Source organism: Kitasatospora sp. NPDC101176, from assembly GCF_044768035.1.
Taxonomy (GTDB): domain Bacteria; phylum Actinomycetota; class Actinomycetes; order Streptomycetales; family Streptomycetaceae; genus Kitasatospora.
Map to the genome: position 1 here is coordinate 1 of NZ_JBIWPA010000023.1, position 57428 is coordinate 57428.

At 74.0% G+C, this 57428-nt stretch carries 47 protein-coding genes and 1 pseudogene (1 of these 48 running past the window's edge); 14 read left to right on the forward strand and 34 right to left on the reverse strand.

Going from position 1 to position 57428, the window contains the following annotated elements:
* Nucleotides 1–214: 214 nt before the first annotated feature.
* From ACIRS1_RS26740 to ACIRS1_RS26750, 3 genes and pseudogenes are all read right to left on the reverse strand, one after another.
* Entirely contained in the window at nt 215–1018 is an 804-nt protein-coding gene (locus ACIRS1_RS26740) for a DUF3710 domain-containing protein (RefSeq protein WP_360212210.1), read from the reverse strand.
* A 2-nt stretch (nt 1019–1020) separates the two neighbouring features.
* Nucleotides 1021–1555: pseudogene (gene dut, locus ACIRS1_RS26745) on the reverse strand (dUTP diphosphatase).
* On the reverse strand, nt 1552–2130 hold the full coding sequence (locus ACIRS1_RS26750; protein ID WP_360212333.1) for a PaaI family thioesterase: 579 nt from the start codon (nt 2128–2130) through the stop codon (nt 1552–1554). Before ACIRS1_RS26750 ends, dut begins: the two are co-directional and overlap by 4 nt.
* 135 nt (nt 2131–2265) lie before the next feature.
* On the opposite strand from ACIRS1_RS26750, the gene ACIRS1_RS26755 reads away from it, so the two are divergent.
* Nucleotides 2266–2715, forward strand: coding sequence for a DUF3093 domain-containing protein (locus tag ACIRS1_RS26755; RefSeq protein WP_360212214.1), 450 nt, complete (start codon nt 2266–2268; stop codon nt 2713–2715).
* Between the two features lie 246 nt (nt 2716–2961).
* Here ACIRS1_RS26755 and ACIRS1_RS26760 read toward each other — a convergent pair whose 3' ends face one another.
* The 4 genes from ACIRS1_RS26760 to ACIRS1_RS26775 form a co-directional block, all read right to left on the reverse strand.
* Complete coding sequence (locus ACIRS1_RS26760; RefSeq protein ID WP_030057692.1) at nt 2962–3261, reverse strand: DUF4193 domain-containing protein; 300 nt, start codon at nt 3259–3261, stop codon at nt 2962–2964.
* A gap of 528 nt (nt 3262–3789) precedes the next feature.
* Nucleotides 3790–4770, reverse strand: a complete 981-nt coding sequence (locus ACIRS1_RS26765; RefSeq protein ID WP_402844242.1) for an acyl-ACP desaturase — start codon at nt 4768–4770, stop codon at nt 3790–3792.
* Nucleotides 4771–5010: 240 nt separating this feature from the next.
* Nucleotides 5011–6294, reverse strand: coding sequence for a sensor histidine kinase (locus ACIRS1_RS26770; protein ID WP_402844245.1), 1284 nt, complete (start codon nt 6292–6294; stop codon nt 5011–5013).
* 149 nt (nt 6295–6443) lie between these two features.
* Nucleotides 6444–7097: a response regulator transcription factor gene (locus ACIRS1_RS26775; RefSeq protein ID WP_030285473.1), complete on the reverse strand. Its 654-nt coding sequence runs from the start codon at nt 7095–7097 to the stop codon at nt 6444–6446.
* 445 nt (nt 7098–7542) lie between these two features.
* Between ACIRS1_RS26775 and ACIRS1_RS26780 the strand changes: the two genes are divergently transcribed.
* On the forward strand, nt 7543–7728 hold the full coding sequence (locus ACIRS1_RS26780; RefSeq protein ID WP_030057688.1) for a hypothetical protein: 186 nt from the start codon (nt 7543–7545) through the stop codon (nt 7726–7728).
* Between the two features lie 188 nt (nt 7729–7916).
* Here ACIRS1_RS26780 and ACIRS1_RS26785 read toward each other — a convergent pair whose 3' ends face one another.
* On the reverse strand, nt 7917–8741 hold the full coding sequence (locus tag ACIRS1_RS26785; RefSeq protein ID WP_360212220.1) for an inositol monophosphatase family protein: 825 nt from the start codon (nt 8739–8741) through the stop codon (nt 7917–7919).
* Nucleotides 8742–8764: 23 nt separating this feature from the next.
* Nucleotides 8765–9907: a ferrochelatase gene (locus ACIRS1_RS26790; RefSeq protein ID WP_360212222.1), complete on the reverse strand. Its 1143-nt coding sequence runs from the start codon at nt 9905–9907 to the stop codon at nt 8765–8767.
* Between the two features lie 128 nt (nt 9908–10035).
* Here ACIRS1_RS26790 and ACIRS1_RS26795 point away from each other — a divergent pair, with 128 nt between their 5' ends.
* The 4 genes from ACIRS1_RS26795 to sepH all read left to right on the forward strand — a co-directional run bounded on the left by ACIRS1_RS26795 (nt 10036) and on the right by sepH (nt 15209).
* Nucleotides 10036–11292 (forward strand): MFS transporter, encoded by a 1257-nt coding sequence (locus tag ACIRS1_RS26795; protein WP_402844249.1) that lies wholly within the window; start codon nt 10036–10038, stop codon nt 11290–11292.
* 102 nt (nt 11293–11394) lie between these two features.
* The gene (locus ACIRS1_RS26800; protein ID WP_402844252.1) at nt 11395–12717 is read left to right on the forward strand and encodes a D-arabinono-1,4-lactone oxidase; all 1323 of its coding nucleotides are present in this window, start codon (nt 11395–11397) and stop codon (nt 12715–12717) included.
* 125 nt (nt 12718–12842) lie between these two features.
* Nucleotides 12843–13547, forward strand: coding sequence for a hypothetical protein (locus tag ACIRS1_RS26805; RefSeq protein ID WP_402844255.1), 705 nt, complete (start codon nt 12843–12845; stop codon nt 13545–13547).
* A gap of 585 nt (nt 13548–14132) precedes the next feature.
* Nucleotides 14133–15209: a septation protein SepH gene (gene sepH / locus ACIRS1_RS26810; RefSeq protein ID WP_402844258.1), complete on the forward strand. Its 1077-nt coding sequence runs from the start codon at nt 14133–14135 to the stop codon at nt 15207–15209.
* Between the two features lie 56 nt (nt 15210–15265).
* On the opposite strand, the gene ACIRS1_RS26815 is transcribed toward sepH, so the two are convergent.
* Nucleotides 15266–16141, reverse strand: a complete 876-nt coding sequence (locus tag ACIRS1_RS26815; RefSeq protein ID WP_402844261.1) for a sulfurtransferase — start codon at nt 16139–16141, stop codon at nt 15266–15268.
* 166 nt (nt 16142–16307) lie between these two features.
* Between ACIRS1_RS26815 and ACIRS1_RS26820 the strand changes: the two genes are divergently transcribed.
* On the forward strand, nt 16308–17048 hold the full coding sequence (locus tag ACIRS1_RS26820; RefSeq protein ID WP_402844432.1) for a VOC family protein: 741 nt from the start codon (nt 16308–16310) through the stop codon (nt 17046–17048).
* A 42-nt stretch (nt 17049–17090) separates the two neighbouring features.
* Here ACIRS1_RS26820 and ACIRS1_RS26825 read toward each other — a convergent pair whose 3' ends face one another.
* The 4 genes from ACIRS1_RS26825 to ACIRS1_RS26840 all read right to left on the reverse strand — a co-directional run bounded on the left by ACIRS1_RS26825 (nt 17091) and on the right by ACIRS1_RS26840 (nt 22644).
* Nucleotides 17091–17747 (reverse strand): thymidine kinase, encoded by a 657-nt coding sequence (locus ACIRS1_RS26825; RefSeq protein WP_360212234.1) that lies wholly within the window; start codon nt 17745–17747, stop codon nt 17091–17093.
* A gap of 61 nt (nt 17748–17808) precedes the next feature.
* Entirely contained in the window at nt 17809–18996 is a 1188-nt protein-coding gene (locus tag ACIRS1_RS26830) for an alkaline phosphatase family protein (RefSeq protein ID WP_402844265.1), read from the reverse strand.
* Nucleotides 18997–19032: 36 nt separating this feature from the next.
* A complete protein-coding gene (locus tag ACIRS1_RS26835; RefSeq protein WP_360212238.1) occupies nt 19033–19632 on the reverse strand; it encodes a DUF5998 family protein in 600 nt (199 codons plus the stop codon).
* A gap of 93 nt (nt 19633–19725) precedes the next feature.
* Complete coding sequence (locus ACIRS1_RS26840) at nt 19726–22644, reverse strand: GNAT family N-acetyltransferase (RefSeq protein ID WP_402844269.1); 2919 nt, start codon at nt 22642–22644, stop codon at nt 19726–19728.
* A gap of 226 nt (nt 22645–22870) precedes the next feature.
* Between ACIRS1_RS26840 and ACIRS1_RS26845 the strand changes: the two genes are divergently transcribed.
* A complete protein-coding gene (locus ACIRS1_RS26845; RefSeq protein ID WP_402844272.1) occupies nt 22871–23152 on the forward strand; it encodes an HPr family phosphocarrier protein in 282 nt (93 codons plus the stop codon).
* 77 nt (nt 23153–23229) lie between these two features.
* Here ACIRS1_RS26845 and ACIRS1_RS26850 read toward each other — a convergent pair whose 3' ends face one another.
* The 3 genes from ACIRS1_RS26850 to ACIRS1_RS26860 all read right to left on the reverse strand — a co-directional run bounded on the left by ACIRS1_RS26850 (nt 23230) and on the right by ACIRS1_RS26860 (nt 27498).
* Nucleotides 23230–24423 carry an RtcB family protein gene (locus ACIRS1_RS26850; RefSeq protein WP_402844275.1) on the reverse strand — a complete coding sequence of 398 codons (1194 nt, stop codon included), beginning with the start codon at nt 24421–24423 and terminating at the stop codon, nt 23230–23232.
* Nucleotides 24424–24754: 331 nt separating this feature from the next.
* Complete coding sequence (locus ACIRS1_RS26855; protein WP_360212337.1) at nt 24755–26119, reverse strand: pitrilysin family protein; 1365 nt, start codon at nt 26117–26119, stop codon at nt 24755–24757.
* Between the two features lie 20 nt (nt 26120–26139).
* Nucleotides 26140–27498, reverse strand: a complete 1359-nt coding sequence (locus ACIRS1_RS26860) for a pitrilysin family protein (protein ID WP_360212246.1) — start codon at nt 27496–27498, stop codon at nt 26140–26142.
* Between the two features lie 248 nt (nt 27499–27746).
* Here ACIRS1_RS26860 and ACIRS1_RS26865 point away from each other — a divergent pair, with 248 nt between their 5' ends.
* Nucleotides 27747–30197 (forward strand): DNA topoisomerase (ATP-hydrolyzing) subunit A, encoded by a 2451-nt coding sequence (locus tag ACIRS1_RS26865; protein WP_402844279.1) that lies wholly within the window; start codon nt 27747–27749, stop codon nt 30195–30197.
* A gap of 116 nt (nt 30198–30313) precedes the next feature.
* The gene (locus ACIRS1_RS26870) at nt 30314–31216 is read left to right on the forward strand and encodes a sucrase ferredoxin (protein WP_402844282.1); all 903 of its coding nucleotides are present in this window, start codon (nt 30314–30316) and stop codon (nt 31214–31216) included.
* A 227-nt stretch (nt 31217–31443) separates the two neighbouring features.
* Here ACIRS1_RS26870 and ACIRS1_RS26875 read toward each other — a convergent pair whose 3' ends face one another.
* From ACIRS1_RS26875 to ACIRS1_RS26885, 3 genes are read right to left on the reverse strand one after another with little or no spacing between them, the layout of a single operon-like run.
* Nucleotides 31444–32508 carry an ABC transporter substrate-binding protein gene (locus ACIRS1_RS26875; protein ID WP_360212252.1) on the reverse strand — a complete coding sequence of 355 codons (1065 nt, stop codon included), beginning with the start codon at nt 32506–32508 and terminating at the stop codon, nt 31444–31446.
* Between the two features lie 32 nt (nt 32509–32540).
* A complete protein-coding gene (locus tag ACIRS1_RS26880) occupies nt 32541–33407 on the reverse strand; it encodes an ABC transporter permease (RefSeq protein ID WP_360212253.1) in 867 nt (288 codons plus the stop codon).
* A complete protein-coding gene (locus ACIRS1_RS26885) occupies nt 33397–34206 on the reverse strand; it encodes an ABC transporter ATP-binding protein (RefSeq protein WP_360212255.1) in 810 nt (269 codons plus the stop codon). The genes ACIRS1_RS26880 and ACIRS1_RS26885 overlap by 11 nt, the downstream gene beginning before the upstream one ends.
* Nucleotides 34207–34496: 290 nt before the next feature.
* On the opposite strand from ACIRS1_RS26885, the gene ACIRS1_RS26890 reads away from it, so the two are divergent.
* Together ACIRS1_RS26890 and ACIRS1_RS26895 are read left to right on the forward strand one after the other, a co-directional pair.
* Nucleotides 34497–36092: an ATP-binding protein gene (locus ACIRS1_RS26890; protein ID WP_402844286.1), complete on the forward strand. Its 1596-nt coding sequence runs from the start codon at nt 34497–34499 to the stop codon at nt 36090–36092.
* Nucleotides 36092–36778, forward strand: coding sequence for a response regulator (locus tag ACIRS1_RS26895; protein WP_360212259.1), 687 nt, complete (start codon nt 36092–36094; stop codon nt 36776–36778). Before ACIRS1_RS26890 ends, ACIRS1_RS26895 begins: the two co-directional genes overlap by 1 nt.
* Nucleotides 36779–36897: 119 nt before the next feature.
* On the opposite strand, the gene ACIRS1_RS26900 is transcribed toward ACIRS1_RS26895, so the two are convergent.
* The 6 genes from ACIRS1_RS26900 to ACIRS1_RS26925 all read right to left on the reverse strand — a co-directional run bounded on the left by ACIRS1_RS26900 (nt 36898) and on the right by ACIRS1_RS26925 (nt 44063).
* Nucleotides 36898–38601 carry a cation acetate symporter gene (locus tag ACIRS1_RS26900; protein WP_360212261.1) on the reverse strand — a complete coding sequence of 568 codons (1704 nt, stop codon included), beginning with the start codon at nt 38599–38601 and terminating at the stop codon, nt 36898–36900.
* A complete protein-coding gene (locus tag ACIRS1_RS26905) occupies nt 38598–38927 on the reverse strand; it encodes a DUF485 domain-containing protein (protein ID WP_360212263.1) in 330 nt (109 codons plus the stop codon). The genes ACIRS1_RS26900 and ACIRS1_RS26905 overlap by 4 nt, the downstream gene beginning before the upstream one ends.
* 410 nt (nt 38928–39337) lie before the next feature.
* Nucleotides 39338–40033 carry a response regulator gene (locus ACIRS1_RS26910; RefSeq protein WP_402844290.1) on the reverse strand — a complete coding sequence of 232 codons (696 nt, stop codon included), beginning with the start codon at nt 40031–40033 and terminating at the stop codon, nt 39338–39340.
* A 73-nt stretch (nt 40034–40106) separates the two neighbouring features.
* On the reverse strand, nt 40107–41267 hold the full coding sequence (locus tag ACIRS1_RS26915) for a sensor histidine kinase (RefSeq protein WP_402844292.1): 1161 nt from the start codon (nt 41265–41267) through the stop codon (nt 40107–40109).
* A gap of 41 nt (nt 41268–41308) precedes the next feature.
* Nucleotides 41309–41794 (reverse strand): DUF1453 domain-containing protein, encoded by a 486-nt coding sequence (locus ACIRS1_RS26920; RefSeq protein ID WP_402844294.1) that lies wholly within the window; start codon nt 41792–41794, stop codon nt 41309–41311.
* Between the two features lie 157 nt (nt 41795–41951).
* Nucleotides 41952–44063 carry a DNA topoisomerase IV subunit B gene (locus ACIRS1_RS26925; RefSeq protein WP_360212271.1) on the reverse strand — a complete coding sequence of 704 codons (2112 nt, stop codon included), beginning with the start codon at nt 44061–44063 and terminating at the stop codon, nt 41952–41954.
* Between the two features lie 539 nt (nt 44064–44602).
* Between ACIRS1_RS26925 and ACIRS1_RS26930 the strand changes: the two genes are divergently transcribed.
* On the forward strand, nt 44603–44833 hold the full coding sequence (locus ACIRS1_RS26930; RefSeq protein WP_360212273.1) for a hypothetical protein: 231 nt from the start codon (nt 44603–44605) through the stop codon (nt 44831–44833).
* A gap of 192 nt (nt 44834–45025) precedes the next feature.
* Here ACIRS1_RS26930 and ACIRS1_RS26935 read toward each other — a convergent pair whose 3' ends face one another.
* The 7 genes from ACIRS1_RS26935 to ACIRS1_RS26965 form a co-directional block, all read right to left on the reverse strand.
* Nucleotides 45026–45829 carry a S1 family peptidase gene (locus ACIRS1_RS26935; RefSeq protein WP_387905796.1) on the reverse strand — a complete coding sequence of 268 codons (804 nt, stop codon included), beginning with the start codon at nt 45827–45829 and terminating at the stop codon, nt 45026–45028.
* Between the two features lie 331 nt (nt 45830–46160).
* The gene (locus tag ACIRS1_RS26940) at nt 46161–47807 is read right to left on the reverse strand and encodes an RNA polymerase sigma factor (RefSeq protein ID WP_402844297.1); all 1647 of its coding nucleotides are present in this window, start codon (nt 47805–47807) and stop codon (nt 46161–46163) included.
* A 456-nt stretch (nt 47808–48263) separates the two neighbouring features.
* Entirely contained in the window at nt 48264–49196 is a 933-nt protein-coding gene (locus ACIRS1_RS26945; RefSeq protein WP_402844300.1) for a FadR/GntR family transcriptional regulator, read from the reverse strand.
* Between the two features lie 127 nt (nt 49197–49323).
* On the reverse strand, nt 49324–50229 hold the full coding sequence (locus ACIRS1_RS26950) for a hypothetical protein (RefSeq protein WP_402844303.1): 906 nt from the start codon (nt 50227–50229) through the stop codon (nt 49324–49326).
* 3 nt (nt 50230–50232) lie between these two features.
* Complete coding sequence (locus ACIRS1_RS26955) at nt 50233–51759, reverse strand: ATP-binding cassette domain-containing protein (RefSeq protein WP_402844306.1); 1527 nt, start codon at nt 51757–51759, stop codon at nt 50233–50235.
* A gap of 274 nt (nt 51760–52033) precedes the next feature.
* Entirely contained in the window at nt 52034–52792 is a 759-nt protein-coding gene (locus ACIRS1_RS26960; RefSeq protein WP_360212284.1) for an NUDIX domain-containing protein, read from the reverse strand.
* A 151-nt stretch (nt 52793–52943) separates the two neighbouring features.
* Entirely contained in the window at nt 52944–55070 is a 2127-nt protein-coding gene (locus tag ACIRS1_RS26965; protein WP_402844435.1) for a glycogen debranching N-terminal domain-containing protein, read from the reverse strand.
* 651 nt (nt 55071–55721) lie between these two features.
* On the opposite strand from ACIRS1_RS26965, the gene ACIRS1_RS26970 reads away from it, so the two are divergent.
* Nucleotides 55722–57035, forward strand: coding sequence for an alpha/beta fold hydrolase (locus tag ACIRS1_RS26970; protein WP_402844309.1), 1314 nt, complete (start codon nt 55722–55724; stop codon nt 57033–57035).
* A 61-nt stretch (nt 57036–57096) separates the two neighbouring features.
* Here the strand turns inward: ACIRS1_RS26970 and ACIRS1_RS26975 are convergent, their stop codons facing one another.
* A protein-coding gene (locus ACIRS1_RS26975; protein WP_402844312.1) for a DUF4192 family protein crosses the window boundary here: on the reverse strand, nt 57097–57428 show its 3' end. Its footprint extends 1264 nt past the window's final position; only the last 332 of its 1596 coding nucleotides appear in the window; its start codon lies beyond the right edge, outside the window; its stop codon occupies nt 57097–57099.

The window sequence follows — 57428 nt, forward strand, 5'->3', positions numbered from 1 at the left end:
CAGCAGGCCCTCCGGGCGCTTCGTTCTTTCGTGTTTCCAGCTTATCAGATGTTTTCCGCTCCGTTTTCCCGGAGTTTCATTTCATCGGATTCGCTGTCCGCTTGTCCCCGCTCTCTCGCGGCGACTCCGGAACTGTACGGGGCCGGGCCCGCCACATGCAAATCGCCCCCGCCCGGCACTCCGGACGGGGGCGATCGGTGCGACGCGGACCAGGTCAGCGGACCTCGGTGATCTCCGGGCCGCGGGCGAACGGGTCGAGCGCGGCGCCGCCGAAGCGGTTCTCGCCCTCGCCGGCAGCGGCGGCCGCCCCGCCACCGTCGGCGACCATCTGGGCGTCCTCGGGGAGCTTCAGCACGATCGGGTCGCGGGGCGCCATCGGGCTCTCACCGCGGACGACGACCGTCTGCTGGAAGACCTGCTCCAGGATCCCGGCCATCTCGGGCTGCACGGCGGCCTGGCCCGAGATCACACCGCGCAGGAACCAGCGCGGTCCGTCGCAGCCGACGAAGCGCACCAGCTGCACCCCCTGGGTGCCGTCCGGCAGCTGCACCGGGACCTGGGCGCGGAGGTGCCAGCCGAGCGGGCCCTCCTCCTCCTCGATGAGACCGCCCTGCGAGGTGATGCCGTTGGCGATCTCCTCGCGGACCTCCCCCCAGATGCCCTCCGACTTCGGGGCCGCGAAGGCCTGCAGCTGGATGGCGCTGTTGCCGAGGACGAGGGTCGCGGCGACGATCGCGTCTCCGGCGACCTCGACGCGCAGCTCCATGCCCTCGACACCGGGGACCAGCAGACCCCCGAGGTCCACCCGCCCCTCCTCGGGGTTCTCCAGCTCGGAGTGGTCCCACGGACCGTCCGGGCGCGGGGCCGGCGGGAGACCGACCCTGTCGGCCGGGTCCAGCTCGGTCACGTTCTCGCTCTCGGCGGAACCTTCGACGTCATCGGCCGTCTCGTCGGCGCTGATGGCGTCGTCGGCGAGCTGCTCGACAGCGTCCTCGCTCTTCTGGCGACGACGGAACACGGTCACTGTCCTTCCCGGTCCAAGACCGATGCGAATACCTGCTCGGCTTCCTGCGAGGCCGCGGGCATGCTAGACCGCGGCATGGCCGCCGGTCGACCCGAACCCGCCCTCGGCACGTGCCGACCCAGGCAGCTCGGCCACCTCGTGGAAGCGGGCCTTCTCGACCTGCTGGATGACCAGCTGGGCGATCCGGTCCCCTCGGCGGAAGCTGACCCCCTCGCGCGGGTCCAGATTGACGACGATCACCTTGATCTCTCCACGGTACCCGGCATCGACCGTCCCCGGGGCGTTCACGAGGGCAACTCCGCAACGAGCTGCCAGCCCGGAACGGGGGTGGACGAACGCCGCGTAGCCGTCCGGCAGCGCGATGGCGACACCGGTGGGCAGGACGGCCCGCTCGCCGGGCGCGAGCTCGGCGTCGACGGTGGTGCGCAGGTCGGCACCGGCGTCGCCGGGCTGCGCGTAGGCGGGCAGCGGCAGCTCGGGGTCGACGCGCCTGATCAGGACGTCCAGCGGCGGGCGGGGAGTGTCGCTCAAGGGTTCACCTCAAAGGCTCGTGCGCGCTTCATCAGGTCCGGGTCGTCGAGGACCTTCTCGATGTCCTCGGGACGACCGTGCGTGGTGAAGTGTTCCAGCTTCACCTGGATGAAGAGCGCCTGCGCCCGCACCGCGACCGGTCCGGCGGGGCCGCCGATCCGCGCCTCCGCGGCGCTGTAGATCTTGCGGCCGTGCACGCCGGTGATCCAGGCGCGCAGGTGCAGGACGGAGTCGACGGGCACCGGGCAGAGGAAGTCGGTCTCCAGCCGGCCGGTGACGGCGGGGGCGTGCAGCAGCCAGTTCAGCGTGCCGAGGGTTTCGTCCATGGCCGTCGTCAGCACGCCGCCGTGGGCCAGGCCCGGGCCTCCCTGGTGGACGTCGCGGACGGCGAACTCGGCGGTGACGTCGAGGCCCTCGCCGGCGACCGCGTCGATCCGCAGCCCGCCGGGGTGCTGCGGGCCGCACCCGAAGCAGTGCTCGTAGTGGGAGCCGAGCCGGGTGCCGGGGGCGGGTGCCTCGGGGGCGCGCGGCGGCAGCACCGCGTCCGGCGGCGGCGTGGTCGGGGTCGGTGTCATCTCGGGCTCCGGCCGGTCGGTGGGGGTGGTGGGGGTGGTCGCACCGGTCACGGGGCCCCACCCTACCCAGCGGTAGGGACGCGGCCGGTGGGGGTGGCGTCCCGGCCCCGGCGTCAGGGCGCCCACAATGGGGGCATGTACGACGAACGCCTCACGGTGCCGCGCTCCTGGTGGCTGCTTCCGGTCGCAGTCGGTTTCACGCTCGCGCTGATCCTGATCCGGGTCAGCGGCCCTGCCGCGCTGGCCGGACTGGTGGTGGGCATCGCCGCCGGCGCGGTCGCCATCAGCAGCTACGGCTCGGCCCGGATCCGCGTGGTGCAGGGCTCCCTGGTGGCCGGGCAGGCCCGGATCCCGGTGGACGCCCTCGGCGCCGCGCACCCGCTGAGCCCCGCCGAGGCGGTGGCCTGGCGCGGGCCGAAGTCCGACCCGCGCGCCTTCATGCTGCTGCGCAGCTACGTCCCGACGGCGCTGCGGGTGGAGGTGACCGACCCGGCGGACCCGACGCCGTACCTCTACCTGTCGACCCGATCGCCGATGAAGCTGTCCGAGGCCCTGGAGGACGCCCGACGGGGCGCCCGCACGTAAGTCCGGGGCGCGCGCGGCGAGCGCGCGACCCCCAGTCCGGAAAACGGAGAGGGACGGTTCCGCTGCTGCGGGACCGTCCCTACGACTTCGTGCCGACCGTCGTGCACCTGGCCGACCGGGTCCTCCCGGAGCCGTCCCTCAGGACGGCGTCCGGACCTGCCGTCCGGCCCCGCTGCCCGGGGCCGGAAGGGGCGCTGTGCCGGTCCCGCGGTGGCCGCGGGCACCGGGCCCTGTCCGCCGCGGTGCTCAGGCGCCGCAGTCCCGGCAGATCGGGTTGCCGTTCTTCTCGCTGTACAGCTGGCTGCGGTGGTGGACCAGGAAGCAGCTCATGCAGGTGAACTCATCGGCCTGCTTCGGCAGCACCCGAACCGCGAGCTCCTCGTTCGAGAGGTCGGCGCCGGGGAGCTCCATGCCCTCCGCCGCGTCGAACTCGTCGACGTCGACGGAGCCGCCGCCCTTGTCGTTACGACGAGCCTTGAGCTCCTCGATGCTGTCCTCGTTGAGCTCGTCGTCGGTCTTGCGTGGGGTGTCGTAGTCCGTTGCCATTTTTCGCTCTCCCCCTCCGGGTTGTGCGGTGTGTGCGGTATCTCCAGCGCACGTAACGCATGGGGGGCCGGTCTTGTGCCCGACCCGAGGCGGAGATTTTGCCTTACTTCAAGCCCTGTTACTCAATCGACACTCAGCCAGGGGTCCGTTGGGGTGATCCACCGGCACGTGGCGGGCCTCACGCTGGGGCATCGCCACCCCTTTCGGGACCCGGCAGGACGGATACGCACAGTAAGCGCAGGCCATGAGGTCTCTCGCCGAATCCCTTGCCCACCTGGGGCGCCGGTCAACCCTTCACCCGAACGGCCCCAGGAAATCTAATCACGGAACGCAACCGACACCACCGCACAAGTGATCACTCTCCGAGTTCACCCGAAGTCGCGGAGCGACACGGTGTGACCTTGGTCACGTTCAGAATCTTCCGGGGCAAACCACGGGAAATCCACCCAGGTCGACAGCCCCGCTAAGCGCCCTGTCGAGCGCCGCGGGGCTCCGCCGGCGACGGCCGCGGGACGGCCGCGGGGGGTTCTAGGCGCCCAGACGGGCGGCCCGGCGGGCCAGCTGCGCGGCCTGGCGCTCCTCGAACTTGCGCGCCTGCTCGTCCAGGCCGTCCAGGAAGACCCCGAGCTCGTTCTGGGCCAGGAGGCCCTCGGGGCCGAGGCCGCCGATCTCCATCACGCGCAGGTGGCGCAGCACCGGCTGCAGCACGTCGTCGTGGTGGATGCGCAGGTTGTAGACCCCGCCGATGGCGATCTGCGCGGCGGCCCGCTCGAAGCCGGGGATGCCGTGGCCGGGCATCCGGAAGTCGGTGACCACGTCGGCGATGGCGCGCATCGCCTGGTCGGGGGCGATCTCGAGGGCGGCCTTCAGCAGGTTCCGGTAGAAGACCATGTGCAGGTTCTCGTCGTTGGCGATCTTCGCCAGCAGCTGGTCGCAGAGCGGGTCGCCGGCGAACTTGCCGGTGTTGCGGTGCGAGATGCGGGTGGCGAGCTCCTGGAAGGCCACGTAGGCGACCGAGTGCAGCATGCTGTGCGCGTTGTCGGACTCGAAGCCCTCCGACATGTGGCTCATCCGGGCCCGCTCCAGCTCCACCGGGTCCACGGCCCGGGTGGCGAGCAGGAAGTCGCGGATGGCTATGCCGTGGCGGCCCTCCTCGGCGGTCCAGCGGTGCACCCAGGTGCCCCAGGCGCCCTCGCGGCCGAACATGGTGGCGATCTCGTGGTGGTAGCTGGGGAGGTTGTCCTCGGTCAGCAGGTTGACCACCAGCGACACCCGGCCGAGCGGGGTCACCTGGGACTGCCCGACGTTCCAGGCCTCGCCACCGAGCACGCCGTCGAAGTCGCGACCCTGGCTCCAGGGCACGAACTCGTGCGGCATCCACTCCTTGGCCACCGCGAGGTGGCGGTTGAGCTCCTTCTCCACGACCTCTTCGAGGGCCAGGATCAGGCGCGCGTCGGTCCAGGCGCTCGATCCGAGCGAGGGGCTGCTCTGCACGGGGGCGATGGTCACGGTCTTGCTCCTGGGGGACGGCACGCGCTGGGACGGGCGCGTTGGGCGGGCACGTCTTCAGACGCACTTACGGTTCCGTAGGTTACGACACCGTAAGTTGCTCGGGGCGGAAAAGACAAGCCGCCCCCGCCAGGCCTTATGTCGTCTTGACGGCCTGACGGGGGCGGCGGTGAACGGTCGTTCACGGAGCACGGCGGGGCGGGCGGCCCGAGGGGCCCGGGAAGGGCCTGGTGGGGCGGGTCAGGGGTTCGGGATGCGCACCCGCATGGTGAGCCCGCCACCGGCGCGCGGAGTGGCCTCGATGGCGCCTCCGTGGGCGCGCACCACCGAGCGGACGATCGACAGTCCGAGCCCGACGCCCTTGTCGCTGCGGGTGCGGTCGGCGCCCTTGATCCGCCGGAACGGCTCGAAGATGTGCTCCAGCTCGTAGCCGGGCACCACCGGGCCGGTGTTGGACACCACCAGTTCGCCGCCGCCGGGCACCTCCGCGGTGGACAGCTCGACCCAGCCGCCCGGGGTGTTGTACCGGACGGCGTTCTGCAGCAGGTTGAGCGCGAGCCGCTCCAGCAGCACCCCGTTGCCCCCGACCACGGCGGGATCGAGCTTGGCGCGCAGTTCGACCTCGCGCCGCTCCGCCTCGGCCCTGGTCTGCTCCAGGGCGCGAGTGGCCACCTCGGAGATCTCCACCGGGCGCCGCTCGGTCAGCTCGTTCTCGCTGCGGGCGAGCAGCAGCAGGCCCTCCACGAGCTGTTCGCTGCGCTCGTTGGTGGCCAGCAGGGTCTTGCCGAGCTGCTGGAGGTCGGGCGAGGCCGCCGGGTCGGAGAGCTGGACCTCCAGCAGGGTGCGGTTGATCGCCAGCGGGGTGCGCAGCTCGTGCGAGGCGTTGGCGACGAAGCGCCGTTGCGAGTCGAAGGACCGGTCCAGCCGGTCCAGCATGTCGTCGAAGGTGTCGGCGAGCTCTTTGAGCTCGTCGTCCGGCCCGTCCAGCTCGATCCGCCGGTGCAGGTCGGAGGAGGCGACGTCGCGGGCGGTGCGGGTGATCCGGCCGAGCGGGCGCAGCACCCGGCCGGCCAGGGCGTAGCCGGCCGCGAAGGCGATCACGGCGAGGCAGACCAGCATCGTGAGCGACTTGCGCAGCAGGGTGTTGAGCGCCGAGTTGGAGCGCATCAGGTAGTCGCTGGCCTGCTCCTGGTTGAACTGCGTGCTGTCCATCGAGACGCCGCCGACCCTGACCCGGATGTCGCCGAAGTCGAACTTGCGGGGCGCCAGGTTCTGCACCGCGTCCTGGAAGAACACGTACATCAGCAGCAGCAGGACGACGCCGGCCATCAGGAACATGCCGCCGTAGAGCAGGGTGAGCCGCATCCGGATGGTCGGCCGGAAGGGCAGCCAGGCGAGCATGCCGTCGCCGGGCACGTAGTGCGGCCGGATCGCGCGCGGGGGGTGCGGTGGCTTGGGCGGGACGGCGCGCGGGCCGCCGGCGGGCGCGCCGGAGGGCCCGCCGGCCGGGGGCGGGGTGGTCATGATGGTCCTCTCGGGGCGTCCGCCGGGGCGGGCGCGGGATGGATGGGTCCCACCGGGCCGGCGTCCGGGTCCGGTGGATCCGGTGCGGGCCGGCCCGGTGGTCCGGAGCGGTCCGGTGGGATCCGGCCGGGCGGTCCGGCCGGATCCGGTCAGATCCGGTAGCCGGAGCCCGGCACGGTGACGATCACCGGCGGGTCGCCGAGCTTGCGGCGCAGCGTCATCACGGTGACGCGCACGACGTTGGTGAACGGGTCGGTGTGCTCGTCCCAGGCCTTCTCCAGCAGCTGCTCGGCGGAGACGACGGCACCGCCGGCCCGCATCAGCACCTCCAGGACGGCGAACTCCTTGGGGGCGAGCTGGACGGTGCGGCCCTCCCGGATCACCTCGCGGCGGCCGGGGTCGAGCGAGATCCCGGCGCGTTCCAGCACCGGGGGCAGCGGGATGGTCGCACGGCGTCCCAGCGCCCTTACCCGGGCGACGAGTTCGCTGAAGGCGAACGGCTTCGGAAGGTAGTCGTCCGCGCCGATCTCCAGGCCCTCGACCCGGTCGCTGATGTCACCGGAGGCGGTCAGCATGATCACCCTGGTGGCCAGGCCCTGCTCGACCACCTTGCGGCAGACGTCGTCGCCGTGGACCAGCGGGAGGTCCCGGTCCAGGACCACCACGTCGTAGTCGTTGACCGCGATGCGCTGGAGCGCGGCCTCCCCGTCGTACACCACGTCGACGGCCATCGCCTCGCGGCGCAGGCCGGTGGCGACGGCCTCGGCGAGCAGCTGCTCGTCCTCGACGACGAGAACCCGCACGGTCGTTGTCCCTTCTCCAGGCCGGCCCCGGAAGCGGACGCACGGCTCCGACGGTGCCTCCATCCTGCCTGGTCCTGCGGTAAAGCAGCGATAAGCTGCCGCTCGGGCACGGGGCGGAACCGGCGACCGGTGACCGTTCGCACCGGGACCAGTCCGGTTGGACTGTGACACGGGCAACTTTCTCGCGCCGACAGGTTTCCCCGCCCCTGCGGCGGGGAGGACAGCTGCACACCCGCGATCTGGCCTGTCGGCCGATCGCACCCACCCGCCGTGCGTTCATCCGCGCCGGCCCTGGGGCTGGGACGTCACCGGGAGCGGCCGACGGGCCGTCTCCGCGCCCGACCGGAGAATCAGGATCCTGCCTCCCCGGACGCTACCGCTGGCCACGCAACCTCAGGGCGGAGAACGTACGACCGTGCACGTCCGACACAGTAAGGGGGCCCGTATGGACGCCTTCAAGGCCGGAATCCTGCAGCGCATCGCCAACGCCGAGCAGGACCTGCACCGCGCGATCGAGGCCGGGGACGAGTTCCTCGCCGAGGTGGAGCAGTCAGAGCTGGACGACCTGCGCCGGCTCGCCGCCGAGCACGGTGTGGACACCGTGCTGGAGCGTCACCGCACCGCCGCCTGATCCACCCGATCCCGACCCGTCGCCGGAGTTCCGGCACCAGCGGCCCTGCGGGGGCCGTGCGAAAACCCAGGCCCTGGCATCCCTCGTATGCCAGGGCTCTTCGCGTTCCGGGCCCGTCGCGTTCACGGCGGTGCCCGCTCGGGGCACCTGGTGTCCCGGGGCTCCCGTGCCCCGGGACGCTCCGGGGCTCAGCCCCGGTCCTCCCAGGCGCGCAGCGCGGCGAGCCGCTCCTGCAGCGGCTCGTACACGCCGGGCGCGGCGGCCACCGTCAGCTCGCCGTCCGGGCCGTGGCCGGGGCGGCCGCCGACCAGGGCGCCGGCCTCCGCGGCGATCAGGCAGCCGGCCGCGCGGTCCCAGGGGGCCAGTCCGCGCTCGTAGTAGCCGTCCAGCCGCCCGGCGGCGACGTCGCACAGGTCCACGGCGGCGGCGCCGCCGCGGCGGACGTCCCGCACCTCGGGCATCAGGGCCTGCAGCACCTCGGCCTGGCGGACCCGCACCGACCGGACGTAGTTGAAGCCGGTGGCGATCAGCGCCTGGCCCCACGGCGGGGCCTGGCGGGCGGCGAGCGGGCGGCCGTCGAGGTGGGCGCCGCGGCCGAGGACGGCCTGGAACAGCTCACCGCGGGCCGGCGCGAAGACCACGCCGACGGCCGCCCGGCCGTCCACCTCGGCGGCCACGCTCACCGCCCAGGAGGGCAGTCCGTACAGGTAGTTGACCGTGCCGTCGAGCGGGTCGACGACCCAGCGCACCCCGCTGGTGCCGTGCCGCTCGGCGCCCTCCTCACCGAGGTAGCCGTCCTCCGGGCGGCGGTCGGTGATCAGCTCCAGGACCAGCTTCTCGGAGGCGAGGTCCATCTCGGTCACCACGTCGACCGGGCTGCTCTTGGTGCCGGCCACGCCGAGGTCGGCGGGCCGGCCGTCGCGCAGCAGGGCGCCGGCCCGCCGGGCCGCGTCCAGGGCGACGTCCAGCAGGTCGTCGAGGAGCCGGTCGTCGGGCAGGGCGGGGGTGGACAAGGGGGACTCCTCGGGACGGGCGGTCAGCGCTCGGCGGCGGCCGGGCGCGGGGCGCGCGGGTTGGGGCAGCAGGCCACCGCGCACACGTCGTGGCTGGGGCCGAGCGCGCCGAGCGCGCAGCGGGTCACCGGCTCGCCGCGTTCGGCGGCGGCGCGCTCCAGGACGAGCTCGCGCACCGCGGCGGTGAACCGCGGGTCGGCGCCGACGGTGGCGGCGCGGGCCACCGGCAGGCCGAGTTCGGCGGCCCTGGCGACGGCCTCGGTGTCGAGGTCGTACCTGACCTCCATGTGGTCGGAGACGAAGCCGATCGGGACCATCACCACGGCGGGCGCGCCGTCGGCGTGCTGGGCCTCCAGGTGGTCGCAGACGTCCGGTTCCAGCCAGGGCACGTGCGGGGCGCCGCTGCGGCTCTGGAAGACCAGCTCCCACGGCCGGTCGGCGACCCCGGTGCGCTCGGCGACGGCCTCGGCGATCAGCCGGGCGACGTCGAGGTGCTGGGCGACGTAGGCGCCGCCGGGCCGGCCGCGGGCCGGGTCGTCCGGGGCGCCGGAGGAGTCGGCCATGGTGTCCGGGATGGAGTGGGTGGTGAACGCCAGCCGGGCGCCGTCCCGGACCGGCTCGGGCAGTTCGGCCAGGGCCGCCACGGTGGCGTCGATCATCGGCCGGACGAAGCCAGGGTGGTTGTAGAAGTGCCGCAGCTTGTCGACCCGCAGCTCGGGCAGGCCCTCCGCGGCGAGCGCGGCCAGCGCCTCGGCCAGGTTCTCCCGGTACTGGCGGCAGCCCGAGTAGCCGGCGTACGCGCTGGTGGCGAGGACGGCGATCCGGCGGTGACCGTCGGCGGCCAGCTCGCGCAGGGTGTCGACCAGGTACGGCGCCCAGTTGCGGTTGCCCCAGTAGACCGGCAGCTCCAGCCCGTGCTCGGCGAAGTCCTTGCGCAGCGCGGCGAGCAGCTCGCGGTTCTGCTCGTTGATCGGGCTGACGCCGCCGAACAGGAAGTAGTGCTTGCCCACCTCCTTCAGCCGCTCCGGGGGGATGCCGCGGCCGCGGGTGACGTTCTCCAGGAACGGGACGACGTCCTCGGGGGCCTCCGGCCCGCCGAAGGAGAGCAGCAGCAGGGCGTCGTACGGGGCGGCGCCGGTCGGTGAGGGTTTGCGCGCGTCGGACATGGCACCGATCCTGCCATTGAGGGGCGGAACACCGGCGGTTGGGCCGCGCGGGTGTCCGGAAAATACCGTTTGCCAAGGTACGTAAGCTGTGTTGACCAGCCTTGTTCCTTACCCCTCGGAGCTCCCCCGTGCTCTCCAGTTACCGCCGGATATTCGCCGCCCCCGGCACTCTGGCCTTCTCCTCGGCCGGCTTCCTCGCCCGCCTGCCGATCTCGATGACCGGCATCGGCATCGTGACCATGCTCTCCGAGCAGAGAGGGTCGTTCGGGGTGGCGGGCGCGGTCTCGGCGACCCTGGCGATCGCCGCCGGAGCGCTCGGACCGGCGGTGTCCTGGCTGGTCGACCGGTACGGGCAGCGCCGGGTGGCCCTCCCCGCCGCCGCGCTCTCCGTCTCCGCCGCGATCGGACTGCTGCTCTGCGCGCACTTCGGCGCACCGGCCTGGACGCTGTTCCTCTTCGCCGTCGGCATGGGCGTGATGCCCAGCGCCGGAGCCATGGTCCGCGCCCGCTGGGCGCACCTCTACCGCGAGGACGCCGGCCGGCTGCACACCGCGTACTCCTTCGAGGCGGTGGTCGACGAGTTCTGCTTCATGGTCGGTCCGATCCTCGCCGTCGTCCTGGCGACCAACGTCCTTCCCGAGTCCGGCGTGCTCGCCGCCGTCGTCGCGCTCACCGTCGGCATCACGCTGTTCACCGCCCAGCGCCGCACCGAACCGCCGGTCCACCCGGCCGCCTCCCGCAGCGGCGGCAGCGCCATCCTCAACGGCGGCCTGATCGTCCTGGTGCTCACCTTCATCGCCACCGGCGCGATCTTCGGCTCGGTCGAGATCGTCACCGTCGCCTTCGCCAGGGCCCAGGGCCACGAGGGGCTGGCCGGCACCGTCCTCGCCGTCTGGGCGCTCGGCTCCGGCCTGGCCGGCATGGTCTACGGCACGCTCAAGCCCAGGGGCTCGCTGTCCACCCGGTTCTTCGCCGGCGTGACGCTGATGGCCCTGAGCATGGTCCCGGTCCTGATCGTCTCCTCGACCGTCCAGGGCCTCGGCGGGCTGCTCGCCACCGGCGCCGCCCTGATGCTCGCCGGCCTCGCCATCTCCCCGACCCTGATCTCCGCGATGGCCCTGGTGGAGCGGCTCGTCCCGGCCTCCCAGCTCACCGAGGGGATGGCCTGGACCACCAGCGGGCTCGCCCTCGGCGTCGCCTTCGGCTCCTCCGCCGGCGGCTGGGTGGTGGACGCCTCCGGCGCCGCCGCGGGCTACTGGGTGCCGCTGGTCGCCGGTGCGCTCGGCGTGGCCACCGCGCTGGCCGGACTGGGCCGGCTGCGCGCCGGAGTCACCTCCGACGAGCCCGCCGAAGCGGCCGGACAACCCGTAGACCTCGAACGGTGAACTGACTAGTCTCTCCCTACCCGCGGCCCTACCCGCGGGTAGGGCGGCGCTGCCGCCCCGACCCCGCGCCGACCCGTTCGGCCACGGAGCAGGAGGCGGCGCATGCCCCAGACCAGTACCGTGACGCCCGCCCGGTGGACCAACTGGGCCGGGAACCAGAGCGCCCGGCCCGCCCGGTCCGCCGCCCCCGGCACCGCGGAGGAACTGGCCAGGGAGATCCTGCGGGCCGCCGGACAGGGCCGCACCGTCAAGGCCGTCGGCTCCGGCCACTCCTTCACCTCGATCGCCTCCGCCGGCGACGGCGTCCTGCTCCGCCCGCACGCGCTCACCGCCGTGCGCGGCATCGACCGCGAGGCCGGCACCGTCACCGTCGAGTCCGGCGTCCCGCTCGCCCGGCTCAACCGGATCCTCGCCGGCGAGGGCCTCTCGCTCACCAACATGGGCGACATCGAGGTCCAGACCGTGGCCGGCGCCACCAGCACCGGCACCCACGGCACCGGCCGCGACTCCGGCTCGCTCGCCGCCCAGATCCGCGCCCTGGAGATCGTCCTCGCCGACGGCACCGTCCGGCACTGCTCCCCCACCGAGAACCCGCGGCTCTTCCAGGGCGCCCGGCTCGGGCTCGGCGCCCTCGGCGTGATCACCGCCCTGACCTTCGGCGTCGAACCGGCCTTCCTGCTCACCGCGCACGAGCAGCCGATGGCCTTCGACGAGGTGCTGGAACGGCTCGACGACCTCACCGCCGTCAACGAGCACTTCGAGTTCTACTGGTTCCCGCACACCGACCGCTGCTCCACCAAGCGCAACAACCGCAGCCAGGGCCCGGCCGCCCCGCTGCCCCGGTTCAAGGAGTGGCTGGAGGACGACTTTCTCTCCAACACCGTCTGGGAGGGCGCCTGCCGGGTCGGCCGGCGCTTCCCCCGCAGCATCCCCGCCATCGCCTCGCTGGCCAGCCGCGCCTGGTCCGACCGCAGCTACACCGACACGGCGTACCGGGTGTTCACCAGCCCCCGCAAGGTCCGCTTCGTGGAGATGGAGTACGCGGTGCCGCGCGCGGCCGTCGCCGGGGTGCTGCGCGAACTGAAGGCCCTGGTCGACCGCTCCGACTGGAAGGTCAGCTTCCCGGTCGAGGTGCGCTTCGCCCCCGCCGACGACCTCTGGCTCTCCACCGCCTCCGGCCGCGACAGCGCCTACATCGCGGTGCACCTCTACCGGGGCACCGCCGACCAGGGCTACTTCACCGGCGTCGAACAACTGATGACCGCGCACGCGGGCCGCCCCCACTGGGGCAAGCTGCACACCCGCGACGCCGAGTACCTGGCCGGCGTGTACCCGCACTTCGGCGACTTCACGGCGCTGCGCGACGAGGTCGACCCGCAGCGGGTCTTCGGCAACGACTACCTGCGCCGCGTGCTCGGCGCCTGACCTCGCCCGGGCCTCAGGGCGTCGAGGACGCGGCCCCCGAGCGGGGCGCCGCCGGCGTACCGCTCGGGACGGGCGGCTGCGAGGAGGCCCCGCCCGACGGCGTCCCGCCGCCCGCCGACGGGGAGGTGCCGGCCGACGGCGAGGTGCTCGGCCCCGCCGAGGGCGAGGTCGTCCCGCCGCCCGGCTCACCGGAGCCACTCGGGCTCGGCCCCCGGCTCGGCCCCGTCGTCGCCGGGGCCGTGGCCCCGCCGGACGGCGACCGGCCCGCTCCGCCGGACTCGCGCGCGGGGGGCGTCCGCTCCGGTTCCTCCCGCGGCGTGGAGGAGGTCGGGGTGGAGGACCCGGGGGTGACGGCGCCGCCGAAGGAGGTGCCGTTGCCGGACCGCCCCTTCACCGTCGCCGACACCGGCTGGCCGGTGGCCAGTTCGAACGCGACGATCGGCGTCATCGCCAGCACGAACACCAGCCCGGATACCGCCGCGTACGTCCGCCAGGTCCAGCGCCGGCGCGCCCGCACCACCCGCGGCTCGTTCCACTCCGCGGAGACCACCGCCACCGGCGACTCCACCACCGGCGACTCCACCACCGGCGCCGGGCTCACCGGGCCGGCCGGCACCTGGCGCAGTCCGTTCGCGGTGTGGACCGGCCCCCGTTCCGTCACCGCCCCGCGCAGCTGTTCGCCGGTGCGCCGGAAGACGTGCTGGAACACCGCACTGCCGGTGGTGGCCCCGATGCTGACCACCGCCGCGCCCAGGATCGTTCCGTACACGCCGAGTTCCGAGGCGAGCAGCGCCCCGGCCACCGTCGCCAACGCACTCGCCACGACCTGAGCCACACTCAGATCGATTCGCCTGCGATCCTCCTTGCCGCCCTCCTCGGCGGGGTTCCGCTCCGGCATCAACATCCCTCGGTCCGTACGACTGATCCTCGAACAAGCCACTCCATCTTGCCCAAAGAAGGACACAAGGGACGAAAATGCGGTTCTCCGCCCCCGATATATGTGAAGATGATCACCGTTCACCCGGCAGTGGTCCGCCATTGGGGGCGCGTGCTCTTGAGATTCCCGTGAATCGCGGGAGACTTGAGCGGCGAGCCGCCCCTTCGGATGCCACGAATGGAGTACTGTTCGTAAAGCCTGAGCCTTGGGTCGACTTGTCGACTGCGCCCGTACCGGCAGCTTGACGAAGAGCCACGGGCCAGGCACGCACGGCGACGACCGTCCCGGAACGTCGCGTTCACTGCGCGTGCGAGGACGGCCGGGACACCCAGGCGCGACGTCGACGGATGACGTGGCAAAAAGGCAACCGTGCCACAGTGGCGTGCCCGGGCGTATGCCCGACACGCCGGGGAACTCAGCAAGGTTGTGGCCAGTCGCGAGCGGGCAGGCCACACTCAGTACGGGAGCAGCGACGCAGGTGACGTCGGCAGGCACCACCCGGGAGGTAACCGTGCCCGAACTGCGGGTTGTGGCCGTCAGCAACGACGGCACACGGCTGGTGCTCAAGGCTGCCGACAGCACGGAGTACACCCTCCCCATCGACGAGCGGCTGCGCGCCGCCATCCGCGGCGACCGGCCGCGCCTCGGCCAGATCGAGATCGAGGTCGAGAGCCACCTGCGCCCCCGGGACATCCAGGCCCGGATACGAGCAGGCGCCTCCGCGGAGGAGGTCGCCCAGGCCGCCGGCATCTCCGTCGACCGGGTCCGCCGCTTCGAGGGGCCGGTGCTCGCCGAGCGCGCCTTCATGGCCGAGCGCGCCCGCAAGACCGCCATCCGCCGCAACGGCGAGTCCACCGGGCCCCAGCTCGGCGAGGCCGTCGCCGAGCGGCTCGCGCTGCGCGGCGCGGAGAAGGACACCGAACGCTGGGACTCCTGGCGGCGCGACGACGGCACCTGGGAGGTCATCCTCTCCTACCGGGCCGACGGCGAGGGCCGCAGCGCGTCGTGGACGTACGACCCGCCCCGGCGCCTGGTCCAGCCCAACGACGACGAGGCCCGCGCGCTGATCGGCGAGAACGTCGAGCGCGAGGAGGAGTCGGTCTTCCCGTTCATCCCGCGGATCGCCCGGCTCCCCCAGGACCGGCCGCCCCGCCCGATGATCGACCGGCCCTCCGCCGACCGCATCATGTCGGCCCGTGAGGTCCGCGAGTCCCGCGAGGCCACCGCCGAGTCCAGGGACTCGCTGACCAGCCTGCTCGACGTCGTCCCCGCCTTCCGCGGCGACCTCGCCGTCAGCGGCCCCACCCCGATCGAGCCGGTGCCCGCCGAGGTCGCCGAGGAGAGCGAGGAGCCGGCCGCCGCGGCCCCGGCCGTCGGCGCGGGATCGGCCTACGCCGACATCCTGATGCCGCGGGCCGTCGCCCCGCACCGCGAACGCCTCGTCGGCACCACCGACCGCCAGGCCGAGGCGGACGGCGTCCGCCCCGGCCGCCGGGCCACCGTGCCCAGCTGGGACGAGATCGTCTTCGGCAGCCGGCGCAAGAAGCAGGAGTAACCGCCGTACGGAAGGGGCGGGAGGCCCGGCCTCCCGCCCCTTCCGCGTGCCCGGACTCAGCCCGGCTGCCCGGTCACCGCCACCGGGCGGGCCGCGTCGCTCGACCACTCGCTCCACGACCCGGGGTACAGCGTCGCGGGCAGGCCCGCCACCTCGAGCGCCAGGATCTGGTGCGCCGCCGTCACCCCCGAGCCGCAGTACACCGCCGTCTCCCGCTCGCCCGCGCCCAGCGCGCGGAACCGCGCCGCCAGCTCCGCGGCCGACCGGAACCGCCCGTCCGTGTCCACGTTCTCGGCCGTCGGCGCCGACACCGCCCCCGGGATGTGCCCGGCCCGCGGATCCACCGGCTCGGTCTCGCCCCGGTAGCGCTCGCCCGCCCGGGCGTCCAGCAGCAGGCCCTCGCGCGCCCAGGCCGCCGCGCCGTCCGCGTCCACCACCGGCAACCGCCCCGGCACAGGCTTGAAGTCGCCCTCCGCCGGCTCCGGCACCTCCGCCGTCACCGGCAGACCCGCCGCCACCCAGGCCGCGTACCCGCCGTCCAGCACCTGGACGTCCCGGTGCCCGGCCCAGCGCAGCAGCCACCAGGCGCGGGCCGCCGCCAGCGAGGCCGCCCCGTCGTACACCACCACCGGGCGGTCGGCGTCCACCCCGAATCCGCGCATCGCCGCACCGAACTCCTCCGGGTCCGGCAGCGGGTGGCGCCCGCCCCGGCCCGGAGCACCCGGGTGGGCCGCGAGGTCGCGGTCCAGGTCGACGAAGTGGGCCCCGGGCAGGTGCCCGGCCAGGTACTCCTCGGCCGCGGTCGGGCCGGAGGCCGCGGCACCGACCAGCCGGTAGCGCACGTCCAGCAGCACCGGCGGGCGGACGGAGGCGAGCGCCTCCCCCAGCGCGCCCGCGGAGATCAGCGGAGAAGCGTCGTTGTAGGTCGTCATGGCGGCCATTGTCGCGCAGCACCGACGAACCACCGCTCTTTGTGCGGACTTTGCCGGACTTTCCGCGCGGCCCGAGGGTTCGGTGCCCGCCAGGGTGGAAGCATCACCCTCGCGCGCGAGGATCCCCGCGCGCCGACCACCCACGAGGAGGCCCGCATTGCCCGCGGTGGAACTCCGACTGGCCCAGGGCACGCCCTGCTGGGTCAGCCTGCTGACCGACGACCTGCCCGGAGCCCGCGCCTTCTACGGCGGCCTGCTCGGCTGGGCCTATCGCCCGGGCCCGGGCCAACTCGGCGACTACGTACGGGCCGAACTCGACGGGGAGCCCGTCGCCGGCCTCGGCGTCTCCACCGCCACCGGGTTCCCGGTGCAGTGGACCACCTACTTCGCCGTCGACGACGCCGACCGCACCACCCAACTGGTGCGCGAATGCGGCGGAACCGTCGCCGTCGGCCCGCTGCAGGCCGAACGGGCCGGCCGGATGGCCATCGCCGCCGACGTCTCCGGCGCCGTCTTCGGGCTCTGGCAGGGCGAGGAGCACACCGGCCGCGAAGCCGGCCCCGAACCCGGCGGACCGGCCTGGACCGAACTGCTCACCCCCGACGCGGACGGCGCCGCGGCCTTCTACGCCACCGTGCTCGACCGGCCCGTACGGCCCGCCGACGGCGAGTCCGCGCTCCTGGTGCACGGGCGGCCGGTCGCCGGCATCCGGCACCACGCCGAACTGCGCGGCCACCCGCCGCGCTGGCGGGTCCACTTCGCCGTCCGCGACACCACGCGGACCGCCCGGCACGCCGTCGAGCTCGGCGGCCGCGTCCTGGTGGAGCCGCACGACACCCTGCGCGGCCGGGCCGCCCGGCTGGCCGACCCGCAGGGCGGGCACTTCTCGGTGATCGAGGCGCTGTGAGCCGCCCGGTCCGCGCCCGAGCGGGCACCGGGCCGCCCGCGGTCAGGCCCGCTGCTCCTCGAAGGGCAGCACGTCCGGCGAGAGCACCGAGGCCCGGGCGGTCGCCGAGGTGAGGCGGCGGCGGTGGTGCCGGCGGCACAGCACCTCGTAGCTGACCTCGTCCTCGTCGACCGTGATGTCGCCGACCACCACCTGGGCGCCCTCGACCACCATCACGCCGCCCACCGTGCGGGCGTTGTGGGTCGCCCGCGCGCCGCACCAGCACAGTGCCTCGACCTGGAGCACCTCCACCCGGTCGGCCAGCTCGATCAGCCGCTGCGAACCCGGGAACAGCCGGGTGCGGAAGTCCGTGGTGATCCCGAACGTGAAGACGTCGATGTCGAGTTCGTCCACCACCCGGGCCAGCTGGTCGACCTGCCCGGCGGCGAAGAACTGGGCCTCGTCGCAGATCAGGTAGTCCACCCGGCCACCCGCCGAGAGGCGCTGCACCACGTGCGCGTGGAAGTCGAAGTCGTCGGTGACCTCGACCGCGTCCGCCCGCAGGCCCAGCCGGCTGGAGATGGTCGCCGCACCGGCCCGGTCGTTGCGGGTCAGGATGATCCCCTGCCGGCCGCGCGCGGTGTGGTTGTGGTCCATCTGCAGCGCCAGCGTCGACTTGCCGCAGTCCATCGTGCCCGAGAAGAACACCAGTTCAGCCATGGGTGGAGCAAAGGCCTTTCACATCAGAGGAGTTCGGGCACAGAGGAGTCAACGGAAAATCTCAGCCGCGGACTTCGAGCAGGGGCACGAACTGCTCCACCGGGGTCATCGAGCCGTGCAGCCCGACCATCGCGGACTCCCCCGGCTCGTTGCGGGAGGCGATGATCGCGATGTCGTCCCGCGCCGCGGCCACCACGTCGCCGATCCGCCCGTACACCCGCGCGTCCACGGCCGGGCCGAACCAGCCCGCGTCGATCGCCTGGTCCCGGGTCGCCACCCACATCCGGTCGCCCAGCACCTCGCTCCAGACCGCGTGCACGTCGGCCGCCGCACCGGGCACCGCGTACACGTGCCGGGCCCGGCCCTCACCGCCCAGCAGGGCCACGCCGGCGCCGAGCTCCCAGTCCTCGTCGAAGTCGATCCGGTCCTCCGGGGCGATGTCGATCATGCCGTGGTCCGCCGTCACGTACATCGCCGAACGCGGCGGCAGCTGCTCCGCCAGACGGCGGGCCAACCGGTCCACCGCGTCCAGCGTCATCCGCCACTCGTCCGAGTCCACCCCGAACCGGTGGCCCGCACCGTCCAGCTCGCTGACGTAGGTGTACACCAGCGCCCGGTCGTGCTCGGCCAGCCAGGAGGCCGCCAGATCCATCCGCTCCATGCCGGTGGTCCGGCCCAGGAAGGTGCCGCCGGACAGCGCCACCCTGGTCAGCGGGGTCTGCGCGAACAACGGGGAGGACACCTGCGCCGTCGCCACCCCCGCGTCGTGCGTCCGGTCGAAGACCGTCGGGTACGGCTGCCACGCCCCCGGGTCGGTGTGCGGCTGCCAGCGCAGCTGGTTCATCAGGTACCCCGCGCCCGGCACCGCCACCGTGTACCCGACCAGGCCGTGCAGCCCCGGAGGGGTGCCCGTCCCGACCGAGGCCAGCGAGGTCGCCGTGGTCGACGGGAAACCCGCGGTCAGCGGGCGGCCCGAGCCGCCCAGCGAACCGGCCGCCAACGAGGACAGGAACGGCGCGTACTCCGGGTGCCGCAGCAGCAGCTCCCAGCCCAGGCCGTCCACCAGGAACACCACCACGCGGTCCGCCGGGGCGATCGGCAGGGTGGCGGTGAAGCCCGGAACCCCCAGCCCCGCCGCCACCGAGGGCAGCAGGTCGCAGAGCGAACCGCTGCCGTACGGGGGCGCGGGAGCCGCGGCCGGGTCAAGGATCTCGAAGGCGTCGTAGCCGTCGGCGGGTGCGAAGGACATGGAACCGGATTCAGTAGCGGACGGAGGCGGCGGCGCTCAGACCCGCGGGCCGTTGCTGATCGTCGCGTCGGACAGCGCACGGGCGAACACCAGAGCCTGCGCGACCGTCTCCGGGCCGTCACCGGCCTCGCTCACCCGCAGTGAGAGGTCGTCAGCCGTCGCCGACCCCGTGTAGCCGTGATCCGCCTCGCAGTTCGGGTCGGAGCAGCCCGCCGGCTCCAGGTCCAGCCGCTGCACGGCACCCCAGCCGATCGTCAGCACCACCTCGCGCGGCAGCGTCCCCGGCGTGTACGTCTCCGGGTTCGCCACCATCCGGCTCAGCACGACCGAACCGATCCGGTCCAGCCGGACACTCTCCGTCGACGTCGTCGCGAACGGCACCGCCGGACTGCCGCCGTCCCCCGACTGCTCGTCGGTGTGGCTCACCACGAACCGGGTCGGGGTCAGCACCAGCACCGTCACGTGCCGGCGCACCTCGTTGGCGTCGAAGGTCGTCTCCTGGTGCACCAGGTACGAGCTGATCGGCTCCGGGCCCACCGCGGCCTCGACCGCCTCGGACACCAGGGCCGGGTAGTAGCCGCTGCGCTCGATCGCCGAGCGCAGGTCCTGAGTGGTGGTCGTACCGGTCTTCGCCATAACTCCATCCTGGCATGGTCCGCCGACGAAGCGGGCGGCACGGCGCCGAGCTTCGGACAACAGCGCCCGAGGGCCGGGCACAACCAAGGAAGGTTACAGGGTGCTCATGGCGCGCGGGCCCAGATCGCTGCGGACGGGCAGTGGCGCGAGCCGCACCCGCGCCCCCAGGATCGCCAGCCCGTACGGGGCCACGACCACCGGTTCGAGATCCACCGAGGCGACCTCCGGCACGTCGTCCACCAGCTGCGACACCCGCAGCAGCAGCTCCTCCAGCGCGCCCGTGTCCACCGCCTCCGCTCCCCGCCAGCCGAACAGCAGCGGCGCCGCCCGTACCTCCCGCACCAGCCCCGCCACGTCCTGGTCGGTGGCCGGAACCAGCCGGTGCGCCACGTCGCCCAGCAGCTCCGCCGGCGCCCCGGCCAGGCCGAACGACAGGATCGCGCCGACCGCCGGATCCACCGTGGCAGCGATCACGGTGTCCACCCCGCGCGGCGCCAGCCGCTGCACCACCAGCTCCGCCTGCGCCGCACCGCCCAGCAACGCGTCCAGCTCGCGGTGCGCCCGGCGCAGACCCGGCTCACCGGTCAGGTCCAGCCGCACGCTGCCCAGGTCGGGGCGGTGCCGCAGGTGCGGGGCCGTCGCCTTCAGCGCCACCGGGTAACCGAGCGCCTCCGCCGCCCGCACCGCGGTCTCCTCGTCCGGCGCCGGCAGCGTCGGGGAGACGTCGATGCCGTAGCGGGCCAGCAGCTCACGGGCCCCGGCGTCCGGCAGCGTGATCCGGGCACCGCCCGGCTGGGTCCGCGCGGCGATCGCGGTCCGGGTGCTCAACGCCGCCTCGACCAGCGCACGGGCCCCCGGCTCGTCGATCCGGTCCAGCTCCGGCACCCGGGCCGTCTCCTCCGCCACCGCCGTCCGGCGGCGCCACTGCGCGTAGTGGACGGCGTTCGCCAGCGCGCGCACCGCCCGCTCGGGGGCCGCGAACGCCGGGACGCCGCCCGGACGCAGCCGGGCCGGCAGATCCGTCAGCGCCAGGTGCGCCAGCACCAGCGGCTTGCCCAACTCCCGTGCCCGCAGCCCGGCTTCGAGCAGCGCGGTGGCGATCTCCGGATCGTCCGAGCCCATCTCCGGGTCGTCCGGGCCGGTCAGCCGACCGCCCATGAACGCGTGCGCGGACGTGCCGATCGGCGGGATCGCCACCGCGATCACCGCGTCCACCGCCGGGTCGCTCAGCGCCACGTCCAGCGCGATCCGGAAGTTCTCGCCGGTCGCCGCGGTGGTCAGGTCCACCGGGGTGCGCGGCCGCAGCCCCGCGCTCAGACAGGCGTCGTACGTCAGCAGTCCCATCGAGTCCGAGTTGCCGACCACCGCCACCCGGTCCCCCGGGGGCAGCGGCTGCAGGCCCAGCAGCTCCCCGGTGTCGTACAGCTCGGTGATCGTCTCCACCCTGATCACGCCCGCCTGCTCGAACAGCGCGTCCACCGTCGCGTCGCGCAGCCCGGTCGCGGTCGCCGGCACCGCGTGGCCCGGCGGCAGGCTGCCCGTGTGCCGGGCCCCCTTCACCACCACGATCGGCTTCACCGCGGCCAGCCGCCGCGCGATCCGGGTGAACTTGCGCGGATTGCCGAAGGACTCCAGGTAGAGCAGCACCACCTCGGTGGCGTCGTCCTCCGCCCAGTACTGCAGGAAGTCGTTGCCGGAGACGTCCGCCCGGTTGCCGACCGAGGCGAACGAGGACACCCCGAGACCCCGCCGGTGGGCGGCCTCCAGCAGCGCCACGCCGATCGCGCCGGACTGGCAGAAGATCCCGAAACCGCCGCGGCCCGGCAGGTGCGGCGCCAGCGAGGCGTTCAACGGGACGGCCGGATCGGTGTTGATCAGGCCGAACGCGTTCGGGCCGACCACCCTCATCCCCGCCGCCCGGGCCTGCCGCACCAGGGCGCGCTGGCGGTCCCGCCCGTCCACCCCGGTCTCCGCGTAGCCGGCGGTCACCACCACCAGGCCCTGCACCCCGTGCGCACCGCACTCCGCGACGGCCGCGGGCACGGCGCCCTCCGGGACGGCGATCACCGCGAGGTCCACCGGGCCGGGGATGTCCAGGACCGAGCGGTGCACCGGGACGCCGTCCAGCACCGTGCCGGGCGGGGCGTTGCGGTTCACCGCGTACACCGGGCGGGGCTGCGCCCCGACCTGCTGCTCCCTGCCCTGCTGTGCCCCGACCTGCTCTGCCCCGGCGTCGGCCCGGTCGGCGGGCTCGGGGGCGGCTTCGGGGGCGGCGGTCTCGGGTTCGAAGGTGCCCAGCAGGTCCCGCAGGATCGCCCGCCCCACCGTCTGCGGATGGCGGGACGCCCCGATCACCGCCACCGACCGCGGCGTCAGCAACCGCTGCACCGACCGCGCCTCCGCGCGGTGCTCGCGGGCCCGCATCACCGCCAACGAGCGGTCGGTCTGCTCCAGGTCGAAGTCCAGGTGCACCACGCCGTCGGCGAAGCTGCGGCGCTGGGTGTAGCCGGCATCGGTGAAGACCTTCACCATCTTCCGGTTCTCCGGCAGCACCTCCGCCTGGAAGCGGCGGATCCCACGCTCCTGGGCCACCGCGGCGATGTGCTCCAGGAGCGCCGAGGCCACCCCGCGCCCCTGGTGGGCGTCCTGCACCAGGAACGCGACCTCGGCCTCCGTACCGGTGTCGGACGGGCGGCCGTCGACGTCGATCCGGTCGTAGCGGACGGTGGCGATGAAGTGGTCCCGGATCACCACCGCGAGGCCCACCCGGTTCACGAAGTCGTGGTGGGTGAAGCGGCGGACGTCCTTGTCGGACAGCCGGGGGTAGGGGGCGAAGAAGCGGAAGTACTTGGACTGGTCCGAGACCTGGTCGTAGAACTCCACGAGCCGCCCGGCATCGTCCGGCGTGATCGGCCGGATCCGGGCCGTGCCGCCGTCGCGCAGCAGGATGTCGGCCTCCCAGTGCTGCGGATAGTCCGGTTGCTCGGGGTTCGCCACCGCGGAGTCGTCCACATTCGTCAGGTTATCCGGCAGCGGGCCGAATGGCGCCGGACAGGCGCTAGCGGCAGGGTGGACAGGGCCACTGGCCGGGCCTTATGCCCCGAAAAGAAACAATCACAAGTCCTGAACGCGACGGTTCGCGGGGGCCGGCTGCGTGCAACACTGGTCTAGACAACATGGCCGTCCCCCCGCTCCTCCGAGCACGGCCGTGACCAGCTTCACCGGAAAGGCACGTCTCATGGCCGAGCGCCGCGTCACCATCGGTTGGGCCGAGGGCCTGCACGCCCGTCCCGCCTCGATCTTCGTCCGGGCCGTCACGGCCACCGGCGTGCCGATCACCATCGCCAAGCCCGGCGGCACCCCCGTCAACGCCGCCTCCATGCTCGGCCTGCTCGGCCTGGGCGCCCAGGGTGGCGAGGAGGTCGTCCTCGCCTCCGACGCCGAGAACGCCGACGGGGCCCTCGACCGCCTCGCCAAGCTCGTCCAGGAAGGCCTCGACGAGCTCCCGGCCGCGGCCTGAGCCCACCCCTCGCCCGACAGGGGTGCACCACCACGCGTGGTGCACCCCTGTCGGCGTTGATCAGCTGTCGGCGTTGATCAGCCCTTCACGCAGACGACCTGCTTGAGGTGCGCGACCACCTCGACCAGGTCCTTCTGCTGCTCGATGACCTTCTCGATGTTCTTGTAGGCGCCCGGGATCTCGTCCACCACGCCGCCGTCCTTGCGGCACTCGACGCCCTTGGTCTGTTCGACCAGGTCCGCCGTGCTGAACCGCTTCTTCGCCGCCGTGCGGCTCATCTTGCGGCCGGCGCCGTGCGAGGCGGAGTTGAACGACGCCTCGTTGCCCAGGCCGCGGACGATGTAGGAGCCGGTGCCCATCGAGCCCGGGATGATCCCGTAGTCACCGGAACCGGCCCGGATCGCGCCCTTGCGGGTCACCAGCAGGTCGACCCCGTCGTACCGCTCCTCCGCCACGTAGTTGTGGTGGCAGCTGATGACCTCGTCGAAGGCGACCTTCGCCCTGGGGAACTCACGGCGCACGACGTCCTGGAAGAGCGCCATCATCACCGCGCGGTTGTTCTTGGCGTACTCCTGGGCCCAGAAGAGGTCCTGGCGGTACGCGGCCATCTGCGGGGTGTCCGCGATGAAGACCGCGAGGTCCCGGTCGACCAGGCCCTGGTTGTGCGGGAGGGACTGCGCGACGCCCATGTGGTGCTCCGCCAGTTCCTTGCCGATGTTGCGCGATCCGGAGTGCAGCATGAGCCAGACCGAACCAGTCGTATCGACACATACTTCGATGAAATGATTTCCTCCACCCAGCGTCGCCATCTGCTGCATCGCCCGCTCGCGGCGCCACTTGACCTCCTCCGCCACCCCGTCGAAGCGGTGCCAGAAGTCGTCCCAGCCCGCCGCCCGGAAGCCGTGCAGCGTGGCCGGGTCGACCGGGTCGGTGTGCAGGCCGCGGCCGACCGGGATGGCCTGCTCGATCTTGGAGCGCAGCCGGGACAGGTCGTCCGGGAGGTCCGCGGCGGTGAGCGAGGTCTTCACCGCGCTCATCCCGCAGCCGATGTCGACACCGACCGCCGCCGGGCAGACCGCGCCCTTCATCGCGATGACGGAGCCGACCGTCGCGCCCTTGCCCAGGTGGACGTCGGGCATCACGGCGAGGCCGTGCAGCCAGGGCAGCGAGCTGATGTTGCGCAGCTGCTGCAGGGCCTGGCCCTCGACCGTGGCCGGATCGGTCCACATCCGGATCGGGACCCGGACGCCGGGGACTTCGGTGTACGACATGGGTGAACGACCTCCAGGGGTCGGGTGGTCACGCGAAGGCGTGGTTCACGTGAAGGGTGGGGTGCCGCGCGAAGGATCCCGGTGCGGCTCGGGGAAGTCCGGGGTGGGGCTCAGCAGCCCTGGGCGGTACGGGGGAGGTACGGCCTTGGGGAGCGTCGTCGTATGGCTCGCTCGACCCGCATGGTGCCGCCTCCCTTCCTCCGTCGCCGTTCGCACGTCCGTGCCGGGGACGATTCACCCACGGAACGGCGTCGGCCCGCAAGGCATTTAACGACGCGACGGGCCCGGTGGAGCGGGTGCTCCACCGGGCCCGTGCGGGAGGCCGGAGGCGTCAGCTGACGACGGTGACCTCGCCGATGCCGAGGGCCCGCACGTCCTCGGCAATGGCGGCGGCGTCGCCGACCAGGACGGTGACGAGGCGGTCCGGCGGGAAGGCGGCGACGACGGCCTCGGTGGCGGCGGCCGTGGGAAGTTCGGCGAGCTGCCGGTAGACCTCGGCCTGGTAGTCGTCGGCCAGGTGCTGCTCGACCTGGTCGGCCAGCGTCCCGGCGACGGAGCCCGCGGTCTCGTACTTCAGCGGCGCCACGCCGACCAGGAACTGCACGGCCTCGTCGCGCTCCGCGTCGGTGAGGCCCTCGGCGGCGAGGAGGCGCAGGATCTTCCAGGTGTCCTCGAGCGCGGGGGCGGTGGAGGCGGTGTCCACCGAGCCGCTGATGGCGAGCAGCGAGCGGCCGCTGCCGTCGGCGGCGGAGCGCAGCGGCTGGGCGAAGGAGCGGACGCCGTAGGTGTAGCCCTTCTCCTCGCGCAGGACGCGGTCGAGGCGGGAGGTGAGGGTGCCGCCGAGGCAGTAGGTGCCGAGGATCTGGGCGGCCCAGACGGGGTCGTGCCGGTCGGGGCCGATGCGGCCGATCAGCAGCTGGGTCTGGACGGAGCCGGGGCGGTCGACGATGACGACGCGGCCGTGGTCGTCGCCGGTGACGGGCGCGTGGACGGAGGCTTCGGCGGCGCTGCCGGTCCAGGTGCCGAGGGTGCTCTCCAGGAGGGCGGGCAGGTCGGTGCCGGTGAGGTCGCCGACCACCACGACGGTGCTGGTGGCGGGGCGCACGTGGGCGTCGTAGAAGGCCTTGACGGCGGCGCGGTCGATGGACTTGACCGTGTCGGCGGTGCCGCTGCGGGGCCGGGAGAGCCGGTCGGCGGCGTCGAAGAGCTCGGCGTAGAGGGCCTTGGCGGCGCGCCGGGCGGGGTTGGCCTGCTCGTGGACGATCTCGTCGAGGCGGTTGGCGACGAGGCGCTCGATCTCGTCCTCGGGGAGGGCGGGGGCGCGCAGGGCGTCGGCGAGCAGGGAGAGGCCGCGCTGCAGCCGGGAGGCCGGGACCTCGAGGGAGACCCGGATGCAGGGGTGGTCGGCGTGGGCGTCGAGGGTGGCGCCGGCGCGCTCGAGCTCGGCGGCGAACTCCTCGGCGCTGAGGGTGTCGGTGCCCTCGTTGAGGGCGCGGGCGAGGATGGCGGCGACGCCGTCGAGGCCCTCGGGTTCGGCGGCGAGCGGGACGTCGAGGAGGACCTCGACGGCGACGAGCTGCTGGCCGGGCCGGTGGCAGTGCAGCACGGTGATGCCGTTGCCGAGGGAGGCGCGCTCGGGGGCGGGGAACGCCCACGGGCTGGGGGTGCCGGGCCGGGGCTGGGGGTGGAAGGTCATCGCGGGGGCGTGGTCGGTGCTCATACGGCGGCACCCTCCTGGGAGGCGTCGGTGGCGGTGTCGTCGTCGGTGTCGTCGGTGTCGTCGGCCGTGGTGGGCTCGTAGACGAGGACGGCCCGGTTGTCGGGGTGGAGCCGGGCCTGGGCGACGGCCTGGACCTCCTCGGCGGTGACGTCGAGGACCTTCGGGAGGGCGTCGTTGAGCAGCTTGGGGTCGCCGAACAGGACGGCGTAGCGGCAGAGTTCGTCGGCGCGGCCGGCGACGGTGGTGAGCCGGTCGAGCCACTCGCGCTCGATCTGGGCCTGGGCGCGCTCGAGTTCGGCGGCGGTGGGGCCCTCGGCGGCGAAGCGGGCGAGCTCCTCGTCGACGGCGGCGTCGATCTGCGCGATGGTGGCGTCGCCGGAGGTCTTGACGTCGAGCCAGCCGAGGCTGGGGGCGCCGGCGAGGCGGAGCAGGCCGAAGCCGGCGGCGACGGCGGTGCGGTCGCGGCGGACGAGCCGGTTGTAGAGGCGGCTGGACTCGCCGCTGCCGAGGATGGTGAGGGCGAGGTCGGCGGCGTCGGCCTCGCGGGTGCCGTCGTGCGGGAGGCGGTAGGCGGCCATCAGCGCGCGGGAGGGGACGTCCTCGTGGACGGGCTCGCGCAGTTCGCGGCCGATCGTGGCGGGGAGTTCCCCGGAGCGCGGGGGCTGCTTGCCGTCGTGGCCGGGGATGCTGCCGAAGTACTTCTCGACCCAGGCGACGGTCTGCTCGGGGTCGATGTCGCCGACGACGGAGAGGACGGCGTTGTTGGGCGCGTAGTAGGTGCGGAAGAACGCGCGGGCGTCCTCGAGGGTGGCGGCGTCGAGGTCGGCCATGGAGCCGATGGGGGTGTGGTGGTACGGGTGGCCGTCGGGGAACGAGAGCGCGGTGAGCTTCTCGAAGGCGGTGCCGTACGGGACGTTGTCGTAGCGCTGGCGGCGCTCGTTCTTGACGACGTCGCGCTGGTTCTCCATGGACGTCTCGTCGAGGGCGACGAGCAGCGAGCCCATGCGGTCGGCCTCCAGCCAGAGGGCGAGCTCCAGCTGGTGGGCGGGCATGGTCTCGAAGTAGTTGGTGCGCTCGAAGCTGGTGGTGCCGTTGAGCGAGCCGCCGGCTCCCTGGACGAGCTCGAAGTGGCCGTTGTTGGACACGTTCGCGGAGCCCTGGAACATCAGGTGCTCGAAGAGGTGGGCGAGGCCGGTGCGGCCCTTGACCTCGTGCCGGGAGCCGACGTCGTACCAGAGGCAGACCGCGGCCACCGGGGTGAGGTGGTCCTCGGAGAGGACGACCCGCAGGCCGTTGGCCAGGCGGTGCTCGGTGATGGCGATGCCTCGGCTGGAGGCGGGGGCCGGGTTGGCCATGCGCTCGGGTCCTTCCCGTCGTCGATGTCGGGGTTGGTGTGGCGTCCCCCATTGTGGTGCAACGCGTGGGAGGCGCGTTTGTGTCCGCGCGGACGGGGCGTTCGCCAGGGGCGGAAGAGGGGCGCTGGCCGGGAGTGTCGGCGGGAGGGTCCACAATGGGGGCGCCGCGCCCTGTTGACGGGGGCCGGTGGATGGACGACAGAGCAGACCGAGACACTGCAAGCGAGACGTAAGGGAGCCCCGCCGCGATGGCCCGCCGCAGTTCGCAGACCCCGCCGCCCGGAGACTTCGAGGAGCGGATCCTCGACGTCGACGTCGTGGACGAGATGCAGGGCTCCTTCCTGGAGTACGCCTACTCGGTGATCTACTCGCGTGCGCTTCCCGACGCGCGGGACGGTCTGAAGCCGGTGCACCGCCGGATCCTGTACCAGGCCAACGAGATGGGCCTGCGTCCGGAGCGCGGGCACGTGAAGTGCGCCCGTCTGGTGGGCGAGGTGATGGGCCGGCTGCACCCGCACGGCGACGCGTCGATCTACGACTCGGTCGTCCGGATGGCGCAGCCGTTCTCGATGCGGTTGCCGCTGATCGACGGGCACGGGAACTTCGGTTCGCTGGGCAACGACGACCCGCCGGCCGCGATGCGGTACACCGAGTCGCGGCTGACGGCCGCGTCGATGGCGATGGTGGAGTCGATCCACGAGGACACCGTCGACTTCGGCCCGAACTACGACGGCAGCGAGCAGGAGCCGCTGGCGCTGCCGGCGGCGTTCCCGAACCTGCTGGTGAACGGCGCGACGGGGATCGCGGTCGGCATGGCGACGAACATGCCGCCGCACAACCTGTCCGAGGTGGTGGCCGCGGCCCGGCACCTGATCAAGCACCCGAACGCGGACCTGGACACGCTGATGCGGTTCGTGCCCGGTCCGGACCTGCCGACGGGCGGGCGGATCGTGGGCCTGTCGGGGATCCGGGACGCGTACGAGTCGGGCCGCGGCACGTTCAAGATCCGGGCGACGACGACGGTGGAGGCGGTGACGGCCCGCCGCAAGGGCATCGTGGTCACCGAGCTGCCGTACAACGTCGGCCCGGAGAAGGTCATCTCGAAGATCAAGGACCTGGTCAACGCGAAGAAGCTGCAGGGCATCGCGGACGTCAAGGACCTGACCGACCGCGAGCACGGGCTGCGGCTGGTGATCGAGGTGAAGAACGGCTTCGTGCCGGAGGCGCTGCTGGAGCAGCTGTACAAGCTGACGCCGATGGAGGAGACCTTCGGCATCAACAACGTGGCGCTGGTCGACGGCCAGCCGCTGACGCTGGGTCTGAAGGAGCTGCTGGAGGTCTACGTCGACCACCGCTTCACGGTGGTGCGCCGGCGCAGCGACTTCCGCCGCCGCAAGCGGGAGGAGCGGCTGCACCTGGTCGAGGGCCTGCTGGTGGCGCTGCTCGACATCGACGAGGTCATCGCGATCATCCGGTCGAGTGACAACGCGGCGCAGGCGAAGGAGCGCCTGATGGAGCGCTTCTCGCTGTCGGACACGCAGACGGCGTACATCCTGGACACCCCGCTGCGCCGGCTGACCCGCTTCGACCGGGTGGAGCTGGAGCAGGAGAAGGCGAAGCTGAACGCGGAGATCGCGGAGCTGACCGAGATCCTGGAGTCGGACACCCGGCTGCGCAGCGTGGTCTCCTCCGAACTGGGCGCGGTGGCCAAGCAGTTCGGGACGGAGCGGCGCACGGTGCTGCTGGAGGCCGGTGCGGTGCCGTCGGCGGCGCTGTCGGTGCCGCTGGAGGTGGCGGACGATCCGTGCCGGGTCCTGCTGTCGTCGACGGGCCTGCTGGCGCGGACGGCGGACGGCGAGCCGTTCGAGCTGTCGGAGTCGCGTGCGAAGCACGACGTGATCGTGTCGGCGGTGCCGGCGACGGCGCGGGCGGACGTGGGCGTGGTCACGTCGGCGGGCCGGGTGCTGCGGCTTCCGGTGATCGACCTGCCGGCGCTGCCGCCGACTCCGTCGCCGACGCTGGCCGGCGGTGCGGCGGTGGGCGAGTTCCTGCGGCTGGAGGCCGGGGAGCGGGTGCTGGCGCTGACCACGCTGGACGAGTCCTCACCCGGGCTGGCGCTGGGCACGGTGCAGGGTGTGGTGAAGCGGGTGGTGCCGGAGTGGCCGGCGAACAAGGACGAGTTCGAGGTGATCGCCCTCAAGGAGGGTGACGAGCTGGTGGGCGCGGTCGAGCTGCGCACCGGCGACGAGGACCTGGTGTTCATCACCTCGGACGCGCAGCTGCTGCGCTACCCGGCGGGGCAGGTCCGTCCGCAGGGCCGCCCGGCGGGCGGCATGGCGGGCATCAAGCTGTCGGACGGGGCGCGGGTGCTGTCGTTCACGGCGGTGGATCCGGGTTCGGACGCGGTGGTGGTGTCGGTCGCGGGGGCGTCGGGGACGCTCTCCGGCGGCGAGCAGACGTCGTGGAAGGTGACGCCGTTCGAGCAGTACCCGCGCAAGGGCCGGGCGACGGGCGGCGTGCGCTGCCAGCGCTTCCTGCGCGGTGAGGACGCCCTGACCTTCGCCTGGGCGGGCGCGGCCCCGGCGCGGGCGGCCACCGACAAGGGGGCGCCGGTGGGCCTGCCGGAGCGCGACCCGCGCCGGGACGGTTCGGGTACGCCGGTGACGGGCGCGATCGCGGTGGTGGCCGGCCCGGCGTAGCGTCCGAGCCGCTCCGGAGCAGGGCCCGGCCTCTCCGGAGCAGGGCCCGGTCGATCCGGAGGGGGTGCCCGAGTGGGCGCCCCCTCCGGCGTTTTGGTGAGGGTAGCCTTGCCCGGGTGAGCACCTGTGCGACCGTGTCGCGTGAACTGTCGGAGCCGCTGACCGCCACGGCGGCGGTGGCGGCCACCTGGTTGCTGGTGGAGCAGAACGGGCCCTGGGGCGCGAAGGCGCTCGGGGAGAGCCACCTGGATCCGCGGGTGGGCCGGGCGCTGGAGGCGGCCGCGGCGGGCACCGGGGTGCGGGTGGCGCTGGTCCGGCGGCCGGGCCGGCACGCGGACTGCCTGCCGACGGCGCGCCGCGAGGTGATCGTGGCGCACACGGTGCCGGGTCGCGGCTGGGTGCGCCGGGCCGGGGTGGCGGATCCGGAGGAGCTGCTGGGGCTGGACTTCGCGGCGCTGGGCGTGGGTGACCACGGCGGTTTCGGGGTGGAGCACGTCGGCGGCCCGGTGGCGCTGGTGTGCACCAACGGGCGGCGGGACCGCTGCTGCGCGCTGCTGGGCCGCCCGTTGGCGGCGGAGCTGGCGGCGGCCGGGCACAGCGAGGTGTGGGAGGTGACGCACCTCGGCGGGCACCGCTTCTCCCCCACGATGCTGGTGCTGCCGTACGGGTACGCGTACGGGCGGCTGACGGCGGAGACCGCCAAGGAGGTGCTGGCGGCGACGGCGGCCGGGCACATGGTGCCGGAGTGGTCGCGGGGCTGTTCGGGCTGGGACCGTCCGGGCCAGGCGGCCGAGCACGCGGTGCGGCTGGCGACCGGGGAGACGAGGGTGGACGCACTGACGCTGGTGCAGCGGCCGGACGGCGACGGCCGCTGGCTGGTCTCGGTGATGCACGGGGACGGCCGGGCCTGGGAGGTGGACGTCCTGGAGGGGGCGAGCGAGCCACCGCGTCCGGAGAGCTGCGGCAAGGCCGCCGGGTCGCCGTCGCGGATGGACGTGCTGTCGGTCCGGGGGCTCTGAACCGGGGTCGCCGCCGGTCCGTGGGCCCGCGGCACGGCCCCGGACCACACGGCACCGGGCTGCGGGGCCCCGGACCACGGGCAGGCACCCGACACGCCGCACCGGGCGCACCGGCCCGGGACGCGGCGCGGCCCCGCGCCCGTGGGGGTGGGCGCGGGACCGTGGCGCGTGGACGGCCCCCGGCCTGCTGTCCACGGGGTGCCCGGGGCCGTCACGTACCGGTCGGGTCAGCCGGTGGCGGCCTTTCCGACGAACTCGGTGGTGTACGTGCGGGCGAGGTCGATGGTGCCCTCCTTGCCCTTGACGTCCGGGTGGAAGGCCGCGAGCACGGCGAGGACGGTCTTCGGGCCGTCGGCGGGCATGACGCCGTCGGTGGTGAACATCGGCAGGGTGGCCTTGATGGCGGCCGCGTACTGCTCGGCGCCGCCCTGCGCGTAGTCCGCGGGCATCTTCGCGGCGATCTCCTCGGGGCTGTGGCCGGACATCCACCGCAGGGTCCGGACGAAGGCGTCGGCGAGCTTCTGGGTGGTGCCCTTGTTCTTCTCCACCCAGTCGGTGTTCATGTAGAGCGACGAGGAGGGGTAGAGGCCGCCGAGTGCCTGGCGGGAGCCCTCGGGGGTGCGCATGTCGTAGAGGACCTTGCCGAGGCCCTTGTCGAGGATGGTCGCGACGGTCGGGTCGGTGGTCATCCCGGCGTCGATGCTGCCCTGCTGGAGCGCGGCGATGAAGGTCTGGCCGGCGCCGACGGCGATCGGGCTGAAGTCGCTGACGGCGGCGCCGTTCTTGACGGCGAGGTACTTGGTGAGGAAGTCCGTGGAGGAGCCGATGCTGGTGACGCCGAGCTTGCGGCCCTTGAAGTCGGCGCCGGACCTGATGGCGTCGGCCTGCTTCGTGGAGACGATCTCGACCTCGCCGGGGGCCTGCGAGAACTGCACGACGGACTCGACGATCTTGCCCTTGGCCTGCAGGTCGATGGTGTGGTCGTAGAAGCCGACGGCGCCCTGGACGTCGCCGGCGAGCAGGGCGGTGGTGGCGTTGACGCCGGCGGGCTCGCTCATCAGCTCGACGTTGACGCCGGCGTCGGCGAAGTAGCCGAGCCGCTGGGTGAGCATCGCGGGCAGGTAGATGACCTTGTCGAGGCCGCCCACCATGATCTTGACCTTGGGTCCGTCGACCTGCCGGTCGGCCGGTGCGGCGGCGGCGCCGTGGGTGGAGGTGGCGGCGTCGTTGGCGCAGGCGGTGAGCGGCAGGAGGAGGGCCGCGGCGAGGGCGAGGGCGGTGGATCTGCGCATGGGTGGGGGTGCCTCTCTGGGGTGGGAGGGGATCAGCGGCCGTCGCCCGCGTCGGCGGGCTTCCAGCGGAAGAGCTTCTTCTCGGCGAAGGTCAGCAGGCCCTCGGTGAGCAGCGCGACGACGGCGAGGATGGTCATCGCGGCGTAGACGCCGGCCGCGTTGAAGGTGCCCTGGGCGGCGGCGACGAGCAGTCCGAGGCCCTTGGTGGCACCGATGTACTCGCCGACGATGGCGCCGATGAGGGCGAAGCCGAAGCTGACGTGCAGGCTGGTGAAGATCCAGGTGGTGGCGGCGGGGATGACCACCTGGAGGGTGACCCTGCGGTTGTCGGCGCCGAGGATGCGGGCGTTCGCGACGAGGTTGCGGTCCACCTCGCGGGCGCCCTGGAAGGCGTTGAAGAACACCGGGAAGAACACCAGGACCACGGCGGAGGCGACCTTGGAGGCCGGACCGAGGCCGAACCAGATCAGGAAGATCGGGGCGAGCACGATGCGCGGGATGGCGTTGAGCACCTTGATGTAGGGCCCGAACACGTCGGCCAGGAAGCGGATCCGGCCGAGCGCGATGCCGAGCAGCACGCCGCCGGTCACGCCGATCACCCAGCCGGTGAGGGCCTCGTAGAGGGTGTAGCCGATCTGCTCGCCGAGCGAGCCCTGCGCGGTGCCGTGGGTGACCCACTGCCAGATCTGGTCCCAGATCCTCGACGGCTGCGAGAAGTTGAAGGGGTCGATGACGTCGGTGCGGGCGCACAGCTCCCAGAGACCGAGGAAGGCGACGAGGACCGCGATGCGGGCGCCGTACACGGTGAGTCTGCGGTTGCGGGCGGCCCGTTCGCGGGCCTCGGTCCTGGTGGTGACGGCCGGGGCGGTGGCGGCGGCCGGTGCGGTCTCAAGCGGCACGACCCGCTCCTCTCTCCCTGGTGATGCGCACCTCTTCGCCGAGCGAGGCCCAGATCTCGCGGTACAGCTCGACGAACCTCGGCTCCAGCCGGACCGCCTCGACGGTGCGCGGCCGCGGCAGGTCGACGGTGAAGACCTCCTTGACGGTGGCCGGTCCGGCGGTCATGACGACGACCCGGTCGGCGAGCGCGATCGCCTCGTCCAGGTCGTGGGTGACGAAGACGACGGAGGAGCCCGTCCCGGCCCACAGCTCCAGCAGCTGGTCGGACATCAGGGCACGGGTCTGCACGTCGAGGGCGGAGAACGGCTCGTCCATCAGCAGGATGGCCGGGTCGTTGACGAAGGTCTGGGCGAGCGCCACGCGCTTGCGCATGCCGCCGGACAGCTGGTGCGGGTAGCGGTCCTCGAAGGCGGCGAGGCCGACCCGGCCGAGCCAGTCCCGGGCCCGTTCCCTGGCCTCGGCGGCGGGCACCCCGCGGAAGCGCGGCCCGGCCATCACGTTGGACAGGACGGTGCGCCAGGGGAAGACGGCGTCCTGCTGGAAGACGAAGCCCACCTTGGGGTCGATCCCGCGGACGGGCTCGCCGTGGACCCGGACCTCCCCCTCGGTGGGCTCCTCCAGGCCGCTGACCAGGGTCAGCGTGGTGGACTTCCCGCAGCCGGTGGGCCCGACGACGGCGACGAACTCGCCCTGGGCGACGGTCAGATCGAGATCGTGGACGGCGGTGTGCAGGGCCCCGGAAGGGGTGCGGAACCGTTTCGTCGCGCCGGTCAGCTCGATCGCCGGGGTGTTGCTCATGTTTCCTCCCGGGTCTGTGCTTGCCCCAGGACGGTAGGAGCGGGCCCGGCCCCGGCGGGAGGCTTCTCGGCGTACTGCGGTTTCTCCGCATTGAGGGGTGTTCTGCTCGTTTTGCTTGCGCTACAACTGCGGGGACGCGGCTGACAGAAACAGGCCGGAAACATAGGGTGTCCCAACCCCCCACCCGGCCGGACCGCCCCGGCCGACCCGCTGCCCCGCCGCCCGACCCGCCCTGCCGAACGATCCGCCGACGCACCGACCCGCTGCCCCGCCGCCGAGAGGAGGCCCGGATGAAGCTGCCCCACTGGCCCCGCCGGGTCTTCGCACAACTGCTGCTGAGCCAGACCGTCGTCACCGTCGGTGTCACCGCGGTGACCGCCGGGCTGTTCCTGGCCCCGGTCAGCAGCGAGCTGGACCACGACGCGATGCAGCGGGCGCTGTCGATCGCCCAGGCCACCGCCACCGACGAGGTGATCGCACGGGCCGCCGACGCCCGGGACTCGGCGACCGCGCAGCGCAACGCCGAACAGGTCCGGCTGGCCACCGGCGCCAGCTTCGTGGTGGTCACCGACCTGGAGGGCATCCGGCTCTCGCACACCGACCCGGACCGGATCGGCCAGCGGGTCAGCACCGACCCGGAGCCGGCGCTCAGCGGGCGCAGCGTCACCGCGATCCAGCAGGGCACCCTGGGCCGCACCGCCCGCGGCAAGGTGCCGCTGCGGGTCGCGGACGGCCGGATCGTCGGCGAGGTGTCGGTGGGCATCAGCGACGACTCGATCCGCCGCCGGCTGCTGAAGATGCTCACCGGGATCCTGCTGTGCGCGGGGGCCGGCCTGGCCGCCGGGACGGTCGCGACGCTGGCGCTGGCCCGACGGCTGAAGCGGCGCACCCACAACATCGCGCTGGCCGACATCTCGGCGCTGCTGGTGGAGCGGGAGGCGATGCTGCACGGCATCCGCGAGGGCATGGTGGCGCTGGACGAGCGCGGGCGGATCCGGCTGGCGAACGACGAGGCGGTGCGGTTGCTCGGCCTGCCCGCGGACTGCACCGGCCGGCCGATCGACGCGGTGCTGCCGGCGGGCCGGCTGGCGGACGTACTGGCCGGGCGGATCACCGGCACCGACCTGCCGACCGTCCGGGACGACCGGGTGCTGGTGGTGAACCGGACGACCACGGCCGAGGGCGGCGCGGTGGTGACGCTGCGCGACCGCACCGAGCTGGAGTCGCTGGTCCGCGAGCTGGACACCACCCGTAGCCTGACCGAGGCGCTGCGGGCGCAGGACCACGAGCACGCCAACCGGATGCACACCCTGCTGGGTCTTCTGGAGCTGGGCCGCCACGAGCAGGCGGTGGCGTTCATCTCGGAGCAGTCGGGTTCGCACGCGGCGGTGGCCGCGCGGATCGCCGAACAGGTGCAGGACCCGCACGCGGCGGCGCTGCTGGCGGGCAAGTCGGCGGTGGCGGGCGAGCGCGGGGTGCGGCTGGTGCTGGCCCCGGCGGCGCACCTGCCGGACGCGGTGGTGGACGCGCGGGCGCTGGTGACGGTGCTCGGCAACCTGATCGACAACGCGGTGGACGCGGTGGCGCCGGGCGGGGGCGGCCGGGTGGAGGTGACGCTGGCGGCGGCCGGCTCCACGCTGCTGCTGCAGGTCGCGGACAGCGGCCCGGGGGTGCCGGAGGAGCTGCGCGAGCATGTCTTCGAGGAGGGGTGGACCAGCAAGGACGCACCCGCGCACCGTCCGCGCGGGCTGGGCCTGGCGATGGTGCGGCGGCTGGTCGAACGGACCGGCGGCCGGATCGTGCTCGACGCGGGGCCGCTCGGCGGCGCCCGGTTCACCGTCGAGCTGCCCGAGGCCCTGCTCACCGCTCAGCTCGTGGAGGCGTGATGATCGACGTGCTCGTGGTGGACGACGACTTCCGGGTCGCGGACGTGCACGCCGCCTACGTGGCCAGGGTGCCGGGCTTCCGGGTCACCGGCACCGCCCACTCGGCCGGGGAGGCGCTGGCCGCCCTGGAACGCCGCCCGGTGGACCTGCTGCTGCTCGACCACCACCTGCCGGACGAGACCGGCCTGGCCCTGGTGCGCCGGCTGCGGGAGCGGCAGGTGGCCTGCGACGTGATGATGGTGACGGCCGCCCGGGACGTGTCCACGGTGCACGCCGCGATGCAGCACGGCGCCCTGCAGTACCTGGTCAAGCCGTTCACCTTCGCCGGCCTGCGGGACAAGCTGGTCGCGTACGCGCAGCTGCGGCACGCGCTGGCCGCGCCGGCCCGGGAGGCGGGCCAGGACGAGGTGGACCGGCTGTTCGCGACCCTGCGCAGCGCGGCCTCCCCGGCCGGCCCGCTGCCGAAGGGCCATTCGGCGCCCACCACCGACCTGGTGCTGGGGGTGCTGCGGCAGGCGGGCCGGCCGCTGTCGGCGCAGGAGGTCGCGGAGGCCACCGGGCTGAGCCGCTCGACCGCGCAGCGCTACCTCAAGCAGCTGGAGCGGGACGCCCGGCTGCGGCTCACCCTGCGCTACGGCGACACCGGCCGGCCCGAGCACCGCTACGGCCTGGCCGCCCGACGGTGAACGAGCCCTGCCCCCGGTGAACGGGCCCGGCCGCCGGTGAACGACGCCGGCCGCCCGGCGGCGGACAGGGGGGAACCCCGGCGGCCCCAGGCCCGCCGGGGTTCCCCGGGACGCGGCGCTCAGGCCGCGCCCGCACCGGTGAGGGCACGCACCTCCAGCTCGGCGAAGCGGTCCGCGTCGGCGGGTTCCGGCGAGGTGAGCGTCCCGATCCAGCCGGCCAGGAAGCCGAGCGGGATGGAGACGATGCCGGGGTTCTCCAGCGGGAACCAGTGGAAGTCCACGCCGGGGAAGAGCGCCACCTTGGTGCCGGACACCACCGGGGAGAACAGCACCAGCACGATCGCCGGGACGAGCCCGCCGTACACCGACCAGACCGCGCCGCGGGCGGTGAACCTCGACCAGAACAGGCTGTAGAGCAGCACCGGCAGGTTGGCGGAGGCCGCCACCGCGAAGGCCAGGCCGACCAGGAAGGCGACGTTCAGCTGCTGGGCGAAGAGGCTGATCGCGATGGCCGCGGCACCGATCCCGACGGCCGCGATCCGGGCCACCCCGACCTCCTGGTCGGTGGCCAGGTCGGTGGCCCCGTCACCGGCCGGCCCGGCGCCGGGCCGGGACGCCGGCACGGCCCCGCGCCGCAGCAGGGACCGGCGGCGCGGGCGGCCGCGCCAGGCGCCGGCCCAGATGTCGTGGGCGAAGGCCGCCGAGGAGGCCAGGGTGAGCCCGGCGACCACGGCGAGGATGGTGGCGAAGGCGATCGCCGAGATCAGGGCGAACAGCACGACCCCGCCGGTGCTGCCGTTGCCGCCGCCCAGCACCAGGGCGAGCAGCGGGACGGCGGTGTTCCCGGCCGAGTTGGCGTGCCGGACCTCGGCCGAGCCCACCAGCGCGGTCGCACCCAGGCCCAGGGCGATGGCCATCAGGTAGAAGCCGCCGACCAGGCCGATCGCCCACATCGTGGAGCGGCGGGCAGCCCGTGCGGTGGGCACGGTGTAGAAGCGGGACAGGATGTGCGGCAGCCCGGCGGTGCCGAGCACCAGGGCGAGTCCCAGGCTGAAGAAGTCGAGCCGGCTGGTGAAGGTGGCACCGTACTTGAGACCGGGTTCGAGGTAGCGGTGCCCGGCCCCGCTGTGCTGGGCGGCCTGGCGCATCAGCTCGCCGACGTCGCCGTGGAAGCGGACCATCAGCAGCACGGTGAGCAGCACCGAGCCGGCGATCAGCAGGACGGCCTTGACGATCTGGATCCAGGTGGTGGCCCGCATCCCGCCGACCGTGACGTAGACGATCATCAGGGCGCCGACGGCGACGATGGTCCAGGTCCGGGCGTGCGGGCTGCTGGTGCCGAGCAGCAGGGCGACCAGCGAGCCCGCGCCGACCATCTGGGCGACCAGGTAGAGCAGGGTGACGACGACGCTGGCGCCGCCGGCTGCGGCCCGCACCTTGCGGCGGCGCAGCCGCAGTGCGAGCACGTCGGCGAGGGTGTACCGGCCGGCGTTGCGGACGAGTTCGGCGACCAGCATCAGCACCACCAGCCAGGCGACCAGGAAGCCGATGCTGTAGAGCACGCCGTCGTAGCCGTACAGCGCGATCAGTCCGGCGACGCCGAGGAAGGAGGCCGCGGAGAGGTAGTCGCCGGAGAGCGCGAAGCCGTTCTGCAGCGGGGTGAAGTCGCGGCCGCCGGCGTAGAAGTCCTCGGCGGCGCCGCCCTTGCGGCCGACCCAGAGGGTGATCGCCAGGGTGACCAGGACGATGACCGCGAACAGCGCGATGGCGAGGTCGTGGTGGTCGCCGGTGGGGGCGACGGGGGGCGGGGTGGCGGTCGTCATCGCAGCTGGTCCTGGGTGTCCCAGCGCAGGCCCAGGGCGGCGCGGTCGCGCTTGGTCCGGGCGTTGCGGGCGTAGAGCCAGGTGAGCACGAAGGTGGTGGCGAACTGCAGCAGGCCGAGTAGCCAGGCCACGTTGACCGGGCCGGCCACCTGGCTGCGCATCACGCCGGGAGCGGCGGCCTGGGCGGCGACGTACATCAGGTACCAGGAGAGGAAGGCGCCGCTGACCGGGAAGACGAAGCCCCGGTGGCTGCGGCGGATGTCCTGGAAGGCGGCGCTGCGCTGGACGGCCCGGTACACCTCGGTGCTGTCGGTGGTGGTGGCCACGGCGCGGGAGGGCTGCGGCGCTTCGACCGGCCCGGCGCCGGACGGTCCGGTGGCCGGCGGCCCGGCGGCGGTGGACGGCCCGGCGGCCGGGGCTGCGGCCGGGGGTACCGCCGGGGCCGGCGGGACCTCCCGTGCGGGGGTCGGCCGAACGGGTACCGCCGACTGGCCGGGTACCGCCGGTCGGCCGGGTGCCGCCGTCCGGTCGGAGGCGGTGGCGGCAGCCGGAGCGGCCCACCAGTCGAATCGCTGCCCCTGCCCGGGACTGCTGGTCTGCTGCTGTGGCACTGCTGCTCCTGGACCGGCGGGCACTCTGACCCGAACCATCATGGGGGCCGCCGGGCAGCGCCTCCGACCATTGCAGATACGTTCACTCGATGAGGTGATCGATGATCCGACAGACACTCATCCGACTACTGCTGCGTACCGGTGATCCCGTGTCGGAACGCGTACGCAACGGCCTGCGCCCGGTCCCGCACCGCGGTCTTCGCGAACAGGTTGTTGATGTGCGTCTTCACGGTGGCCTGGCTGACGAACAGCCGCTGGGCGATCTCGGCGTTGGAGAGCCCGTCGGCGATCAGGGCGAGCACCTCGGCCTCCCGGGCGGTCAGCCCGTCCGGCAGCCCCCCGTGTCGGCCGACCGGCTCCCGGGGCGTCGGCGCCGGCGCCCCGGGGTGCTCCGAAAGCCTTTCCAGCAAACGGAGTTGGATCTGCGGCGAGAGTCCGGCCGCGCCCGAGCGGACGTCCGCGATGGCCCGGGCGATCTCCTCGCCGCCGGCGTCCTTGGTGAGGTAGCCGCGTGCCCCGGCCTGCAGCGCCGGGAACAGCGAGTCGTCGTCGGCGTAGGTGGTGAGCACCACCACCTCGGTCTCCGGGTGCGCGGTCCGGATCCGCCGGGTCGCCTCGACACCGTCGCAGCGGGGCATCCGCAGGTCCATCAGCACCACGTCCGGGTGATGCCGCTCCACCAGGGCGACGGCCTCCTCGCCGTCCGCCGCCGCGCCGACCACCTCGATGCCGGGCAGCAGCCCGAGCAGCATCACGATGCCCTCGCGCACCACCGTCTGGTCGTCCGCCACCAGCACCCTGGTCGTCCCCGTGCCGCTCATCCGCCCGTCCCGCCGCATCCCGTCGCCGCCCCGCGGCGCCCACGCCCTCCGCGGGCCGGCCCGCCCCGCCCGCTCACCCCGGCACCCGCAGCTGCACGCGCCACCCTCCGTCCTCGGGGCCCGCCAGCAGGGTGCCGCCGAGCAGTTCCGCGCGTTCGCGCATCCCCAGCAGACCGTACCCGCCGCCGCTGGCCGCGAGCCCTCCGGGCGTCTCGCCGCGCGGGGCCCTGGAGTTGCGCACCTCCAGCTCCACGGCGTCCGCCAGGTAGCGCAGTTCGACGGAGCACCGGGCGCCGGGCGCGTGCTTGCGGACGTTGGTCACCGCCTCCTGCGCGGTGCGCCGCACGGCGAGGGCCGGTTCCGCGGCGAGCGGCCGGGGCGTGCCGGTGACGGTCAGCTCGGCGCGCTCCCGCTCGGTCAGCTCCACCAGGAACTCCCCGACCGGGGTGAACTCGCCGCGCAGCGCCGACAGCGCCTGCCTGGTCTCGGCCAGCCCGTCCTGGGCCATCCGCCGTGCGGCGACGACCCGTTCGCGGACCTGCTCGCGGTCGGTGCCCGCGTCCAGCATCAGCCGGGCCGCCTCCAGGTGGACGAGCTGCGCGGACAGGCTGTGGGCGAGCACGTCGTGGATCTCCCGGGCGATCCTGGCCCGTTCGGCGAGCGCGGCGCTCTCCGTCTCGGCGGCCCGGGCGGCGCGCTCCTGGACCAGCAGCCGGCGGGCGGTGCCGCGCGCCTCGAGGTCCAGCCGCATCAGGTAGCCCAGCATGACCAGCCCTCCGACGGTCGCGATGATGCTCAGCCAGCTCGCCCAGCTGACGGCGGTGTACGAGCCGAGCGCGGCGGCGGCGACGAGGACCGCGGGCGCGGGCGGCAGCCGGACCAACGCGGTCACGGCGAGCCCGTACCAGAGCACGTCGGCGAGCAGGATGGCCCCGCCCCAGTTCGCCAGCCAGGCCGCGCCGACGACCGCCGCGGACAGGGCGAACGCGGGCACCGGGTGCTGCTCCCGGCTGGCGTGCAGGTAGCCGGCGCTGAGGCCGACGGCGGCGGCCAGCCCGGCCACCGCCACCACCACCGCCCAGCCCGCGTACCTGCCGTCGGCGAAGGTCCCCCAGCAGACGGTGATCAGCAGGACGGCCCGGCCGAGCCCGGTGAGCAGCCGGCGCGGTCCGCTCTCGGCGTCGCGCTCCAGCCCCTCGCGGGACGGCCAGCGGGTCCAGTACCACCCGGCCACGGGTTCCTCCTCGGAGCTCGGTGCGGTCGGTCAGCGGTCGGTCAGCGCAGCCCGGCGACCCGGTCCGGGGCCTCCAGCATCCGGGCCCTCCAGTTCACCACGAGCGAGCGCACCAGCAGCAGCACCGCCAGGCTGAGCAGCAGCGCGCTGCCCGCCTGGTGGACGTGCAGGACGGCGCCGGTCTCGTAGAGGCCGAGCCGGATGAAGATCATCCCGGCCCAGGCGGCCATCGTGGCCTTGGTGCCCGTGGCCCAGAGCGCGCCGTCCTCGGCCCGCCAGAGCCGGACGGTCCAGCCCCAGACGGAGCCCATCGCGAGCACCGCCGCGAGTCCGCAGCCGAGCAGGGTGGCGGAGAGCACGGTGTGCTCGTGGTCGATCAGCCGGGGGTCGCGCAGCGCGAGCGCGCCGAGGACCACCGGCAGCACCCAGAAGCGGCGGTCGCCGTCCAGCCGCTGCGGGCGCATCTGGCGCCGGATGACCAGGGCCATCACCGCGACGACCACGAGGAGGTTGACGAGGGCCGACATCGGACTACTCCGTCCCGGGGGGGAGACTTGAACTGACCTCCCCGACGCTACGGATCCGGCGCCCCGCGCTGATCAGAGCCGGGGTGGACCGCGGGTGGAACCGGCAGCACGAGGGCCCTCCACCCGGAGGTGGAGGGCCCTCGCCGCGCGGGGCGCGTCAGGCGTCGATGCGGGAGCGGTCCAGGGTGGCCGCCGAGTCCACGATGAACTCCTTGCGCGGGGCGACGTCGTTGCCCATCAGCAGGTCGAAGACCTTCTCGGCCTGCTCCAGGTCGCCCAGGTTGATCCGGCGCAGCGTGCGGTGGCGCGGGTCCATGGTGGTCTCGGCCAGCTGGTCGGCGTCCATCTCGCCGAGGCCCTTGTACCGCTGCACCGGGTCCTTCCAGCGCAGCCCCTTGCGCTGGAACTCCAGCAGGGTGGAGCGCAGTTCGGCGTCCGAGTAGGTGTAGTGGTACTTCTCCTGGCCGCGCTTGGGGTTGGTGAGCTCGATCCGGTGCAGCGGCGGCACCGCGGCGAAGACCCGGCCCTGCTCGACCATCGGCCGCATGTAGCGGTGGAAGAGGGTCAGCAGCAGGGTGCGGATGTGCGAGCCGTCGACGTCGGCGTCGGCCATGAAGATGACCCGGCCGTAGCGGGCCTGGTCGATGTCGAAGGTGCGGCCCGAGCCGGCCCCTATCACCTGGATGATCGCGGCGCACTCGGCGTTCTTGAGCATGTCGCTCACCGAGGCCTTCTGCACGTTGAGGATCTTGCCGCGGATCGGCAGCAGCGCCTGGAACTCGGAGTTGCGGGCGAGCTTGGCGGTGCCGAGCGCGGAGTCGCCCTCGACGATGAAGAGTTCGCTGCGGTCGACGTCGTCGCTGCGGCAGTCGGCCAGCTTGGCCGGCAGCGAGCTGGTCTCCAGCGCGGTCTTGCGGCGCTGGGCCTCCTTGTGCTGGCGGGCGGCGACCCGGGTGCGGGCGGCGGCGACGATCTTCTCCATGACCGCCCGGGCCTGGAGCTTGTGGTCCTTCTTGGCCGAGGTGAGGAAGGCCTTGAGCTCCTTGGCGAGGACGGCGGCGACGATCCGGTTGGCCGCCGAGGTGCCGAGCACCTCCTTGGTCTGGCCCTCGAACTGCGGCTCGGCGAGCCGGACGGTGACCACCGCGGTGAGGCCCTCGGTGGCGTCGTCCTTGGTGATGTCGTCCTCGGCCACGCGCAGCAGCTTGGCGGAGCGCAGCGCCTCGTTGACGGTCTTGGCCAGCGAGCGCTCGAAGCCGGTGACGTGGGTGCCGCCCTTGGGGGTGGCGATGATGTTGACGAAGGAGCGCAGCGTGGTGTCGTAGCCGGCGCCCCAGCGCAGCGCGATGTCCACGCCCAGGTGGCGGGTGACCTCGGTGGGGGTCATGTGGCCGAGCTCGTCGAGGACGGGCACGGTCTCCTTGAAGGTGCCCTCGCCGCGCAGCCGCAGCACGTCGCAGACCGGCTTGTCCGGGGCAAGGAACTCGCAGAACTCGGCGATGCCGCCGTCGTAGCGGAACACCGACTCCTCGACCTGCTCGCTCTCGGTGAGCCGCTCGTCACGCACGACGATGGTCAGGCCGGGGACGAGGAAGGCGGTCTGCCGGGCGCGGCTGTGCAGGTTCTCCAGGGAGAGCTTGGCGTCCTTGAGGAAGATCTGCCGGTCGGCCCAGTAGCGGATCCGGGTGCCGGTGCGGGTCTTCGGCACCTTGCGGCTCCGGGTCAGGCCGTTGGCCGGCTCGAAGGGGGCGTCCGGGCTGGTCTCGGTGAAGATGCCGGGGGTGCCGCGGCGGAAGCTGATCGCGTGGGTGTGACCGCTGCGGTCCACCTCGACGTCGAGCCGGGCGGAGAGGGCGTTCACCACGGAGGCGCCGACGCCGTGCAGACCGCCGGAGGCCGCGTAGGAGCCGCCGCCGAACTTGCCGCCGGCGTGCAGCTTGGTCATCACGACCTCGACGCCGGACAGCCCGGTCTTGGGCTCGACGTCGACGGGGATGCCGCGCCCGTTGTCTCGCACCTCCACGGAGGAGTCCGGGTGCAGCAGGACCTCGATGCGGTCGCAGTAGCCGCCCAGCGCCTCGTCGACCGAGTTGTCGATGATCTCCCAGAGGCAGTGCATCAGACCGCGGCTGTCGGTCGAGCCGATGTACATGCCGGGGCGCTTGCGAACCGCCTCCAGGCCCTCCAGGACGAGCAGGTGCCGAGCGGTGTAGTTGGAACCGTCGTCGCCGGCCAGCAGTGCGGACGGCACGGTCGTTTCGGCACTCACGCGGCACTCTCCTCGGTGAAGTTCTGTCTCATCGGTCACATCCGGCACGCGTCCGGCCCGCCCGCCAGTGCAGCACGCCGCACCGACAGCCGTCGCCCAGGGTGGCCGAACCCCTCCGGCGGGTGCCCAGCACGGCGGGCCGCCTCCGCGCAGCTTGTACGCGCTGCGCGAACAAGGACCGTACCGGCACCCGGGGCTCCGGGGCGCCATCTCCTCCCGGTACCACCGGTCCTGGCGGATCGTGGGGTCTGGTGCAGGCTCCGGAACTGCCGTTATGCAGGCTACCGGGGCCCGGGACGGGGCTTATGCTCCAACCCGGCAGAGGATTATGCTACGCGGACCTCGCACCCCGTCCCGATCGGGCGTTCGAGCGACGGGCGGATCCTGGGAACCGGCACGCATGAACCACCGGCCCCCGGGGCACGTCCTCATCAACACAGCAGAATCCTCAGAGAAGAAAAGCCACGAGCGGGAACGTTTTCGGCCTGGTTGGATGTTGACCCTGGTACGACAGCTCGTCGAGCTAGAGAAGAGGCGACGTGACTACTGTTCTGACACCTGCGAGCCCGCTCACCGCGGCTGACCGCTGCGACCGATGCGGCGCCCAGGCCTACCTGCGCGTCGTACTCGCCAGCGGCGGAGAGCTGCTCTTCTGCGCCCACCACGGCCGGAAGTTCGAGCCCGAGCTCAAGAAGATCGCCGTGGAGATACAGGACGAGAGCGGCCGGCTCGGCACCACCAACGCCACGGCCTCCGACGACGAGCGCTGATCCCGGGCGCCACACCAGCAGCCAGCGTCGAGCTGTGTCCGGCCGCGCACCGCGCGTGACCGGTGAGCCGGGCGGCGGGTCCCCCTCGGGGGCCGGTCGCCCGGCTCTGCTGTTGCCCGGGGCGGACACGCTGCGCACCGGCGCCGCGTCAGAACGTGACCGTCCGGTCACCCGCGGCGCACGGCGTGCGCCTCAGAGCACCGAGCGCACCGCGTCCGCGACCGAGGCCACCCTGGTGTAGACGCCGGGGTGGGCCGCCTCGGCGCAGCCCGTCCCCCAGGAGACCAGGCCCACCAGCCGCCCGGCGACGACCAGCGGGCCGCCACTGTCGCCCTGGCAGGCGTCCCTGCCGCCCTTCTCCTCGCCCGCACAGACCATGCCGCGGGCGTCGAACTTGCCGTCCTGTCCGCCCGGGTAGGCGTGCGCGCAGGTCTGGTCCGCGATGATCGGCACGTCCACCCCGCGCAGCACGGGCGAGTAGTTGCCCCTCCCCGTGGTGTCGCCCCACCCGAACACCCGGGCCGTCGTGCCGGCCGCGTACGGCTCGGTCTCGCCCTGGCCGACCAGGTCGATCACCGGGCGGGAGCCCTGGGAGTCGGTCAGCGTGACCACCGCCACGTCGTTCATGTTGGCGCTGAAGGCGTAGTCGGGGTGGATCCACACCGACCGGACGGAGACCTCGCGCCCGACCGAGCCCCGCATGTCGTCCCGGCCGACGATGACCTTGAGGCCCGGCCGGTCCACCCTGGCACCCCTGGACTCGTCGTAGAAGCAGTGCGCGGCCGTCACCACCTTGGTCGGCGTGACCAGCGCTCCCCCGCAGAACTGACCGGACCGGCCGGCACCGAACTGCTGGCGGCTGGAGAGCGCCACCACCCACGGGTGGTCGGCGGTGCTCTCGGCGGCGCCCCCGACCACCCGGCGCTGCGCCCCGGCGGGCCCGGCCGTGCCGAGCGCGACCAGCGGGACGGGCACGGCGGCCAGCAGCGCCAGCACTGCGGCCCGTCGACGCCGGCCCGGACGGGCGGCGGGGACGGCGGCCGGCGGAAGGGCGGCGGCCGGACGGGCCGGGGGCGGGGCGGTGGTCGGCAGGACAGCGCGGTCCGGAATGGGCGGCACCGTGACTCCAGTCGGCTCGGCGGCAGGCAACCGGCACAGCGTAGGTGATCGACTACGCTCCGCGTCCGGTTCCCGGCACACCGCCACCCGGACGAGGGACAACCGGCACCCGGACGCTGACCCGCCCGGCCCGGGGAAGCACGGAGGCCCGGAGCCGTCCGGCTCCGGGCCTCCGCCACGCACTCACGGCCTCGTCGGCCGGGTCGGATCAGTCCAGGTAGTCGCGCAGCACCTGGGAACGCGACGGGTGGCGCAGCTTCGACATGGTCTTCGACTCGATCTGGCGGATGCGCTCACGGGTGACCCCGTACACCTTGCCGATCTCGTCGAGCGTCTTCGGCTGACCGTCCGTCAGGCCGAAGCGCATCGAGACCACGCCGGCCTCGCGCTCGGAGAGGGTGTCCAGCACCGAGTGCAGCTGCTCCTGGAGCAGGGTGAAGGAGACCGCGTCGGCCGGGACGACCGCCTCGGAGTCCTCGATCAGGTCACCGAACTCGCTGTCGCCGTCCTCGCCCAGCGGGGTGTGCAGCGAGATCGGCTCGCGGCCGTACTTCTGGACCTCGATGACCTTCTCGGGGGTCATGTCGAGTTCCTTGGCCAGCTCCTCCGGGGTGGGCTCGCGGCCCAGGTCCTGGAGCATCTGGCGCTGGACGCGGGCCAGCTTGTTGATGACCTCGACCATGTGCACCGGGATGCGGATGGTGCGGGCCTGGTCGGCCATGGCGCGGGTGATCGCCTGCCGGATCCACCAGGTGGCGTAGGTCGAGAACTTGTAGCCCTTGGTGTAGTCGAACTTCTCGACCGCACGGATCAGACCGAGGTTGCCCTCCTGGATCAGGTCCAGGAAGAGCATGCCGCGACCGGTGTAGCGCTTGGCCAGCGAGACCACCAGACGGAGGTTGGCCTCCAGCAGGTGGTTCTTGGCCCGACGGCCGTCCTCGGCGATGATCTCCAGCTCGCGCTTGAGCTTGGGGGCGAGCTTGTCGGCGGCCGAGAGCTTGTCCTCGGCGAACAGGCCGGCCTCGATGCGCTTGGCGAGCTCGACCTCCTGCTCGGCGTTGAGCAGCGGGACCTTGCCGATCTGCTTCAGGTAGTCCTTGACCGGGTCGGCGGTGGCACCGGCGACGGCGACCTGCTGGGCCGGCGCGTCGTCCTCGTCGTCGTCGGAGAGGACGAAGCCCTCCGACTCCTCCTCCGGGGCGCCCTCGGTCTCGGCACCGGCCTTGTCGGCCGGCAGCGCGACGTCCTCGAGGAGCTCCTCCTCGCCGATCAGCTCCTCGTCGCCCTTGCCGGCCTTGCCGGCGGCGGTCTTCTTGGCGGCGGTCTTCTTGGCAGGCGCGGCGGCCTTCTTGGCCGCGGCCTTCTTGGCCGGAGCAGCCTTCTTCGCCGCGACGGCACGCGCCTCGGCGACGACGGTGGTGCCCTCGGCGGTGATCTCGGCGGACACCGTGGGCGCGGGCGCCGCGGCGGCCGCGACGGCCGGGGCCGCGACGGGAGCGCCGGGCGCGATGCGCACGGGCGGCTTGGTCGGGGCCGACGGAGCGGCCGGGGTCCGGGTGGTGACAGCCTTGGTGGCGGTGCGCTTGGTGGGGCTCTTGGCGGCAACGCTCTTGCGCTTGGCGCCGGCCGGCTCGGCCGCGCTGACCATCAGGTCCACGCCCTCCTCAATCAGCACCTGATTGAGGCTGCGCATGACGTTCTTCCACTTGGTGACCGGGATCTGGTCCGCCTCGAACGCCTGGCGCACGTCGTCACCGGCGATCTGCCCCTGGGCCTTGCCCCGCTCGATGAGCGCCAGCAGAGCCGCGGACTCGGCGATCTCGGGGGGAAGCGAACGGGATGTGCTGGCCGACACGAACAACCTCTCGGACGATGAGTGGACTCGAACCCGTACCGGCCGCCCGAGCGGGCGGGGAAGGAGATCGCGCGTCGCACGCGCGGTGTCGATTCCGACCGACTCGGGCTTGAGGACTGGGTTTGCAGGACGGCAGCAGCGCCGCGGACCAACACAGCATTCTGACATGTTGGAGTATTCCGGAGCTGCTCCCGCTCAGGAGACATCGCTGCTACTCGTCAAGTGTTACGCATGGCCTTCGTGTCGCGGGTCACACCACTCGGCGTCCGCGGCCACCGGGCCGGAGTCCATCATCGCGCACTCGCACCGAAACCTGTTGTCATGGGCGCTACATTTCGGGTTCCGGTCGGGCCACCGGTGTGCAGAGGCCCTCCGGCTGCACCGCACGGGCGCGGCCGGAGGGCTCTGGAGGAGCGGTGGACGCCCGGGGCGCCCCGGCTCGTCGGAACAGCCCGCTCAGTGCTCCCGGGGAGCCGGCACGGACGGCTCGATCTCGGGGTGCGCGGTGAGCAGCGCCCGCATCGCGACCTCGCCCGCGGTGCCGTCGCCCGTCCCCAGCGCGTCCACCAGCCGGGCGTGCAGGCTGACCGAGGCCTCGGACGGCCGCTCGCAGGAGGTGGCCGGACCGCCCGACACCTGCAGCGCGCCGGCGACGATCGCGGACAGGTGCTCCAGCATCCGGTTGCCCGCCATCTGCAGGACCAGGCCGTGCAGCTCGGCGTCGGCCCGGCTGTAGGTGGAGAGGTCCGCCTGGGCGGCGGCGTGGCCCATGATCTCGACCAGCTCGACCAGCCGCTGCTGGACGTCCTCCCGGCCGTGGCCGGCGGCGAGCCGGGCGGCCAGCGGGTCGATCGCCCAGCGGAGCTCGAACAGCTCCCGGCGCTGCTCGTCGCGCTGCGGGCCGAAGGCGCGCCACTCGATGATGTCCGGGTCCAGCAGGTTCCAGTCGCCCACCGGGCGGACCCGGGTGCCGACGTTCGGCCGGGCGCTGACCAGGCCCTTGGCCTCCAGCACGCGCAGCGACTCGCGGACGACGGTCCGGGACACCTCGAACCGCTGGCCGATCTCCTCGGGGACGAGCGGGCGGTCGGCGCCGAGGTCGCCGGAGACGATCATCTGGCCGAGCTGCTGGACCAGCTGGCCGTGCAGACCGCGGCCGCGGCTGCTGGTGGTCTTGCGGCCGACCCGCACGAGGTCGGACTCGGCGCCCTCCCAGCGGGGGGCCGGCGGGGTCGGCCGGTCGGCGTACGAGAAGCGGTCCAGATCGCCGGGGCCGTGGATGGGCCCTTCGGCGGAACGGGCGGGGGTCATGGTGGGGTGCGCAAGGGTACTCACAGCTCCTTTGTCGGCGATCGGCAGGCGCAGCTTGAGAATTCTCGTGAAAAGCACACGAAAGGGTGATCGACCGCGACTGGATAATTGACTTCTTATCAGGAAGAACCGCTCATTACGGTCACTGCTGGTCGATCTTGGTTCTTCGGGTGCGACAGCCGTCCGGTGGTGGCCGACGCCGGCCTCAGAGGGCTCGCCGCCGGACCTGGACCAGCAGGGCCGCCAGCAGCAGCACCGCCGCGGGGGCGGCGACCGCCGCGAGCAGGGCCGGATCCGTCAGCGCCGTGCCCCCGGCCGCGACCTCCCGGCCCCCGCGGTACACCCAGCCGTAGGCCCACTCGATGCCGGACTGGAACGGCAGCAGCCCCGCCGTGCGGGCCGGCCACGGCCGGCCGGTCTGCCGCAGCAGCAGCGCCACCCCGGACTCCAGCAGCGGGGGCAGCGCGCACAGCAGCAGCAGCCCGGCCGCCGCGCTGCGCGTCAGCGAAGCCGTCAGCACCCCGGTCCAGCCCGCCACGACGGTCAGCAGGACGAACGCCAGCAGGGCGGCCGGCACGCCGTGGCCGACCGCCGGGCCGACCAGGGCGAAGACCCCCGGGAGGTCCGCCAGACCGTCCAGCCCTGCGGCGGCCAGCGCCCCGGACACCCGGCCCGACACCGCGGAGGGCTGCGCCCATGCGGCCACCGTCACCCCGGCGGGCAGCGCGAGGTGCACGGCGACCGCGTCGAGCAGCAGGGTGGCGAGCGCCAGCAGCCCCGCGACCGGGCCGATCACCAGCAGCTTGACCAGCAGCAGCCGGACCCGGCGCGGGTAGGAGACCAGCGAGGCCGGCAGCCCCGGGTGGCGCACCTCGTGCCCGTACGAGAGCGCGCCCAGCACTCCCGCGCCGAGCGCCGCGAAGGGCAGCGGGACCAGCGGCACGGCGGCGGTCAGCAGCCGCACCCCGGCGGCCGCGGGCAGCGGGCCGGCAGGGGTCTGACCCGCCAGGACGGCGGCCACGGCGGCGTCGCAGAACAGCACGGCGGCCAGCAGCAGCCAGGTGGAACGCAGGCCGCGCAGGCGGCGCAGCTCGTAGGCCAGGACTCGCACGGTTCACTCGCTCCGGTGGTCGTCGGTGGGGGCGGGGGCGGCCGGCGCGGCGGGGGCCTCGGTGGCGGCCGCCTCCGGGGACCGGGCCGGGGGCGGGGTCAGGGTGAGGCGGCCGAGCCGGACGGTGTCCTCGGTCAGCAGGTCCGCGGCGCTGGCGCGGGCCGCGGCCGGGGTCGCGGCCGGCGTCGCCGGGAGGGTCGGCACGGGTTCCTCGGCCGACCCGTCGGTCCCGACCGATGCGGTGGGCTCGGTGCGCCCGATGAGCTCGGTGCGGTCGCGGTGGGCCGGACCGCCGGGGCCGTCGCGGAACAGCCGGTCCACGGCGACGGTCGGGGGGACGTCCTCGGGATCGGTGGAGTCGTCGGGCCCGGCGGGCCCGGCGGGCCCCGCAGGCTCGGGAGGCCCCGCCGGCTCGGCGGGTGCGGCCCGGCGGGCGGCGGCGAGGGCCGAGAGGGCCGTCGCAGCCGAGACCACGGGCAGTGCGCGGGTGGGCAGCACGGCCGCGTCCCGGTGCCGCGGCACCTCGGCGACCGGGGCGGTCGGGGCGGCCGGGGTGTCCGCGGCGAGGGCGGGGCCCGGCTCGACGGTGGTCACCGGCCGGACGCCCGGGTGACCGGCACGGCCCGAGGCGACCGGCAGCACGGCCCGGGGGGCCGGCTGCTCGACCACCCGGTCGGCCAGTTCGTGTAGCAGGATGCCGTGGCGGTAGGCGAGTTCACCGATCTCGGTGCGCTCGACACCGGCCACCGCGAGCCCCGCGCCGCCGTCCCGGCGCACCTCGGCGCCCTGGCTGACCAGCAGGTCGGCCAGTCGCGCCATCTGCGGCCCGCGCACGGCGACTTCGGGGCTGAGGCGGGTCCGCCGGAACTCCGACACCGGCTGGTCGGCGACCAGCCGGCCGCGGTCCAGGGTGACGACCCGGTCGGCGAGCTGGGCGGCCTCCTGCGGGGTGCGGGTGGTCACCAGGACCGTCCCGCCGGCCACGGCGAACGAGCGCAGGAAGGAGTGGAACCACTCGACGTTGCGCGGCGACAGGCCCTCGGTCGGTGCGTCCAGCAGGAGGGTGCCGGGGTCGCCGAGCAGTGCGGCCGCCAGGGAGAGGCGGCGGTGCATGCCGGGCGAGAAGCTGCGCAGCCGCTGCCCGGCGACGGCGGCCAGCCTGGTCTGCTCCAGCAGCTCGTCGGCCCGCCGGGCGGGGACGCCGACGGCCGCGGCGAGCATCCGCAGGTGACCGTCGGCACGGCGGCCCGGGTGCCCGGCGACCGCGGCCGCCCCCTGACCGGGGCCCGGCAGCAGCACGCCGACCTGGCGCTCGGGGCGGCGCAGCCGGCGGTAGGTGCGGCCGCCGAAGAGCGTGACGCCCTGGCCGCGTTCGAGTTCGAGCATCAGCCGCAGCGCGGTGGACTTCCCCGCCTCCTCCGCGCCGAGCAGCGCCGTCACCAGGCCGGGCCGGGCGTCGAAGGTCAGGTCGAGGACGGCGGGCGGATCGCCCTTGCGATAGACCTTGGTCAGTCCGGTGATCTGGATCATCGCTGCCTGCTCCCATGCCCTCGGCCGGCCTGCTGGAAGCGGAGCGCCCCCGGTGCTGTCGGCCTGTGCCCGCACGGCTCCGCGCCAGCACACTAGGGGGAGGCGGCGGCGATTCCGGGCATTGCGGGAGCGGCGCGGGCCCGCCCGCCGTCCACCTCACCCGATCAGGGGACAACCCGATCCCGGGGCCCGCCGGGACCGTCCCGGCGGGTACGCCGCCCGGTGGGCGGAGCGGCGGGCCGGGACGACGACAGGGGGCCGCGGCCGGGCCCGGTCAGGACTCCGGGCGCAGCATCGGCGGGTTGAGGACGGTCGCGCCGCCGGCGGTGAACAGCTGCGCCGGACGCCCGCCCTGACGGGTCGTCGTGCCGCCGGAGGGCAGCAGGAAGCCCGGCGTGCCGGTGACCTTGCGGTGGAAGTTCCGCGGGTCGAGGGCCACGCCCCAGACGGCCTCGTAGACCCGGCGGAGCTCGCCGACGGTGAACTCGGTCGGGCAGAAGGCGGTGGCGAGGGAGGAGTACTCGATCTTGGACCGGGCGCGCTCGACGCCGTCGGCGAGGATCAGCCCGTGGTCGAAGGCGAGCGGGACGCCGTCGGCCGGGCTCTGGCCGAGCAGTTCGACGACCGGCGCCCAGCGGGCGCTGCTGGCGTCGCCGCCGGCCCGCGGGGTCGGCAGGTCGGGCGCGAGGACCAGGTACGCGACGCTGACCACCCGCATCCTGGGGTCGCGCTGCGGGTGGCCGTAGGTGGCGAGCTGCTCCAGGTGTGCGCCGGCCGCGCCGGGGCCGACGGCCTCGTGGCCGGGGGCGGAGTGCGCGCGCAGGCCGGTCTCCTCGGCCAGCTCCCGGGAGGCGGCCTCGGCCAGGCCCTCGTCCGGGCGGACGAAGCCGCCGGGCAGCGCCCAGTACCCCTGGAACGGCGGCTCACCACGTCTGACCAACAGGGCGCAGAGCGCGTGGTCGCGCACCGTCAGAACCACCAGGTCAACCGTGACAGCGAACGGGGGGAAGGCCGACGGATCGTAGCGCGACATGGCGACGATCATAGTCGTCTTTCTGACGATAAGCACAGGCCCGTGCACGGACTGCGGCCGGGCGGCTACGCACCCGCCAGCCGCGGGCCGCTCCGCCCTCCGCCTCCCCTCACCTGGGCCCCGCCCCGACCCGGCGACCGGGCGGGGCCGGTCAGCGGGCGACCAGCTGCAGCTCCGCGGAGGCCTCCTCGACCATCGCCACGCCGATCCGGCTGACCCGCACCGAGAAGGGCTCACCGGCGACCCGCAGGCCGGTCAGCTCCAGCTCGCCCAGCGGCGCGGTGCTGGCCGGCCGGACCAGCACCCGGCCGCCCGGGACGTCCGGACGGACCCCGGCGAGTGCGAACACCGCGTGGGCGGCGCCGGCCGCCGAGACGGCCGCGGGGCGGCACGCCGCCGGATGGGGCACCGGCGGGCAGCCGGCGGTGCGCTGCTCACCCGCGTACATCTCGGGCAGCCGGCCCTCGAAGTGGGCGGCGGCGGCGAGCAGCCCCTCCAGCAGGGCGCCGGCCTCGTTCTCGTGACCGGCCTCGGCGAGACCGGCGACCGCCAGCGCCGTCTCGTGGACGCGCACCGCGCCGCCGCGGTGGCCCAGCGGGTTGAACCGGGGGGACTTGGCGCTGAGCGTGCGCAGACCCCAGCCGCTGTCCAGCTCCGGCGCGGCGAGCCGCTGGGCGAGCAGCCTGGTCTGCTCGCGGTCCAGCAGGGTCTCGTGGCGGCCGCCGTCGGCGGCGAGCCCGGTGTCGAGCAGGTGGACCAGGGAGGAGGCGACGGCCGGCAGCGGCTGGCCGCCCGGGGCGAGCCCGGCGGCGGGCCGGCCGCCGGAGAGGTCGTCGATCCAGAACCGCTCGCGGAAGCGTCCGCGCAGGTCGGCGGCCCAGCCGCGCCACTCCTGCGCGCCGGGGCGGCCGAAGGCCTCCAGTAGGTCCGCGCCGTGCAGGGCGGCGCGGTGGGCCTGGGCCTGGACCTCGGTGCGGGCGGCCACCGGGTGCGCGGCGCGGTCCTCCGCCGGGCGGCTGAGGTCGGTGACGAAGCCGTCGACCAGGCCGTCGCGGAGCGCGGACAGGGCCCGCTCGGCGGCCGGGAGGAGGTCGGCCGTCTCCGCCCGGGGCAGGCCCCAGCGCCAGGCCTCGGCCAGTACCGTGACGAACAGCAGGGTGGCCTCGGTGGCGGTGCAGGTGGGCGGCAGTTCGGGGCCGCCGTGCCGGAGGGCTCCGGGCAGCAGGCCCTCGGTGCGGCCGGGGGCGGGGGCGAGCTGCTGACGGCGGGCCAGTGCCCGCAGGGTGCCGGCCGCGAGGCGGGTGCCGAGCGGCAGGGTGAGCCGGGCGGCCCAGAGCGCGTCGGCCGGGGCGAGGCCGAACCGCCAGGGCGCGCCGGAGGCCGGGTAGAGGTCGGTCGGGCGGTCCGGATCGGCGAACAGCAGCCCGCCGAGGGCGTCCAGCGAACGGGTGACCAGCTGGGCGGCCCGGGCGTCGTCGCAGCGGACCTCGGGTTCCGCCCAGGGCAGCGGCACACCGGTGCCGCGGCCGCCGGGCGGGCGCGGACCCGGGGCCGCGCTCTCCAGCTCGACGCGCAGCTCGACCGACCAGCGGGCGCCGGGCTGGACCTCCAAGTCCCACCGGAGCACTCCGGCGCCGGCCAGCACCGCGTGCGGGGAGGGCTTGGCGCTGACCACTGCGCTGTGCGCGGGGCCCGCCCAGCGCAGACCGGCGGACTGCACCTGGCCGGGCAGGTCGGGCGGGCGGTGCCCGGCGGCGATCTCGGCGACCGGGCCGAGGTCGGTGCCGAGGGCGATCTCCATCGGCAGCCGGGCGGGCCGACTGCCGGTGTTGCGGACGATGACCGTCTCGACGCCGTCGGCGTGCCGCAGCCGCTCGACGGTGAGCGCCGGATCCGGGTCCGGGTCACCGGGCAGGCGCACGGCGCCGAGGAAGCGGGCCTGCGCCGTGCTGGTCGAGGTGCCCTGGAGCGGCAGCGGCTCCATGCCGCCCAGGCGCAGCTCCATCCGGGCGAGCACCCGCACTCCGTGCCGGTAGAAGCCGTGCAGGCCCTGGCCGCGCAGCTGGCCGTCCGGCCCGGAGGCGGCCATCCCGGGGGCGTTGACGCAGAGCACCGCGTGGTGGACGGCGGGCGGCTGCGGCCGCGGCGGGGCCGCGGGTCGGCCCGGCCCGGCGGGCGCTCCCGCCGGCCCGCCGGCCGGGACCTGGTCGGCGCGGCCGCCCGGTCTCGGCGGCGCGCCGACCACGCTCTCGGCCGGCATGGCCTGTGGTGGCCTCATGGCGGTCACCGGACTCTCCTCCCCTCGGCGGTCCGGTGGCCGGGTCAGGCCGGTGGGCCGCGAGCATGCTCGATCGCGTGCTGGTGGTGCGGGCCGACGGGGTGCCCCGTCGGCGGCTGTGCTTGTCCGGCCGTACCCGGTGCCGGGTCGTGCCAAGCGGTGCGCGGTACCGGACGGGTACCGGCGCGACGCCCCTCGCCCGCCCCGGCCCGCCACGGTGCCCGACGGGTCGTCGGTCCTGGCGCCCGGGCCCGCCGGGCGGCCGGGCGCAGGGCCCCCGGGGTCAACGCCGCGCACCGCCCCCAGGTCACGGCCGACACCGGGTGCGGCCTCTCACACCGGGCCCCCGCGGGCGGTCGTACCACCGCTGTCGGGCCGTCACCGGCCGCACCGTCAGCGTCCGGCCGTCACCGTCGCTCCGCCGGGGCGGCCTCGTGGGCCCGCCACCGGGCGGCGGACGCCGCGCTCCGGCCCGTGGACCACGCCGGAGCCGGCTCCGGTGCGGTGCCGTACTCCTGGTCGAGTGGACGGCCGGCGTCGAACCGGCGCCCGACCGCGGCCAGGATACGGTGCGGAGGTCGCGGCGCCCGCACCCGGTGACCCCGTGAGCCGCGACCCCATCGCTGTGACCAGCAGAGACCGAGGAGTTGCATGTCCACCGTCAGCCGGCTGCCCGGGATTGTCACGACCGACCACGTCTTCCAGCTCCCGCTCGACCACGCCGCCCCGCAGGGCGAACAGATCGAGGTCTACGCCCGCGAGGTGGTCGCCGCCGGCCGCGAGCAGGCCGACCTGCCCTGGCTGCTCTTCCTCCAGGGCGGCCCCGGCGGCAAGGCCAACCGCCCACTGGGCCGGGATGCCTGGCTGGACCGCGCCCTCGACGACTACCGGGTGCTGCTGCTCGACCAGCGCGGCACCGGGCGGTCCACCCCCGCGAACCGGCAGACCCTAGCCCGGCGCGGCGGCCCCGGGGCGCAGGCCGACTACCTGGCGCACTTCCGCGCGGACTCGATCGTCCGGGACGCCGAGCTGATCCGGCACCGGCTGCTCGGCGCGGAGCGGCGCTGGAGCCTGCTCGGCCAGAGCTTCGGCGGCTTCTGCACCCTCACCTACCTCTCCCTCGCCCCCGAGGGCCTGACCGAAGCCTTCATCACCGGCGGTCTGGCCGGACTCGGCAGTTCGGCGGACGACGTCTACCGCGCCGCCTACCCCCGGGTCGTCCGGAAGAACGAGGACCACTACGCACGGTTCCCGCAGGACGTCGAGGCGGTGCGGCGGATCGCGGCGCACCTCGCGGCCGCCCCGGCGCCGCTGCCCGACGGCGGCCGGCTGACCGTCGAGGCCTTCCAGGCCCTCGGGATGATGCTGGGCGGCGGCAGCGGCTCGGGCGCCCTCCACCACCTGCTGGAGGAGGCCTGGGTGGACGGCGTGGACGGCCCGGAGCTCTCCGACACCTTCCTGGCCGGTGTCCAGGCCAAGGCGTCCTTCGCCGAGGGCCCGCTGTACGCCGTGCTGCACGAGTCGATCTACGGCCAGCGCTCGGTGGACGCCGGCGGCACCGCCTGGGCCGCCGAGCGGGTCCGCAAGGAGTTCCCGCAGTTCGACGCCCGGGCCGCGCTGGACTCCGACGCCCCGGTGCTGTTCACCGGGGAGATGATCTACCCCTGGATGTTCGACACCGATCCGGCGCTGCGCCCGCTGAAGGAGACCGCGGACCTGCTCGCCGCCCGCGCGGACTGGCCGGACCTGTACGACCCGGCGCGGCTGGCCGCCAACACGGTGCCCGTCGTGGCGGCGGCCTACCACGACGACATGTACGTGGACACCGCCGACTCGCTGGAGACCGCCCGCGCGGTGCGCGGCCTGCGGACCTGGGTCACCAACGAATGGGAGCACGACGGCCTGCGGGTGAGCGGCGGGAAGGTCCTCGACCGGCTGATCAAGATGGCGCACGGCGAGGCGTAGCGGCCCCCGGTCGAGCCGGGCGGCCCGGCTGCGGGCCGCCCGCGGCAGCCCGCAGCGGAGGTCACTGCGCACGCCTGACCCCCCTCGCCGCCCTCCGCACGCCCCGGCACCGGTGGCGCCCGCCGGCGTGCGGCGCGGCCACCGACCCGCCCGCCGAAGCCCGGCCGAGCCGCAGGCCCCGGGAAGACCTCTCCCGAAGTCCGCCCGGGGCGCACCCGGGCACCGGGAGCAGGGCGAGCGCCCCCGGGCCCGCCTGCTCCGGCGCCGCCCCGGAGGGGCCCGGGTCGGGAGCGGACGGACCTGCGGCGCCGCGCCCGCTCTCCGGCGACGCGACCGGTGCGGCCCGACCGGCCCGGGCCGCCTTCCGCCTGGCACCGCGGCGACCGCGCCCGG

Coding starts and splice junctions, on each gene's coding strand:
- ACIRS1_RS26750 (WP_360212333.1), bottom strand. CDS start 2,130: ATGACACCGACCCCGACCACGCCGCCGCCGGACGCGGTGCTGCCGCCG.
- ACIRS1_RS26755 (WP_360212214.1), top strand. CDS start 2,266: ATGTACGACGAACGCCTCACGGTGCCGCGCTCCTGGTGGCTGCTTCCG.
- ACIRS1_RS26760 (WP_030057692.1), bottom strand. CDS start 3,261: ATGGCAACGGACTACGACACCCCACGCAAGACCGACGACGAGCTCAAC.
- ACIRS1_RS26770 (WP_402844245.1), bottom strand. CDS start 6,294: ATGACCACCCCGCCCCCGGCCGGCGGGCCCTCCGGCGCGCCCGCCGGC.
- ACIRS1_RS26780 (WP_030057688.1), top strand. CDS start 7,543: ATGGACGCCTTCAAGGCCGGAATCCTGCAGCGCATCGCCAACGCCGAG.
- ACIRS1_RS26790 (WP_360212222.1), bottom strand. CDS start 9,907: ATGTCCGACGCGCGCAAACCCTCACCGACCGGCGCCGCCCCGTACGAC.
- ACIRS1_RS26800 (WP_402844252.1), top strand. CDS start 11,395: ATGCCCCAGACCAGTACCGTGACGCCCGCCCGGTGGACCAACTGGGCC.
- ACIRS1_RS26815 (WP_402844261.1), bottom strand. CDS start 16,141: ATGACGACCTACAACGACGCTTCTCCGCTGATCTCCGCGGGCGCGCTG.
- ACIRS1_RS26825 (WP_360212234.1), bottom strand. CDS start 17,747: ATGGCTGAACTGGTGTTCTTCTCGGGCACGATGGACTGCGGCAAGTCG.
- ACIRS1_RS26830 (WP_402844265.1), bottom strand. CDS start 18,996: ATGTCCTTCGCACCCGCCGACGGCTACGACGCCTTCGAGATCCTTGAC.
- ACIRS1_RS26835 (WP_360212238.1), bottom strand. CDS start 19,632: ATGGCGAAGACCGGTACGACCACCACTCAGGACCTGCGCTCGGCGATC.
- ACIRS1_RS26845 (WP_402844272.1), top strand. CDS start 22,871: ATGGCCGAGCGCCGCGTCACCATCGGTTGGGCCGAGGGCCTGCACGCC.
- ACIRS1_RS26850 (WP_402844275.1), bottom strand. CDS start 24,423: ATGTCGTACACCGAAGTCCCCGGCGTCCGGGTCCCGATCCGGATGTGG.
- ACIRS1_RS26855 (WP_360212337.1), bottom strand. CDS start 26,119: ATGACCTTCCACCCCCAGCCCCGGCCCGGCACCCCCAGCCCGTGGGCG.
- ACIRS1_RS26860 (WP_360212246.1), bottom strand. CDS start 27,498: ATGGCCAACCCGGCCCCCGCCTCCAGCCGAGGCATCGCCATCACCGAG.
- ACIRS1_RS26865 (WP_402844279.1), top strand. CDS start 27,747: ATGGCCCGCCGCAGTTCGCAGACCCCGCCGCCCGGAGACTTCGAGGAG.
- ACIRS1_RS26875 (WP_360212252.1), bottom strand. CDS start 32,508: ATGCGCAGATCCACCGCCCTCGCCCTCGCCGCGGCCCTCCTCCTGCCG.
- ACIRS1_RS26885 (WP_360212255.1), bottom strand. CDS start 34,206: ATGAGCAACACCCCGGCGATCGAGCTGACCGGCGCGACGAAACGGTTC.
- ACIRS1_RS26890 (WP_402844286.1), top strand. CDS start 34,497: ATGAAGCTGCCCCACTGGCCCCGCCGGGTCTTCGCACAACTGCTGCTG.
- ACIRS1_RS26895 (WP_360212259.1), top strand. CDS start 36,092: ATGATCGACGTGCTCGTGGTGGACGACGACTTCCGGGTCGCGGACGTG.
- ACIRS1_RS26900 (WP_360212261.1), bottom strand. CDS start 38,601: ATGACGACCGCCACCCCGCCCCCCGTCGCCCCCACCGGCGACCACCAC.
- ACIRS1_RS26910 (WP_402844290.1), bottom strand. CDS start 40,033: ATGAGCGGCACGGGGACGACCAGGGTGCTGGTGGCGGACGACCAGACG.
- ACIRS1_RS26920 (WP_402844294.1), bottom strand. CDS start 41,794: ATGTCGGCCCTCGTCAACCTCCTCGTGGTCGTCGCGGTGATGGCCCTG.
- ACIRS1_RS26955 (WP_402844306.1), bottom strand. CDS start 51,759: ATGATCCAGATCACCGGACTGACCAAGGTCTATCGCAAGGGCGATCCG.
- ACIRS1_RS26960 (WP_360212284.1), bottom strand. CDS start 52,792: ATGTCGCGCTACGATCCGTCGGCCTTCCCCCCGTTCGCTGTCACGGTT.
- ACIRS1_RS26965 (WP_402844435.1), bottom strand. CDS start 55,070: ATGAGGCCACCACAGGCCATGCCGGCCGAGAGCGTGGTCGGCGCGCCG.
- ACIRS1_RS26970 (WP_402844309.1), top strand. CDS start 55,722: ATGTCCACCGTCAGCCGGCTGCCCGGGATTGTCACGACCGACCACGTC.